This window comes from Sorangium sp. So ce426 (genome assembly GCF_051475585.1).
Classification (GTDB): Bacteria; Myxococcota_A; Polyangia; order Polyangiales; family Polyangiaceae; genus Sorangium; species Sorangium cellulosum_B.
The window spans coordinates 7,632,038-7,689,708 of sequence record NZ_CP150341.1 but is presented as its reverse complement, the minus strand read 5'-3'; the positions used below and the strand labels follow the sequence as shown (position 1 = coordinate 7,689,708).

Here is a 57,671-nt window from a genome sequence, read left to right as displayed (position 1 = left end):
GGGCGCGCATGCCCGGGCGCTGCAGCACGATGCACTCGTGGTCGGCCAGGTCCGCGATCGTGCGCGGCCGCCCGCGCCGCGAGAGGTAGGCCGGCGCGCCGCAGACCACGCGGCGGCTCCGGGCCAGCCGGCGCGAGACGAGGCGGGAGTCGGCCAGCGCGCCGATGCGCACGGCCACGTCGACGCCGGCCTCGAACAGGTCCACCACGCGGTCCGACAGGCTGACGCGCACGCTGAGCCGCGGGTGCGCCGCCGCGAAGTCGGCCGCGGCCGGCCCCACCCACTGGCGGCCGAGATCCACCGGCGCCGACACGCGCAGGACGCCGCGCGCCTCGGCCTTTCCGGCGGTCACCGCGAGCTCGGCCTCGCTCACGTCGGCGAGGATGGCCATGCAGCGCTCGTGGTAGGTCGCGCCCTCGCCGGTGAGCGTGAGCCGCCGCGAGCTGCGCTGGAGGAGGCGCACGCCGAGCGCCGCCTCCAGCCGCGTCATGCGCTTGCTCGCCACCGCCGGCGAGAACCCGAGCTCGCGCCCCGCCGCCGACAGGCTGCCGCTCGCGACAGCGCACACGAACAGCTGCATGTCCTCGAGCTCGACCATCGCGCGCGCCCTCGGCGAACCCCGGAAGGGTAGGCGCGCCGGCGAACATCTTCAACTTTTTCGAAAAGCTGGTTCGGCCAGTGCGCTCGTTCTCCTTCGTGGAGGAAAGGATCAAGGTGTCCGTGTCGCCGCGCCAGGGCGGGCCCAGGACCCGCCGCGCTCGGCGCCGCGCCCCGCCGTGCCGGCGGCGCCTCCGGTCGGCGCGCGCGCGCTGACCGGCTGCCCGAGATCGCCGTTCGAAGGAGACACGTCATGAGAAAGCCCTTGTTGATCAGCGCCCTCTCCCTCTCGCTCTTCGCCGCCGCGGGCGCCTGCTATGTGCAGGGCGCCGGCGCGGAGGACCTGCCCTCGCCGCGGTCGATGGTCGTCGACGCGAGCCTGCCCAGGGCGCAGGCGGACGCGGAGATCCTCGCCGCGCGCCGCTTTTACGCGTTCTGGGGCACCGGCGACACGCGCTACCTCGACGCGGCGATCGCGCCGACGTTCACCGACCGCACCTTGCCCAAGGGGCGCCCGCAGGGCCCCGAGGGCCCGGCGTTCGCGTCGAAGAGCTTCCGCGCCGCGGTGCCGGACCTGAGCTGCGAGGTGGAGCAGCTGATCGTCGCCGGCGATCGCGTGGTGGCGCACCTGCGCTTTCGAGGCCGCTTCACCGGCGCCTTCGGCGACAGGAAGGGCGCCGGGCAGGCCGTGGACTTCCTCGCCACGGACATCCTGCGCGTGCAGGACGGTCGCATCACCGACAACTGGCACATCGAGGACAACCTGACGCTGCTCCAGCAGCTCGGCGTCGTGGCGCAGTGACCGCCGACGGGGGCGGAGCGGGCCTCAGCGATCGAGGGGCTTCCTCGCGCTGATGAGCGAGTACCCGGCGCACGACGGCGTGACCGATACGTCGTCGAATCCGCAGCCGCGGAGGAGCTCGTCGAGCTCGCCGGCCGTGAACTGCTTGCCGGGGGTCAGGATCACCATGTTCATGGAGCTCAGCGCCGCCGTGAGCGGGCCGTCCTGCCCGTCCGAGAGCAAGAGCTCGAAGACGAGGACCCGTCCGCCCGGCGGCAGCGCCTCGAAGCTGTGCCGGATCAGCTGCTGCCGGCGCGCGCTGTCCCAGTCATGGAGGACGTTGGCGAAGAAGATCGCGTCGTGACCCGGAGGCCACATGTCGCGGAACATGTCGAGCTCCAGCACGTCGATGCGATCCTCGAGGCCGTGCTCCGCGACGTACTGCCGCGTCGCCTTGCACACGGGCGGCAGCTCGGCGACCGTGAACCGGACCTCGGGGTTGTGCCGCGCCAGGGCGATGCTGAAGCAGCCGGAGCCGCCGGCGACGTCGAGCAGGCGGCGGGCGCCCGTGAGGTCCGCCCTCTGCGCGAGCCCGACCGCGGTCGCGAAGGAGTGGCTGTGCATCGCGCGGGTGAAGGCGAACGCCTGCTCCTCCGGCAGGTCCGCCTGCGCCCACTCCTCCGTGATGACCTTGCCCTGGTCCCACGCGAGCGCCCCGTCCCGCCGCAGGAGCTCCAGCAAGGTGCCGTGCGAGATCGGAGCCTGGCGGAGCAGGCGCAGCATGTGGCCCCAGTAGAACGGCTTCGTCGGGAGCAAGAAGTTGCGGGACACCTCGGTGAGGTGGAACTTGCCACGAGACTGCACGAGGAGCCCCATCCCCGCCAGGGAGGCCAGGAGCGCCTCGGTCGCGCGGAGGCTGAGAGACAGCTTTCCGGCCAGCGCCGCGATGCTCGCAGGCTCTGGTTCGAGGAGCGGAAACACACCGAGCTCGTCGGCGACGCTGAGGATGGGCAGCTGATAGGCGGACATACAGAGCTGCCGCATCAGCGAGTCGTCACAGGTGGGTTTCTCGAGATCCATGGGCATCGATGGTTCCTCCTCTCTGCTCGAAAAGGGATGCGCACGCCTGAGCGGCCTGCGATCGAGCGATCACCTATAGCGGAGCTCGGTCGCTCCTGCCCAGGTGTCGCGTCTCTCTGAACCCTGGATCCCGCCTTTCTGACCGGTCAACAAGACGAGCGCGCGCCCTCCGGGCGTCACCGGGCCGAGCTGCTCTGTGGCTGCTCGGCGGCTCGCTTCGCCGGGAGCGCGACCGGCGCGCGGCTCACTTGGCCAGCTTGATCACCGACGCTGGCCGCTCGTCGGTGGCCCAGGTCGTCCAGTAGAGCGCGCCGCAGTCCTGGGCGAGATCTCGGATGTCCGCGCTGTCGGCGAGCGGCTCCGGCGCGCCGCCCGAGGCGCGCACCCGCTGGAGCTGCTCCTCGCGGCTGTACCAGTAAACAAAGGTGGAGTCTGCCAGCAGGCGCGTGGGGAAGTCCGTGGCCACGAGTGTGCCCGCTTCGGTACCGTCCTTGTTCGCGGCGTAGATGGCGTAGCCGCTGATCCAGAAGATCCGCTCGCCGACCGCGATGTCTCCGGGGAGATCGCCGTCGTGGATGGGGATCGACGCGACGATCTCGGTCTGGCCGGGCTCCCCGAGCGCCATCCGTCGAACGGTGCTGTGCGTCCCTCCGGGCTCGAGCTCGGTCCAGTAGAGATGGGTGGCGTCGAGCGCGAGGCCTCCGACGTACGTGTCCCGGTCGAAGACGGGGAAGCCTGTCTGATCGGTCGCGTCGGCCCGCGCCGCCCAGATGCGCTTCGGGACATCGCGCGCGTCGGGATCCTGCTCCGGGTCCTCGATCACGCCGGTGCTCCAGTAGACCCAGCCGCCGCCGGCCACGGGCCGCCGGTAGCCCGCCGCTCCCTGGGCGCTGGCGACCGTCGAGACGGTGACATTCCCCGTGAGCGGCATCCGGTACACGCCCGGCTCGGTCTCGTCGGTGATGAGCAGCGAGCCCTCCGAGCGCGCGAGCATGGTCGCGAGCGAGTCGAGCACCACCAGCGGCTCGGTCGAGCCGGAAGCCGCCTTCTCGGTCGCGAAGATCGTGTTCCCGTAGCCGCTCGCCCAGAGCACGCGTCCCTCGTCCCCGTCCCCATCCACGACGAGGCCGATCGCTTCGTGCTCCTCGTCGTTGGCCGTGGCGAGGACGACAGGCAGACACCTGCCCTCCTCGCAGGCGCCGCCCAGGCAGCTCCTGCCGGGCACACAGCAGTTCTCCGGATCGGAGAGGTAATCGTTGTCCCCGTCGGCGGCCTGGCACGCGCCCGGCGCGCGCCCTGTGAACGGCTCAAACGGGCACTCCGCGGAGGGCCCGCCGGCCGCGCCGCCCCCGCCCCCGCCGGCCCCCGAGCCTGCGCTCGCGGTGGCCCCTGCGCCCCCGGAGCTGCCCGAGCTGCCCGCGCCGCCTGCCGCGGGATCTCCGCTGGCTTCTCCGTCGGGGATCCCCCAGATCGCGTTGCAGCCGAGCGCCGTGCTCAGGGCGGCGCTCGCCGCCAGGCCGGTCCAACAGGTTGGTCGCATCGCGGTACTCTAGCGCCGCGTGCTTCCAGTGGAGAAGCCGGACGCGCGCGCGATGTCGGTTTCTGATCGACACGCGCCGACTCCCGCCGGCAGGCAGACGCTCGAGGCGCCAGGGCCGCTGCCACGGTTGGAATTTGGCGACCACCTCGTCCACCATCACGCGATTGCGTCGCGTGCGGTCACATGCTTTCTAGTCTCTTCGTCAATCGCTCGCGCGGCGAGCGCCGCGTGACCAGCACCATCATGAAGAGGTACCTTGCTTTATCACAACGATTCGCTTCGATTGGTCCTTTGCCTGGCGCTCGGGCTCTCGGCGGCGGCTTGCTCCGATGACGGGTCCACGGGCACTGGCGGCGGTGCCGCCTCCAGCACGACCGGCAGCGGCGGCGGCTCCAGCCAGGCCAGCAGCGGCGGCGGCTCAAGCCAGGGCGGCGGCGGCGCTGGCGAGGGGGGCGGCGGCGCGGCCGGCACAGGGGGAGAGGGCGGCGGCGGCGCGCCGGCCGGCACAGGGGGTGAGGGCGGCGGCGGTGCGGCCGGCGCGGGGGGAGAGGGCGGCGGCGCGCCCCCGGGCGATCCCGCCTGCGGCGCGGACACCGCGGCGTTCGCCGACGTGGAGCCCATCCTGACGAGGAGCTGCGCGAACCAGTACTGCCACGGCAACGCCGGCGCGCCGTCCGGCGGGCTCGACCTCCGCGCGAGCGCGGCCGTCGGCAGGCTCGTCGAGCAGGACAGCGCGTCCTGCTCCCGCGAGCAGGCGCTCGTCGTGCCGTTCAAGCCGAGCAGCAGCTATGTCATGAACAAGCTGAAGGATGTCGGCCTGTGCGACCCTGACGAGAGCAGGATGCCGCCGAGCGCGCCGCTGCCCGAGGCCGATATCAAGACGATCAACGACTGGATCTGCGCAGGCGCTCCCTCCCGCTGAGCTCTGCCGCGTCAAGATCGTCGATGCGACAGCGCCTGCCGGCGCACGCCGATCACTGGCAAACCGGGAACTGCGACGAGGTGAGTTGCTCGGCGGTGGTGGTGTTGATCGTGGTCTCGATCGTCTTGCCGAGGACGTCGGTCACACGGACACGCCAGGGCCCTTGCCCCATGTTGCCGCTGCCGACGCGCCAGTAGTTGTACGGCTGCCGCGTGGCCTCCGTCCAGCGCCCGCCGACGTACACCTCGAGCTTGCGCACCGGGGTGCGATGGCCCTGCACGCGGAGCTCGTTCCACCAGGCGTTGCCCGGCTCCTTCAACACGATGGATACGTTCTCCTCGACGGGGCACGGGACGTATTTCCACGAGATCTCGCCCCTGACTCCGCCGTTGCCGGTCCCCAGATACCCCTCGTCGAGCGCGCCGATCTGCGCAAAGGCCTCCTTGCTCAGATCGATGTGCCCGGCCTTGCATTTGGGGTTGCTCGCCGTCGGGCATTGATCGACGACCGTCGCCACGACCTTGCGCCCATCGTCGCGGCTCACCTCGACGCAGGCGCCGCACGCGGCCGCGGTGTTGTAGTCCGCGGTGTTCAGCGCGGCGAAATACCGCCCTCCGCCGGTCGCGACGTGGCCGATGGTGTCCGGATTGCGCTGCTGGATGGGCAAGCTGCAGTTCACCTGGGCGGTGCCCTGGTCGAGGGAGTACCAGGTCGCAGAGCCGTTGCCGCTCGTGTAGCTCGGCAGCGGTATCGAGCAGGTATCGCTGCTTCCGTCGGCGCCCGTGGATCCTCCGCTGCCGCCGCTTCCTCCTGCCCCGCCGGCGCCGCCAGCGCCGCCGGCGCTGCCGGTGCTGCTCGAGCTGCTCGAACTGGAGCTGCTCGAGCTGCTCGAACTGGAGCTGCTCGAGCTGCTCGAACCCCCTCCCGTCTTGGTCACCGACACCAGCGTCGGCCGGTAGTTGCTTCCGGTCGCGTTCGCGCAGAACCCGAAGCTGACAGAGCTTCCGACCGGGATGGCGGGGCTGCCGGAGCGCGGACTCACCGTCAGGGTCGAGCCGCTCTGGCTCGACACCGCGTTCCACAAACTGCTCACGGCGGCCTGATTGAGGTTGATCACGACGGTCCACGACGTCACCGGGGCGGTTCCATCGTTCGCGACGATCACGCTGGCGCAGTAGCCGCTCCCCCAGTCCGACGGCATCGTCAGCGCTGCGGGCGTGAGCCCGTCGGTCGTCACCACAGCCCCGTACAGCGCGTCCGCCTCCTCCTCGCCCCCTGTCGCGACGGTGCACGCGGCGGCGACCAGGCCAAAGAAAGATATCGCAACAGCGGAACGACAAGCTCCCAATCGCATCCTGATTCTCCAAGTCATCGGGGCGCCGAGAGGGCGCGCCGGACGATGTAATAGACACGGATTGGCCATCTGACCATCGCCTGATGGTCAGTCAGATCGTTTTGACAGACAATAACTCTGAAATGTTCGTCCGCGGCCGGAGAGCACCCGCGGATCCGTCGAACATTTCACCTCGATCACAACAGCCTGCGCTGGCGTCGATTGTCCACATCAGGCGCCATGGGCTCCCACGGTGCCACCAAGACGGCAAGTGTGCATGCGTCGGGGGGGGCCGCGTTCGCTCCGCGACGCGGGGCTTCGCTCGGCGTGACTGCCATCCGGTCTCCTCCGCTCCGTGCGCTCGGGCAACCGACTCTCTCGCCGGTTCGCCCTCGGGGGACGCGGTGCTACGGCCCTGGCTGCGGATCCTTGCAGCAGCGAAACCCGATCTCGTAGAACCGGAACATCGGTCCATGCGAGTCGTTGGTCCCCCGGCACCCCGCCCACGGCTTGGACCAGTAGCCGCCCTTCAGCGACGAGCGGTGTGGCCACTCGGGTCGCGAGGTCGACACCCACTCTTCGACGTTGCCGACCAGGTCGACCACGCCGTACGGGCTCACGCACGCTGGATACGAGCCCGACGGCTCCCCCTGCCAGAGCCGCTGCGTCTCGGCGGCCCGCACCGCCGGGTCGGCGGACGCGAGCCGCCGCTCGCTGATCCCTCGGTACGGCTTGCTGACGTTGCAGGCGGCCGGATCGTGCGCGTAGCCGTAGGGGAAGGGGAGCGCGGACGGCCCCTCGCAGGCGAGCTCCCACTCGAACTCGGTGCAGAGGCGCTTGCCGACGGCGGCGCACTCCCGCTCGGCCTCGATGAAGCGGAGCATCACGACCGGCAGCGCGCCGGCCCGGTTCGGCCACTCGTGGCGGTCCATGCACGTGCGCACCGGCGTGAAGCGCGGCTCGGCGGCGAACAGGCCGGGGAAGAAGCCGAAGCAGTGGCCGCCGCGGTAGCTCGTGCAGATCCGCTGCACGTTCTCGGCGTGGGTGCCCTCGACGAGCACCATGTCGGACGGGCAGGACGCCGCGGGTCCGGGCCGGGGCGGCGCGTCGGCCTGGGCGAGCAGCGGGGCGAGCAGGAGGTCGAGGAGCACGCGGCGGGTCTCTATCGCAAAGCCGCGCGGCGGACGAGGGGCCGCGCGGCGCCTCGCCTCGATCCGCGGCCGTCGCGCCCCGCGGCCGTCGCGCCCCGCGGCCGTCGCGCCCGTGCCGCGCTCGCGCTCGGGCGCCCACCTGGGGTACTCTCGCGGTCTATGCGAATGGCGCTGCTCAGGATGCGCGCCGCTGCGCTCGCCGCCCTGGCGTGGGGAAGCGCCTGCGGTGGCAACGTGGTGGTCGACGGGATGCCGGACGGGTCAGGAGGCGCCGGGGCGACGGGCTCCAGCGCGATCAGCACGGGCGCGTTCGGCTCCAGCGCGATCAGCACGGGCGCGGTCAGCGCTGTCAGCGTCGGCGTGGGCGGTTCCACCTCGGTGACCGTCGGCGTGGGCGGTTCCACCTCGGTGACCGTCGGCGTGGGCGGCTCCAGCGCGACCTGGATGGCCACGTCGGGGACAGGGAGCGCCTCGACCGGGGCCGGCGGCGGCGATGCCTGGTCGGCGTGCATGAAGTTCTGCGATACCTATACAAGGGCCTGCGAGCAGGCGGAGCCGGGGCAGCAGTGCGAGGGCTTCTGTAAGGGGTATGTGAACGAGGTGCCCCAGTGCAACGAGCCGCTCGCGCTGTTCTTCGACTGCGCGACGAACGGCAGCATCGACTGCGACTTCGTCCTGGAACGGTGCCGGCCGTTCCTGGCCGAGTACGACGCGTGCCGGGCCGGCGGCGGCTGCGCGCCGCTCGAGTGCTTCGCCGATCGCAACCGGGCCTGCTCCTGCAAGGGCTCGTGCCCGAACGCCGAGTTCGCGGTCGAGTGCCGCCCCGACATGCGCAACGGGATCGTCTGCTCCTGTTTCGTCAACGGCGACGAGCTGGCCAGGTGCGAGGATCTCGGCCCGGCGTGCGACCTCGCCCATGGCTGTTGCGAGCCGTTCTTCGACGAGTTTCGCTGAGGGGAGCCCGCGGCGTTCGCCGTGGAGGGCCAGCCGGGGAGCGCGGCGCAGCGCTCGCCGTGACGATCGCGCGCTGCGTGGGGGCGCGGGTCGACGCTGCGCTCGCGCCCGGGCGCGCTCCTGGGGTACTCTTGCGGCTCATGGGAATGACGATGCTCGGGATGCGTACCGCTGCGCTCGCCGCCCTGGCGTGGGGGAGCGCGTGTGGTGGCAACGTCGTCGTCGATGGGATGCCCGACGGATCAGGAGGCGCCGGGGTGACGAGCTCCAGCGCGAGCAGCACGGGCGCGCTCGGCTCCAGCGCGATCAGCACGGGTATGGTCGTCGCAAGCGCGGTCAGCGTCGGCGTGGGCGGCACCAGCGTGGGCGGCTCCAGCGTGGGCGGCTCCGGCGTGGGCGGCACCAGCGTGGGCGGCTCCGGCGTGGGCGGCTCCGGCGTGGGCGGCTCCAGCGTGGGCGGCTCCGGCGTGGGCGGCTCCGGCGTGGGCGGCTCCACCGGGGTGACCGTCGGCGGGGGCGGCACCAGCGCGGTCGGCACCGGCGCGGGTGGCACCGGCGGGAACGGCTCCAGCGCGGTCAGCTCCAGCGCGACCTGGATGGCCACGTCGGGGACAGCGAGCGCCTCCACCGGGGCGGGCGGCGGCGAGGCCTGGTCGGCGTGCGTCCGCTTCTGCGAGCGCTACGAGGAGGCGTGCGGGGCGTTGGAGCCGGGCGGCTGCGGGACGATGTGTGAGACGGAGCTGGACCAGGCGCCCCGGTGCAACGATCTGCTCATCCCGTACTTCGACTGTCTGATGAACGGCAGGCTCGACTGCAACCTCATCGGGCCCCGGTGCCAGAGGTTCCTGGACGAGTACAACGTGTGCGCGAACGGCGGCGGTTGCGCGGAGATCACGTGCGCCGGCGATCCCGGCGGGGCCTGCAGTTGCAAGGGAGCGTGCCGGGGCGTCGTCGTCGCGGCCGAGTGCCGCCCCCAGCGCGTCGGCAGGACCCTCTGCTCCTGCTTCGTCAACGGTGAAGAGGTGGCCTCGTGCGAGGACCGCGGCGAGACCTGCGAGCTCGGGCTTCGCTGCTGCGGGCCGTACTTCGAAGCGTTGCGCTGAGGGGCACGAGCGGTGAACGACCACACGGAGGGCGCGGCGCAGGGTGGGGCGCTCGCCGAGGCGCTCGCGCGCTGCGTGGGGGCGCGGATCGACGCGGCGCACGCGAACCCGGCGACGGGGCTCGTCGCGCTCGCCGTCTACGGCGGGACGCGGCGCGTGCTCGGCGCCGGCATCGGGCCGCGCGTTTCAGGGGTAGGGATCCTGCCGAGGTTGCCCCGGCTCCGCGCCGGCGCGTCGCACCCGCTCGTCGCCGCCATGAGGGCGCACCTGGTCGGCCGCCGCGTGCTGGCGATCGAGGTGCGGGGCGACGGCATCGTGATCGTCGCGGGGGATGATGATGCGGTCACGGTGGAAAATGACCGAAAGAGTGAAGGTGGCGCACCCAGGTTGGGGTTGGCCGAACCCGAACCCGGGTTGGGGCCGGCGGTCATGGTGGAAAATGACCGAGGAGGTGCAGAGGGCGCACCCAGGTTGGGGTTGGCCGCGCCCGAACCCGGGTTGGGGCCGGCGGCAGTTGAGGGCGCACCCAGGTTGGGGTTGGCCGCGCCCGAACCCGGGTTGGGGTCGGCGGCGGTTCCCGAACCCGGGTTGGGGCCGGCGGGGCCGGCGGCGCCCCCACCCAGGTTGGGGTCGTCCCCGGGAGCGCGGCTGGAGCTCATGCCGGGACGCCGCGGCGAGGCGCGGCTGCTCGACGCCGCCGGCCACCTGATCCTCCGCTGGCCGCCTCAGGGGGGCGCCCCGCAGGCGGCGGTCGCTTACCCGGCGGATCCGCTGGCCGCCGGCGCGGCGCTCGTCGAGGCGAGCGACGACGCCGCCGCCGGGCAGGAGAAGGCGGCGCTCGCGCGCGCCGTGAAGGCGCGGCGCGCGGCGCTCGAGCGCAGGGCCGAGGCGGTGCGCGGCGATCTCGGGCGGCTGGGCAGCGTCGCGCGCCTGCAGAAGACGGGGCAGCTCCTGCTCGCGCAGGGCGCCCGTGTGCCGCGGGGCGCCGCGAAGGCGCTCCTCGACGACTGGGAGACCGGCGGCAAGATCGAGGTCGCGCTCGACCCGTCGCGCCCCGCCAAGGCGCAGGCCGAGGCCTTCTTCGCCAAGGCGCGGCGCTACCAGCGCGGCGAGGCGGTGATGCGCGCGCGCCTCGCCGAGACCGAGCGCGCCCTCTCGGCGATCGCCGCGCTCGAGGCGGACGTCGCCGCGGCGGAGGCGCGGCCCGAGTCGCTCGAGCCGCTCGCGCAGCGCGCCCGCTCCCTCGGCGTGTCGCGCGCGGAGCTCGCCGGTGAGCCCGGGAAGTCCGGCGCCCGCGCCCTCGGGGCCGGGCGGCCCGCGCCGCGGCGGCCGTTCCACGCCTACCGCAGCGCGTCCGGCGCGGCGATCCTCGTCGGCCGGGGCGCCGAGGACAACGACGCGCTGACGACGAAGCACGCGCGGCCGCACGACCTCTGGCTTCACGCGAAGGGCGTCACGGGCTCGCACGTCGTCGTGCCGCTCGCGAAGGGGGCGAGCTGCCCCGCGGACGTGCTGGTGGACGCCGCGACCCTGGCGGCGCATTTCAGCGACGCGCGCGGCGAGGCGGTGTGCGAGGTGAGCTACGTCCAGCGCCGCTACGTGCGCAAGCCGCGCGGCGCGGCCCCGGGCGCGGTGGTCTTCGACCGGGAGAAGGTCATCGCCGTCCGCATCGAGGAAGGCCGCCTCTCGCGGCTGCTCGCGACCAAGGAAGAGGGCTGACGCCGCGCGCGGCCGGCGGGGGCCACGTCCGGCGGCGCAGCGCTTCGCCCCCCGGCGGAGCCCGCGCCGCTGGCGGGGGCCGCCGTCAGGTCGCGAACGCCGCCCGGACCTGCTCGTTCAGCTGATCGAGCCGGCGCGCGGGGAGCTCGGCCGCGCGGGCGAGCGACTCGATGACCGCGCGCTCCGCGTCGGAGATCCCCTCGCTCGCGTGGGCGACCGCCAGCGCGATGATGATGCCCTCCTCCACCGCGTCGCAGTCCATGAGGATCTCCGCGAGCAGGCGCACCCGCGGCTCGACGCCCGCCGCGGCGATCACCTTCAGGCTCGCCTCGATGAGGTAGCGGACGAGCTCGACGTCGAGCTGGGCGCCGAGCATCGGCTCGATGAGCTGGCGCAGGGCGTCGATCTCCTCGGCGTCGACGGTGCCGTCGGCGTTCGCCACGAGCGCGCCGAGGTCGACGATCGGGGTCGGGTTGTACTCGTTGAGATCGAAGCGGGCGCGGAGCAACCCGGCCGCCTGCTGGACCAACTCGGGAGGCTTCATGTCCCCACCGCCCCGGCGATTCGCCTCATGACTGACCACCTTTCGGCCCGCGGCGCCGCACCGCCTCGGATTCGCTGAGGCCGAGGCAGAGCTGCGCCCGGAGCGCGCGCAGCCGCGCGAGCACCTCGGCCGATGCCGACTCCGCCTCGGCCCGCTCGATGGTCGCGTCGAGCGTCGCGAGCCTGCCTGTCTGGAGCGCCTTGAGCGAGTACGTCATCTGCACGAACGTGTCGAACAGGTCGCCGAGCTCATCGCCCTTTCGCAGCCCCTCTCCGATGGTGAGCCGCGTCGTGCCGACCTGGCGGCAGAGGCGCTTCAGCTGGTGGACCGGCCCCACGATGCGCTGGGTGATGAAGATCCCGAGCACGCCGAGGACGGCGAGGAGGAACGCGCCGCCGCCGACGAGGATGCCGAGGAGGCGACCTTGCAGCGCCTCGACGTCGGCGCGCCGCCTGGCGACCTCCGCCAGGTTGCGCTCGTACTCGCGGTTCGTCTTCTCGAGCTCCTCGTCGAGGGTGCTGCCGAGGTCAGCGCCGTCGCCGCCCAGGGCGGCGGTGCTCATCTTGAGGATCTTGGCGCTGTTCGCCGCCTCTTTGAGCGCGAGCTCCGCCTGGGTCGCCGCGTAGCGCGCCTGTTCGTTCGCGACGCTCGCGGTCTGCCAGATGACGAGTCCGAGCGCCACCATGACGGCGAGCACCACCGAGACCAGGAGCCCGGTGTATTTGAGCTGGAATCGCGGGTTCAGGAGCAGCTTGCGGCGGGATGCCGGGCGGGCCGTGGCGCGATCCTGGGCAGGTGAGGTCATGAGGGCTCGTCAGCGGGCGCGCGACATCGCCGCGTGTCCAAGATAGACCAGGAGCGGGTCGCGCCAGTGCGACCCCCCACGAAAACGCACTGCGGTCTCCGTGGTACAGCATTCCGTGCGCCGGTCGCAAGGCCCAATCCGCGGGCGGGGCTCCGACGCGGTTCGCGGCCTGTGAGGGCCATGAGGCCGCGGCGCTGGTTGTCCGGGGCCGGCGCGGCGCCGCCGCAGCGACGCGCGTGATGTCGGCGCACCCTGCCGGGGTATCATGTGCGCGCCTGTCGGGCCCAGTCGGGGCACAGGCGGTCGTCGGCGTCGCGCGAGGCGTCGTTCGGCCTTGCCGAGCTCAGGGAGAGCAGCGGCACGGGAGCCCCGGTGATTCCCGATCTCGACGTCATGAGTGATGAGCTCGACAGGGGCTCAGGGGTGGTGTTCGTTCCGGCGCCCGAGGCGCTGCCGCTCCACCACGCGGCCTTCCGTCACTGGAGGCAACCGCAAGCGACCGAGCCTTCGCGCACCGAAAAGCCGTCGTCGTCGGCGTCGTCGGTCCAGAAGAACGGCTTGACGCCGCCGCTGCACTCCGCGTCCGGCGCGAGCGCGATGCCTTCGTTGTTGGAGTCCGGCAGCCCGCTGGGGGGCCTGAAACGCCGCTCCAGCACGAAGCGCCCGAGCGCGCCGTCGATACCGAACACGGCGGATTGGTTGTCGCACGTGTCATCGCAGTGAGCCCACAAGCTCCCGGTGTCACGGTCGAGCTCGAGCCCCATCACACCCTCGAGCGGCGTCGAGATGCTGGCCACCAAGGTGGCCGCGCCGCTGTCGTGATTCAGCGCGAGAGCGTACACCTTGCCGGTCTCTTCCACGCCCACCAGAAACAGGCCGCCGCCGTGCTCGCCGTAGTCGCTCGGGACGTAAGCTCGGGCCTTGCTCTCGTCGAAGAAGTGGCGCGCCGTGAGCAAGCTGTCAGCTGCCCAGGTGACCGCTTCCAAACCTGCGTTCGCGTTGACCTCGGGCAAGAGCGCTGTGAGGTTCCACTCGTGCGTCGCGGTCAGCGTCGCTCCGGCGGCCGTCACGTCGTAGCGCAGCACGGACAGCCGGCTCACGGACGGATCGTCCGTGTCGCGCTCGGCGCACACGTAGACGCCCGCGGCGCTCGTGGCGGCGAGCGTCACTCCCTCCGCGTCGGGGGTGCCCCTGCTGTTCGGGTAACGTAGCCGTTTGCCGGAGGCCCAGCCATTGGACGTGTCCGGCGCGTAGCTCGCTCCGCTCTTCAACAACCGAAACAGCCTGGCGGAGAGGTTGTCGGTCGCCCACAGCACGCCGGGCGCCTCGTAGGTCAGCCCGCTCAGATCGCTCTCGAACGCGTCCTCGCTGTCGAGCGTGTGTACCTCGGCCTTGCCAGGCCACGGCGACAGCTGCGTCGAGCCCGCCGGGCACGCGCCGGCGCCGCCCGCCCCCGCGCTCGCACCGCCGGCGCCGGCGCTGTCGGCAGCTCCGGCGGCGCCGCCGGCGTTCGGGCTGCCCGCCACGCCGGTCGAGCCCGCGACAGCCGCAGCGCCGCCGCCCATTCCCGCGCCGCCTGCTTGTGCTGCGCTCCCGCTCGATCCTCCTGCCGCGGGCGAGGCGCCGGAAGCCGACGTACCGCCTGCTCCGCCCGACGGCGCTGGCAGAGGCGGCTCGCTCGACCCGCTGCCGCACGCGGCCAGCCATGCCATCGCGACGACGGTCGCGTGAGCCCGGAGGTTCATCGTCCTCTTCCCCTCGGCATTGAGCTCTCGCCAACCGGTCGCCGGCACCGAGCAACGATAACACTCGAGCTCGCCGCGTCACAACGGCCGACAGTCGAGATCCTCCGCGCGAGCGCCAGCGTGGTGGAATATTGCACGGCCGAGTGGACTCGTTCGATCTGTTGGGTTTTCTAGCCGGCTCAGGGGCTCGTCCCCTGTGGGTGATGTCAAGAACCAGCAGATCGAACGAGTTTACTCGGCTGTGTAACGCCAGGGCGACGAGGGGCTAGAGCGACAAACGGGTTGAAGCCGCACGCAAACAGCGAGAAGTTGAGACGCCAGGAGACGCCAGGAGACGCCAGGAGACGCCAGGAGACGCCAAGAGACGCCAAGAGACGCCAAGATTTATTGTTTTCTTGGCGTCTTCTGGCGTCTTCTGGCGTCTTCTGGCGTCGTCTGGCGCCTTAGCGTCTCATTTCTCGGGTTTCTAAGCTGAATCGGTGTTCTAGCGCAGCGGGGCCATGTCCCGCATCAGATAGTCGATGCAGGACTCCCAGGTGGAGGGCTCGAGGAGCTGCGCGAGCTCGTCGGATGAGCCGCCGAGCGCCGCTTCTTCACCCGTGCCCATCGCATCCATGAGCCGCCGCAACCTGGCGCCGTCGCCGCGAACGAAGCAGCGGACCATGCTGGCCGCTTGCACATAGAACATCAGGGCATCGTCCGTGCGGAGCGTGTAGGGGACCGCCTGCTCCATCACCTGCAGGGGCATCGGAGCGTCCCTCACCTGCTCGAGCCTGGCCGGGTCGAGCCACCATGTCTCTCGCGCGATAACCATGGCAATGCCCTCCTGCGCCCAGGCCGGCCCCAGCATGCCATGGCTCATCAGCACGTGATGCGTGTACTCGTGCACGACGCTGGTCCGAGTGTCCGCGCGCGTCGTGACCACGTGCAGCGCGCCGTCGTAAAAGGCGACCACGCCGCGGTTGGTGCAGGCAGCCGCCGTGAGCAGGTCCGTATCAAGGTACGCGAAGACGTCAGGGCGCTCGGCTTTGAGCTCCAGCCCGTAGAACACCTCCCGTTCTGCATGCTCGAGGTGATCGAGGAGGGGCAGGAGTGCGTCGTCCGGCAGCCTGGGGTCGACGTACAGGCGCCCTGCATCTCCCCACGTCTCGTGGCGGAAGTGGGAGATCAACGTCTCTTGCGCGCCGGCTGCCTCGCTCGGGTCCGTGCACAGCCCGGGCTGTAACCTCCGCCGGAACGCGGACTGCTCCCGCCGGCGCGCGTGGCGCGGCGCGGCGGCTGGCGTCGTGGGGGCATCGTGGATCGGACGCTCGATCGGCTCCTCATCGATGGGGGCAGACGGGGGCTCCTGGGGGGCTCGATCTTCCGGACTGCGCGCCGACGCCCGCGGCGGTATCGGCTCGGCGGGAGGCTTGCCAGGCGCCGGCCGGCTCGGGACGGAGATGGCGGTGGGCTGCAGCGCGGGAGGGGAGGGTGGCTCGGGTGCGGAGGCGCCAGCTCGGACCACCGGCGGTCGCGGCCGCTGCGGGGTGGGGGTGCTCACGATACCTGGGGCCCACGCGATCACCGCGATGACCATGATGAATCCGAGGCCGAGCGCGAGGCGGCGAGCACGTGTCACGGTGTGGTGATGGCAATCATTGCGCCGTGTTGATTCATGGGATTCGAGGTGCGGCACGCGGCTCGTGCTGCGTTATGGTAGACAAATCGTCGAACGCAAGCAGCATTGTCGACGATCTGTCGCGAGCCACCCTGGTTTGCGCACCGCCGCAGGGTCAATAGCGGCGTCCGAGGCCGCTCGCCGGTCATCCAGGATGCTCTCGCGTTGCACCGTCGCGGACGGATACGCTTGGCCCCGTTCGCCCGCTACCAGCGCAGGGGTCAGATCCATCGGAGCCACGCGCGTAGCACGGACTCCAGCGCCGCCTGCTTTGCCTGGACGTCCTCTCCGTCGCTGAACGTCACGAGGCAGCGATCCTTGGCGAGCCACTCCAGCAAGCCAGCCGGGTCCGCGATCTCGAGCCCCTTCGCCGCTGTGTCCTTCACCTTGGCTCCGAGGTGAAGGACGAGCCGGACGCGGTCCTTTGCGCGCAAGTTGAACGTGGCGAAATGCTCGGTTGTCCGGAAGCTCGGCGCGTTCCACTTGATCTCCTCGCGGATCGCCGGGCTGACGCCCAGGATGACCTGCCGGAGGGCCACGATCGCCTCTTTCCGCGGATGATCCAGCTCGCGCAGGAACGCAACGACGGCCGGGCTCTCCTGCACGCCAGCGGGCGCGGCGGGCGCTCCGGGGGCCTCCCGAGGCTCGCGCCTCTCGGGCGACGCCTTCTGCGCCTTCGCGCGCGGCTTGCTCGGCTTCTCGGTTATGCGCTTCATGATGTGTTGTGCGCCTGACTCGACGGCCCGAGCTCCAGCGCCCTTTCAGGGGATCTCGCGTGACCCGACGCGCTCAGGGTGAGAAAAGCCGAACCGACGCGGGGATGTCAAGGCGGTGAGGTCCAGGTGCGGCGCCGCCGACCTTTGCACGCCCGGCTTTCACGTATGCGCAGGGGCCGAGGACGTCGCCCGCCGCTCGCCCACGGGCGGCCTCCTGCCGTCCACACAGCGGCCGTGTCAGGCCGCGACGAGCCCGCCGTCGATGGGCAGAGCGACCCCGGTCACGAACGACGCTTCGTCGCTCGCCAGGAAGAGGGCCACCCGAGCCGGCTCGATCGGGTCGGCGAACCGGCGGATCGGGTGGCTCGCGAGGACGTGTTGCTCCACGGCCCCGTCCTTTATCCACCTGTCGAACATCGCGGTGCGCGTGCCCCCGGGGCAAATCGCGTTCACCCGCACGTTGCGAGCAGCGAAATCGATGGCCGCGACCTTGGTCAGCCCGATGACGCCGTGCTTCGACGTCACGTACGCGGACAGACCAGGCGTCGCCACGAGGCCTCCGACGGAGGACGTGTTGACGATCGCGCCCCCGCCGGCCTTGAGCATCGCCGGGATCTGGAACTTCATCGACAGGAAGACGCCCTTCAGGTTGATGTCGATCACGCGATCCCACTCGTCCTCCTCGAGCTCGGGCAGGCTCTTGACGACCTGCTCCACGCCTGCATTGTTGAACGCGAGCGGCGATGACCACCTTGGCGCCTTCCTGGGCGAACAGCAGCGCTGCGGCCTTGCCGATCCCCATGTTTCCACCCGTGATGAGCGCGACTTTGTCTTGCAACCGTCCCATAGGATTCGCTCCGGATCTGTGGGCCTGATGAGCGACAGGCCATGTCATGCCAGCGCGCGGCGCCGAGGCGCTCCGCCGCGCGTCGAGAAGGGCAGCGGAGCGCCTGCGACCTCGGGACGGAGGATGTCCACCCTCCGCCGGCGCGGCTTGGCAGACCGCGCTCGCCGAGTCGCTGCGCTCCGTCGTCGCGCTCACCAGCCCGGGCCACGCCGGGCGCGGGCGCCCGTACGCCTGGGGCGCCCCCCCTGCGCCGCGCATTCGAGCTCATCCGTGAGCGCTTCGTCACCGCGCTCTCCCTCGACGAGATCGCTCTGCACGTGGGGCTCGACAAGTTCCAGCTCATCCGCGCGCTTCGCGACCAGCTCGGCGTGACGCCGCATGCCTACGTGACGCAGCTGCGCATCGGTCGCGCCCGAGCGCTCCTCACGCGGGGCGTGCCGCCGTCCGAGATCGCCGCGCGCGTCGGCCTCTACGACCAGAGCCAGCTCAACCGGCATTTCAAGCGCATCGTCGGCATCACGCCGGGACAGCTCGCGCGCGCCGTGGGGTGAGCGCGCCTCCGCCCGCGGGGAGAGGGACGTCGGCGCAGCTCAGTGGAATTCGCTGCGAATGCATCAACGGACGATCACGCGCACCGGCGCGCCGGGCAGACCCTGAAGCCCCACCCGCACCGGCTTCGTGGACACGAGCTCGAAGCTGTAGCGCCGCAGCAGCGTGCCCAGGATCAGCTTCATCTCGTACAGCGCGAAGGCGGCCCCGATGCAGCGACGATTCCCGCCGCCGAACGGAAGGAATTCGAAGGGGGAATAGGTTCGCTCCAGGAATCGCTCGGGGCGAAACACCGCCGACTCCGGAAATACAGCGGGATCGTGGTGGGCCCAGATGATTTGCGCGAACACGCCTGCTCCGGCCGGCAACTCGTGGCCCGCGATCTGCATCGGCGCATTCAGCTTGCGTCCCACCCCCGGGCTGGACGGGCGCAGGCGCAGCGTCTCGTTACATACCGCTTCCAGATACGGCGCCTTGGCCAGCGCGTCGGGCTCCGGATCCGCGCCCAGCGCCGTCAGCTCGTGCCGCAGCCGGCGCAATACGGCTGGCGCGTTTCCGAGAAAATAGAGCGCCCAGGTGAGCGCGCCCGCGGTCGTGCTGTGCCCCGCGAAGAGCAGCGTGTGCAGCTGCTCGAAGATCTCCTGGTCGCTCAGCGCCGTCCCGTCTTCCTGGCGGGCTTCCAGGAGCAGACTCAGGATATCGGTGCGCTCGGCGGGATCGGCGCGGCGGCGGGCGAGCTCCGGATCGAGGAAGCTGCGCAGGTCCCGGATCGCGCGCTGCCTGCGCGCCCACGGGCCGACGCCCCGGAACTCCTGGCGCAGCCACGGAATCATGAGGGTGACGGTCAGGCCGAGGGAGAAGCTCTTGCGCAGATCCTCGAGCAGCTTCTCGAGGCGCGCCGCTTCCGCCGGCGCAGTGACTCCGAACACGATGTGGATGATCGTCTGCAGCGAGATCGTCTGCATGAGGTCCTGCGCCACCAGCTCCAGACCCGGCTTGAGGTCCCGGGAGTGCTGCAGGGCCAGGTCGCAGATCTGCTTCCCATACAGGCGCATGCGCTGCCCGTGAAACGGCGGCATGAGCAGCTTGCGCATGGCCGTGTGCCGCGCGCCCGAGAGCGCGAACAGCGACGACTCTCCCATCGCCGCGGTGAAGCTCTTGCCCAGCATCTGGTCCAAGGTCTCCGGCGGCACCGCGAACAGGGCGCGCAGACCCTCCACGCTGCCGGTGGCCAGCACCGGTTTGCCGTCCATCTTCGGGAGCGACATCGGATCGCCGTAGCGCTCCCGCATGCGCAGCGTGTAGCCGATCGGGTCCATGAGCCCCTGCACGTTCATCAGGATGCTGTTGGTGGGACCTTTGGGCAAAGTGGTCATGGGGCGCGTTCCTTCGATTGTACTGCCAGCTTGGGCGCTCTGAATTGGCATCGCTGTGTGGGGATAGAACACCCAAACGGCTTCGCAGCTGTCAAGTCTTTCATGCCCCGTCCCCTTGAGTTGACGTGATCGGCGCGCCACGCAGGCGCAGGTGGCCGAGCGGCCACGCGAGGATAGCCCGCGCAAAGCCATTCGAACCTGTCAGGAATTTCCCGGCAACGACCGGGGGCTGGCATGACGTACGGAGTCCGTGTCCGGTTGCCGTCGCTGACGGTTGGCATCCACGGTCTCCAGGTGGGTGCGACCCATGTCTCGCGTGGACGAGCCAGCCCACCCGGATGGGTTCGCGGCGTCCCGCTCACCCCTGCGCGGGGGCGAGCCAAACGACGCGGATCACGCCGCGCCGCGCGACGCGGCGCACAGCCGCAACGCACAAAATGGAGGACCACCCCAGGCGAAGCTTCCACGAGCCACGATCGGCTGTATGCTCTCGGGCATGAAGGACCCGAAGCACCTGCCCCGACCCGAGGGCCAGGCTCATGGCTGGTGAATCCTGCGGCATCTGCGGCGGCGACGGCCGCATCGCCAACTCGTTCTCCGGCACCACCGCCACCTGTCCGGGCTGCCACGGCACCGGCCGGCGCTCGGACGACACGGGCTTCCGCGACGTCACCAAGACGAAGCCTTCCCACTTCCGGCAGCCGAACAAGCAGGCGGCCGTCCAGAAGCCGGAGGGACCTGCGTCGCTGGAGGGCATCCAGCTCGCCAGGGAGGTGAACGCGGCTGCTCATCTCTCCAGCGGGACGAAGGCCAAGCTCACGCTCGAGATCATGGAGCATGAGGCCACCCACGGAAAGTGCACCCAGACCTTCATCAAGAAGGTTCGCAAGCAGCTCCGTCCGCCCGGATCGTGATCGGGCATGTCGATGGGGCGCTGCCGCCGCGACGACGGTCGCGTGAGACCGGAGGTTCATCGCGCTCGCGGTGCTTTCTTCTGAGGCGCCTGGAACAGCTCCTGCTGGGGGGTTAACCCTGCTTCGGCCTCGTGTCGGCCTGCGGCTCCAACCACCCTTGGTAGAGCTCCGGCGGCATCACCAGCGGCATGCGGTCATTCACCTCGGCGGCTTGGGCGTTCGGCGCGGTCATCCTCTCCACCTTCACAGGTCGAACAGCGTTCCCTGCCGGCTCGGCCGCCTGAACGTCGACTCGCCCTCTCGCTCGATGTACTCGCCGCTGCCGCGCGCCACGTTGAGCCCGAGTCGCTGGCAGTGGACCTCGAAGAGCCGCTGGATCGCCGCCCAGCGCGGGCCCGCGCCCTGGAAGCGCGCGCCGAAGGCGGCCTCGTTCATCTTGCCGCCGCGCATCTCCTGGATGCCGCGGCGGACCTTGGCGGCGCGGTCCGGGAAGGCCTCCTCGAGGCGCTCGTCGAAGACCGGGAGCACCTCGCGCGGCAGGCGCAGCGGCATCATGAACGCGCTCTCCGCGCCAGCGGCCCGGGCGCGCTCCAGGAGCTCCGGGACATCGCTGTCGTTCAGGCCGGGGATCATCGGCGACAGCGAGATCCCCGTCGGCACCCCCGCGTCGGAGAGCGCCCGCATCGCCTCGAAGCGCAGCGACGAGCGGCTCGCATACGGCTCCATCTTGCGCGCCACCGCGTCGTCGGCGAACGGGATGCTGAAATGGACCCGGGCGCGCGCCCGGCGCGAAAGCTCGCCGAGCAGCGCGGCGTCGCGCCGCACGAGCGCGCCCTTCGTGATGAGCCCGACCGGGTTCCTGAACGCGAGGCACACCTCGAGGCAGCGGCGGGTGAGCTCGTAGCTCGCCTCGAGCGGCTGGTAGCAATCGACGTTGCCCGAGAACACGATCGTGTCTCCCTGCCAGCTCGGCTTGTTGAGCTCCTTCTCGAGCAGCTCGGGCGCATTCGACTTGACCACGATCTTGCGGTCGAAATCCGTCCCGGCGCCCCACCCGAGGTACTGGTGCGACGGCCGGGCATAGCAGTACGCGCACGCGTGGAGGCAGCCCCGGTACGGGTTGACGCTGTACCGGAATGGAAGATCGGGGCTGTCGTTCGCGGTCACGATGGAGCGGGCCTGCTCCTCGAAGATCTGCAGCGTCGCCGGGGGCGCCTCTTCGAGGTACTCGACCTGCGTCGACGACCATGGGTTCGGAGGGTTGTTCACGGGGCGCGGCATGGTGCGGAGTACTCCGGGGCGAAGAGGCGAGCGCGGCGAGCGCAGTCTAGCGCGTCCCGGTCGGGATGGGAGCGTTTGTTCAGTAGAGCCCGGCGGGCTCCGTCGGGGCGCCTGGGACGCACCGGTCGCGCCGGCGGGGAGGCCACGGCGGGAAGAGCGGATTGACGCGGTGGGGGAGCCCTGCTGGCATGGACGCCCTCAGTCGAGACGGGGGAGGGAAAGATGGCCGAGCCGAGACAGCCTGGGTTCGATCTCCGCAGCACGTACCTGCACCTCGCGGACGCGGGGGATGCGCTGCAGATCGAGGTGAAGCCGACGTTCTGGCAAGAGCTCATGTCCGACGAGCCGGCGGGCGCCGACATCCGGCGGGTCAAGCGCGTGGATGGCTGGCTCGTGACGCGGTTTCACATGGCCGAGGACACGGCCCGGTGGGAGATGCACCCGGCCGGGGACGAGATCCTGTACCTCCTCTCGGGCGCGATCGACGTGGTGCTGCAGGACCAGGGCGGCGAGCGGGTGGTCGCGCTGCGCGCGGGGACGGCGTGCACGGTGCCGCAAGGGGTGTGGCACCGGATGATCGTCCACGAGCCGGGGGATTTCTTGGCGATCACGTTCGGCAAGGGGACGCAGCACCGCGCGGTGTAGTCGCCCCACGCCGAGCCCGCCGTCCGACAACCCGGGGCCGAGCCGCGCCGGGCCGCCGCAGCGCGCGGTGGATGGGAGTCGCCGAGGAAGTCGATGTCCTCGACGACGTTCGACGCCTCAGCCCTGCCCTGCGTGGCGGCGGTGCTCCACCATCAGGCAGCGGTCCTGCACGACCAGGATGCCCGCCTCGACCAGCCGCTCGGCGACCTGGTCGTTCCGGATGCCGCTCTGCAGCCAGACGGCGCGCGGCCGGGCGGCGAGCAGGTCGTCGAGGTGCCCGGCGACGTCCTGGCCCCGCCGGAAGACATCGACGATGTCGATGGGGCCCGGGATGTCGGCCACCCGGCGATAGACCTGCTGGCCGAGGATGGTCTTCACGTCAGGGTAGTAGACAGGGACCGGGAGCACCTCCACTCCCGCGCCCTGCAGATAGCTGGCCACGTAGAACGCTGGCTGATCCGACTGCGCCTCGGTCTTGATGCCGAGCACGGCGACCCGCCGCGCCGAGCGCACCAGCTCCGCCACCCGGGCGTCGTCGTCGCTTATATCGCGAATGTCGTCCATGGAGGGAGTCTACGCCCCCGGGCGCGGCTCGGCGACGGATCCCCGCGCGCGGGTCGTGGCAGAGTTGTGGCAGACTCGGCCGCGTGAACCTCGACCGGCTCCCCGCGCTCTGGGCCGACCTCATCCGCTCTCCCGCCTCGATGCCCGTCGCGCTGGCGATCTCGGCCTCCGTCCTCGCGCTCGGCTTCGTCGTCTACCGCCTGGTCTTCGCCTCGCTCTCGCGCCTCGCGGGCGCCACGCAGACGTCGCTGGACGACCTCCTGGTCCGCCGCATGCGGCTGCCGGCGCGCATGCTCGTCGCGCTGCTCGCGCTGCACGCGTTCATCTCCCTCCGCGGGGGAGAGCTGCCCACGCTCCACAAGGGCGTGCTCCTCCTGGAGCTCACCCTCGCCGCGTACCTCGCCATCGAGATCGCCGAGACCCTGATCATCGACTACTGGCTCGCCGAGCGCCGGAAGGTGCTGCTCCCGGCGCTGGTGCGGCACCTCCTGCTCACGATCCTCTACCTGGTCGCCGGCCTCTCGATCGTCGGCGCGGTCACCGGGGTCGACCTCGTGCCGCTGCTCGCGACCTCGACCGTCATCACGGTGGTCCTCGGCCTGGCGCTGCAGGACACCCTGGGCAACCTGTTCGCCGGGCTCGCCTTGCACTCCGAGCGCTCGTTCGGCGTCGGGGACTGGATCCTCGTCGACGGGGTCGAGGGGCAGGTGATCTACGTGGGGTGGCGCTCCACGCGCCTCCGGACGTTCTCCGGAGACGTGGTGATCCTGCCGAACTCGATCATCGCCAAGGCGCGCGTCCAGAACTTCTGCGCGCCGGACCGGAACTGCGCGCGCAACATCGAGATGCTCGTCGCGCTCGCCGCCCCGCCCGAGGCCGTGGAGCGCGCCGCGCAGCGCGCCTGCAGCGAGGTGCCCGAGGTGCTGCGCCAGCCCGCGCCCAGGCTCTGGCTCGCCGCCGTCACGCCGCTCTTCCAGCGCTACGTCATCAAGTTCTGGATCGCCGACTTCGAGCGCCACGATCTCTTGGAGTCCGAGGTCATGAAGGCGTTCTTCCGCGCGTGCCGCGACGAGGGCGTGGCGCTCAGCCCCGCCGCGGCGCAGCCGGCCCTCGCCATCGAGATACGGCCCCCGGCTGGCGCCCCGGGGCTCGCAGAGGGCGCCGGATGGCCCGCCGGCGCCGCGGTGCCCGCCGCCGACCCGAGGGCGGCGCCGGCGGTCCTGCCGGCGATCGTCGTGGCGCCGGCCGCCCCGGCGCCGGACGGTCACCGCTGAGCCCGCGCGGGCTCAGGTCGTGGCGCCGGCCGCCCCGGCGCCGGACGGTCACCGCTGAGCCCGCGCGGGCTCAGCGGCCCGATTTGCCTTGGTGCACCCGCCCCGCCGCGGTACCCCGGCGGTATGCCTGACGAGCAATCCGTCTCTCCCAGCAAGGTCGCGATCGTGGGGGCTGGCAGCGTCGGCGCGACGATCGCCTATGCGTGCCTGCTCCGCGGCGTGGCGAAGCAGATCGCCCTGTTCGACGTGAACCGGGCCAAGGTCGGCGCCGAGGTGCTCGACCTCAACCATGGGCTGCAGTTCGTCCCGGCGGCCACGCTCGATGGCAGCGATGACGTCGAGGTCTGCCGCGGGGCGGACGTCGTCGTGATCACCGCCGGCGCGAAGCAGAAGCCCGGGCAGAGCCGGATGGACCTCGCCACCGCGAACGTCGCGATATGCCGCGAGCTGCTGCCGAGGCTCCTGGCCGTCGCGCCGGACGCGCTCTACCTGCTCGTCACCAACCCGGTCGACGTGATCACGTATGTCACGCTCAAGCTGACAGGCCTCCCGCCCGCCCGGGTGATCGGCAGCGGCACGGTGCTCGACAGCAGCCGGTTCAGGTTCCTCATCGCGAGGCAGCTCGACGTGGCCGTGCAGAACGTCCACGCGTACATCGCGGGAGAGCACGGGGACAGCGAGGTGCCGCTGTGGAGCAGCGCGAGCGTGGCGAACATCCCGCTCGACGCGTGGTCCGTGCCCGGCCACGGCGCGCTCGGCGCGAGCGACCGGGCGGAGATCTTCTCCGACGTGAAGAACGCCGCCGCCCAGGTGATCTCCGGCAAGGGCGCGACGAACTACGCTATCGGCCTCGCGACCGCCAAGATCCTGGAAGCCCTGCTCCGCGACGAGAACCGCGTGCTGCCCGTCAGCAGCCTGCTGAGCGGCTATCGCGGGATCGACGATGTCTGCCTGAGCGTGCCGTGCATCGTGAACCGGTCCGGCGTCGAGTCACAGCTGCCCATACCGATGAGCCCCGAGGAGGAGGCCGGCGTCCGGGCCAGCGCGGACACGATCCGCAAGGCGATCCGATCGCTCAGATTCTGAGGCGATCCCGTGCGGCCGGGCGCCGCGCGACGCGCGACGCCAGCCCGCGCGCGAAGTCGACGCGCGCGCGACGTTCGGGACACGGCGCCTCGATCGCGACGCGACCGCCCGACTCCGCTGGTCGTGGAGGCGCGCTGTGATAGCACTCAGCCCTTGGACGCCGCGGCGGGGCGCGGGCCGTCCGCCGTGAGCGGCGCGCGTCAGCCCACCTGTCGGGCGGGGGCGAGGTGCGAACATGACCGTCGATCTTTCGATCCTCTTCGGGCTCGGCACGCTCGGCTGCGGCGCTGGCATGGCATGGCTGGCGGCCCGGACGGCTTCGCTGAGAGGACAGCTGCGCGACGCGGACAGGCAGGGAGAGGCCCTCCGTCGAGCCACCGCGGAGCTCGACCGGCTGCGGGCGGAGCTCGCCCATGACCGGGAGTCGCTCGGGCGCGCCCGGAGCGAAGAGCGCCAGAAGGTCGATTGGCTCGACGCCCAGCAGCGGGAGATCGAGTGGCTGAGACGGGAGCTGGACGTCCGGCCCAAGATCACGCAGAAGCGGTACAAGATCCTGACCCTCGGCGTCAAAGGGACCGGGAAGACGTCGCTCACGCTGAAGTGGGCCAATCCCCTCGTCGATCTCGGCAAGCTGCAAGGGACGAAGATCGAGCGTTATGAGCGGACCGTGAGCCACGTGTCCAGCAAAGACGAGCTGACCGAGCACATCTTCGAGATCGGCGACTGGGGCGGAGAGCACATCGTCGAGGCCCAGCACGAGCTCGTGATGGAAGAGATCCATGGCCTCCTCATGGTGGTCGATCTCGCGGCCAAGGACGCGCGGCAGGCGGATCCGGCCCGGATAGAGGAGCAGATCCGGGAGTTCCAGCCTCAGTCGCTGCGCTATTTCTTCGGCTCCAAGACGCTGACCGCGTGCAAGGCCGTCGTCCTGTTCATCAACAAGTCGGACGTCCTCGCCGGGACGCCGGCCGAGATCGAGGCGGAGGCGCGCAAGCACTACCGGCCGCTGATCGACGGGATCGAGCGGTTCAAGAACCACGTGGACACGCGGGTGCTGGTGGGATCCGCGAGCTACGGCCACGGCACACACCACCTGTTCTCGCACTTCGTCGAGCGCATCCTGCCGAAGCACGCCTACGACGGCCAGCTCCTCCAGCGGATCAAGCAGGACGTCCTCGCGCCGGCGGCGGTGTCGCAGACGGTGCGGCTCTCGCCCCCGCAAGCTCCGCAGGTCGAGCTCAATGGGCAGAAGTGACGGAGCCGCCGCGGGCTACGAGCCCCTGCGCTACCGCGCCGGCGACGACGCGCCCTGGTACCACGCGCTCCACGGGAACGTCCCGGAGCACCAGATCGACTTCATGTACGGCCCCGAGGTGCCCCAGGGCGCCCTGACGCCGACGCACTTCAGCCACCTCGCGCGGCTGATGAAGTACATCGAGCCGCAGACGAGCGGCGCGCACGCGTTCGCCATCGGCAACCTCTCGCGCGACGACACCCAGCACGAGGCGGGGCACGGCGCGATCGCGCTGCTCTTCGCGTTCCGGGTCGGCGGCGCGACGGACCACGCGGGGAGGGGGCACCCGCCGTTCGCCCACGGGATCCTCGCGATCGATCGCGAGGTGCGGCGCGCGTCGCTGCTCGAGGCGATCGGCTCGTTTCACCGCCAGGCGATGGAGGGCGGCGAGGCGGGCTCGCCGGCGGACGCGTTCTACCGGGCGTACGTGCGCGCGGTCCTGGAGCGCCCGGACAGCGTGCGCGGCGTGGTGGAGCGGTATGTGCAGGCATTTCGCGATCTCCCGCGCCTTCCGCGGAGCGACCTGCCGTGGGCGTGGGTCGCGGACGCCGGCGCGCAGCCGAGGCGCGTGGCGATCGTCCACGACGACGGCGAGCCGTTCGGATCCATCGCGCGCGTCGCTTCCCGGCTCGCGGCGGTGCTCTTCCGGTCGAACCTCCGGTGGACCGCGATCACGACGGGTCGAGAGGCGGATATCCCGGGCGGGCTCTCGGTGCGGCTCGTGGCCGAGCGCGACGTCGCGGCCGAGGATCGCAAGGGCCGGCTCCTGCGCATCGAGGAGGTGCCAGAGGACGAGGCGGAGCTCGCCCGCGACGTGTTCGGCGCGAGGCCGTACGGCGCGGAGACGCCGCGGGCCGTGGGCTGGCGGGAGCGGTATGCGGCGCAGCTCGCGCCGTCCGCCGGCGGGGGCGCGGCGCGGACGGGAGCGGAGGCCGAGGGCGAGCGGCGCGAGGGGGACGAGGCCGAGCGACGCGAGGGGGTCGCGGCCGACGCGGGGCGCGGCGGCGCGCGAGGCGCGGCGGTGGAGGGCGAGCAGGAGGAACGGCGGCGCACGGTGGAGAGGCCGTGTTCGCGGGCGTGGGGCAGGAGGGCGGCGGTCCTGGGTGCCGGCGCGACGCTGGCCGCGGTGGCGTCGGTGCTCGGCGTCCCGTCGGATCAGCCGCGCCAGGCGGAGCGGAGCGCGGATGTCGCGGCCCCGCGGGCGGCAAGGACCGGGAGCGAGCCGGCCCCCGCCGCGCCGCCGCCGGCCGCTGCGAGCTTGCCGGAGGCGACGCCGGTGCAGGGGGAAGCAAGCCCGCCGGCGCAGGGCCGCGGGCCGCAACGGGCGCCGACGAGATGGGGACGACCCAGAACGCCGCCGAAGTCGGTCTTCGAGACCCCGCCCATCTTCAAATAGGAAATAGATTTTCCTCGAGGTGTGCTGCGCGGTGGCGGCCGCGGCTCACGGCGCGCAGCGCGTCCCTGTCTGGAAGCTCCAGCATGCGGCGCTGACGCCGGCGTGGCCTGCGTTGGATGACGACTCGAGTCCTCCCGGACCGCCTTCACCCGGCTCTCCAGCGATGAACTCCTTCAACGACGGCACGGCAGCAGGGGCGGCGTCGTAGGCGATGCCGATCGCATGTCCGCCGCGCCCGCCGCCTCCGGGGCCGCCATCGCCGCCACGACCGCCCTTGCCACCAGCCCCGTTATCGGGCGCATTCGCATCGTTCCGGTTCGTGCCGCCCGGTGCACCTCGCCCCCCGTCTCCGCCGCTCTGTCCTGCGGCACCGATTCCTCCTTTGCCGCCATGACCCACGGTGACGGTCACATCGGCCAGGCTCAGCTTCGTCCCGATGCTCACGATTCCGAGGCTGGACCCGCCGGCTCTCCCGCCGGCGCCGCCCCTGCCGCCGCATCCCCCTGCGCCTCCACCCCCGCCGCCCGGGGCAGCGCCGTCTGACGGACGCCCGTCGACGAAGGTACAAACGATGCCCAGCACGCGTGCGCCAGCTCCCCCTCCGCCTCCCTGGCCCGGATTGCCGGGCTGGCCGGGGGCGCCGTCGCCGTCCGTGATGCCGGCGAGGGTCAGCCTCCCGTCATGGCCGCCTTCGCCAGGCGTCCCGCCGGCGCCAGCGGCACCGGCGATGCCGGCCTGGCGGGTTCCCGAGGCGTCGACCGTGCCTCCGAAGCCGTCCGGGGGCGTGCTCGCGAGCGGCTTGCCGCCCTCACCGGGCTGCGCGGGCGTGGAGGGCAGAGTCAGGGAAAGGGGCGACGTCTCCCCGATCCCGCCCGCGCCCCCATCGGTGACCACGTCGCCGCACGTCATCCGTCCGGGCTCACCACCGCGCGCGGGAACTACGCAGGCATTCGTCGCTGCGTTCTCGCCCTCTGCCGGCGCGTCCCCCCCGGCGTCTGCCGCGGTCGCCTCCGGCTCACCGCCGGCGCCGGGCATGCCGTCGCCGGCCCGCACCTCGAGGTGGCTCAGCTCGGCCGCGATGTCCGCCACGGCGACCGCGATGGACGACCCGCCCGGCTCCGTCGCGCTCGCCGCGGAGATCACGAATCCATGCACCTTCGCCCCGTCCGCGTCACCCGTCAGGGTGAGCGCGACCTGTCCCGCCGGCCCCGCGATGGTGCTCTTCGCATCCGGGCTCTGCTTCCACTCGCCATTGCACGTGAAGTCCCCGCGCACCTCGATCCCCGCGGGCAGCGTCACGGCCTCGGCGAACGGATGCCCGGCGCATGCGCACACCGTCCCGCCCTTCGCGTTGTCGATCGCCTCTTGCAGGCGCGCGTAGGGAGCGTCGCGCGTCCCTGCGCCTCCAGACGCAGCGCTCGCGCTCGCGAACACGTCGCACCCGACTTCCGGCGTCGGTCGTACAGGCTCCTCGTACAGTCGCGCCTGCTGGCACGCGGTCGCGCACAATGCAGCGGCGAGCACGGCGGCGCACCGGAATCGACGAGTCATCTCCAACGGATTGCATCGCATGAAGTCACTCCTCCGTGTCACTGTCGTCTGCTCAGCGAACGACGTGCGCCGGGCTCATGCACGACGAGGACCGACGCTCCGCTCGGTAGGATGGGGGGGACTTCGATAGGGGCGTCGCTCGCTGCTATGCTCGAGGCGTGATGACAGGCGGCGGCTCACGGCGCGCAGCGCGTCCCTGTCCTGAAGCTCCAGCATGCGGCGCTGATGCCGGGGTGGCCCGCATTGGATGAAGACTCGAGTCCTCCCGGACCGCCTTCACCCGGCTCTCCAGCGATGAACTCGTTCAACGACGGCACGGCAGCAGGGGCGGCGTCGTAGGCGATGCCGATCGCATGTCCGCCGCGCCCGCCGCCTCCGGGGCCGCCATCGCCGCCACGACCGCCCTTGCCACCAGCCCCGTTATCGGGCGCATTCGCATCGTTCCGGTTCGTGCCGCCCGGCGCACCGCGCCCCCCTTCTCCGCCGCTCTGTCCTGCGGCCCCGATTCCTCCTTTGCCGCCATGACCCACGGTGACGGTCACATCGGCCAGGCTCAGCTTCGTCCCGATGCTCACGATCCCGATGCTGGACCCGCCGGCTCTCCCGCCTGCGCCGCCCTTGCCGCCGCATCCGCCCGCGCCTCCACCTCCACCGCTCGGGGCGGTGCTGTGCATCGGAATCCCAGGTGGGAATATAGAATAACAGGTGAGTGTCAGCACGGGTGCACCAGCTCCCCCTCCGCCTCCCTGGCCTGGCTTGCCGGGCTGGCCGGGGGCGCCGTCGCCGTCCGTGATGCCGGCGAGGGTCAGTCTTTGGTCATGGCCGCCTTCGCCAGGCGTCCCGCTGGCGCCCGTGGCACCGGCGATGCCGGCCTGGCGGGTTCCCGAGGCGTCGATCGTGCCCCCAAATCCGTTCGGCAGCGTGTCCGCGAGCGGCTTGCCATTCTCACCAGGTTGCGCGGGCGTGGCGAGCAGATTCCCGGAGATGGGCCACGTCTCCCCGGTCCCGCCCGCGCCCCCATCGGTGACCACGTCACCGCACGTCATTCTTCCGGGCTCACCGCCGCGCGCGGGAAGCACACAGGCATTCGTCGGCGCCTGCGCGCCCTCTGCCGGAGCGTCCCCCCCGGCGCCTGCCGCGGTCGCCTCCGGCTCACCGTCGGCGCCGGGCATGCCGTCGCCGGCCCGCACCTCGAGGTGGCTCAGCTCGGCCGCGATGTCCGCCACGGCGACCGCGATGGACGACCCGCCCGGCTCCGTCGCGCTCGCCGCGGAGATCACGAATCCATGCACCTTCGCCCCGTCCGCGTCACCCGTCAGGGTGAGCGCGACCTGTCCCGCCGGCCCCGCGATGGTGCTCTTCGCATCCGGGCTCTGCTTCCACTCGCCATTGCACGTGAAGTCCCCGCGCACCTCGATCCCCGCGGGCAGCGTCACGGCCTCGGCGAAAGGATGGCCGGCGCAAGCGCACACCGTCCCGCCCTTCGCGTTGTCGATCGCCTCTTGCAAGCGCGCGTAGGGAGCGTCGCGCGTCCCGGCGCCGCTAGACGCAGCGCTCGCGCTCGCAAACACGCCGCACTCGTCTGTCGGATCCGGAATCGGCTCACAGTGCAGGCACACCGGTGGCTCCTGGCATGCGACCGCGTGCAGCGACGTGGCGAGCACGGCGGCACATCGGAATCGATGAACCTCGTCGAACAGACCCGCGCGCATGATGTCACTCCTCCACGTCACCACCGCGTGTTCAGCGCAATTCCTGCCCCGGGCGCCAGCGCGATCGGAGCCGCCGTCACCGCCGGTCTTCCGTCGGCCCGAGACAATCCGAACAGCGCATAACCCACGGTCGCCGTGCCGAGCACGCCGGCCCCGGCGAAGATCCCTGTCGAGAGGTTGTACATGCGCGCGGCCTTGATCCGGTGCTGGTCCACCTCGCCACACCTCACGTAGTCGAGCGACGGAGGCCCGCTCACATAACAGGAGTCCGCGCCGGGCACCGCGGCGTTGCTGCCCGACCATGCGCTCCGATCCGCGATGATCCTCACGACGATCGCCGTTCCCAGCGCAAGCCCCGTGGCCGCGCCACCCGCCGCGATGAGCGTCGTGCTGGGCCCGGCGGCCCTGCGATCCGGCGCCGGGGGCGGGCGCTGCTGCTGCGTCCGGGGTTGCTGCTGCGTCAGGGGTTGAATCGCCGCCGCAGCGGCAGCGTGCTCACCGAAGCTGAGCTCCACCTCCTGCGACGCTCCCGGCGCGAGCGCCACCGAGATCTTCGCCGGGCGCTCACCCTGGATCTGCGCCTCGATCATCCGCTTTCCCGGCTCGACGTACACCTCCCGCTCGAGCGGCGATGTCCCCGCGGGGACGCCGTCGACGAGCACCAGGGCCCCTGGTCGGCTCGCCACGATCGTGAGCGTGGAGATCCTCGCCTTGGCCTCCTCGAGCATCTGCCGCCCGAGCGCGCGATCGAGCTCGCTCACGCCCTCTGCCTCGCGCAGGAAGAACGCGATGTGCTCTGCGGCGTCGCGGTGCATTCCGAGCTTGAGCTCTGCCCGCGCGAGGTTCGCCGCGATCTGGAAGTGTCGCTTGAGCGTCCACGCCTCGAGGTACGCGGCGTAGGCGTCCCGCCAGCGATCCTCCCTGGCCGCCGCGACCCCTGCGCTGTAGATCTGCGCCGCGCGTGTGCTGTCGTCGCGCGGCGCCCCGGTCGCATCACCGGTCTCTGCGAAGGCGACCGCCTCCACGGCCGCGGCGCAGAGGATCGCGCCCAGCGCCGCTCCAGCCGTGTGCCGGCCAGATGTCGTCAGAACACTGACCATGATGTACCTCCTGCACGTCGATGACATGGGTCCATGACGGTGCATGGGCGGCGCGGGGGCATCGCGTCTCGTTGATCTCACCGCGGCGCCGGCCCTTGCGGTGCGGCAGATCCAAGGTGTCCTCCAGAGCGCTGGGCTCTGGAGCTCGCCGTTCCTCATCTCCGCGGCTCACGGGGGCTGCGCGTTCGCGCCTCGTTGTCGAGACAGAGGGTCCGCAGGAGTCCTGTCTCGCCTGCGCAAGGATCGTCCTTCGGCTGTCGGGTCGAGGGCCGGCGCGGCGAGCGCTGCGCCTGCGCGCTCGTGCCAGAGGACGGTGCGGGCGCACGCTGATTCGATGTCGGCGCCGGCGCAGGCGGTTCAGGCGCAAGGCGCGCGCCATCCACCGTTGTCGCCCCGGGGACTCCGTCGGCTCGCGCCGGATCCGCCGGGGCCGGCCGGGCTGGGCTCGCGGCCGTCCCTCCGGATTCAGGCGTGCGTTGCCACGCCGGCGACGGCGACCCGGAGCTCTCGTGAGCAGGTGTGGCGGCGCGAGGTGCGCATTGCTTCGACAGGGCGAGCCCCATCGCGACGAGCGTCCACAGCGCGAGCGCAGGGGCCGCGGCGGCGACCCTGGTATTCTGCCTCCGGCGCTCGCTGCGCCTCGCTGCCTCGGGCGTCCCGGGCGCGGCGCCGCGGCTGGCGAGGTTCATCCGGGAGGAACTCGTGACCACCGGTGTGGTCGAGCTCCCGGGATCCCGCCGGTGGCCTGGCGCGGCCTGCCCCGTGGCCGCAGTGTCCGTGGCGCTGCCCGCGGCCGAGGTCTGCGGGCTGTGCGGCGTTTGCGCGATGGCCTGCGGCGGTACCGCCTCGGTCGTCTCGCGCGCCTCCCCGGGCGTGCGGGGGAGCGGTCGTCTCGCCGTTGCGATCTCGTCGAGCAGCTCGGCCACTTCCGCTGCCGTCCTGAACCGCTCTTCGCGCTCTCGCCGCATGCAGCGGGCGACGATGTCCACGAGCCGCCCGTCCACGCGCCACAGGGTCCGCGCCAGGGTAGGGATCTCGCCGGTCAGGATGGCGGCGAAGACCTCCGTCGGGTTCCCGCGGAACGGCCGCTCTCCGGTGAGCATCTCGAAGAGCACGACGCCGAGCGTCCAGATATCGGTGCGGTGGTCGATATCGCTGTCCGCCCTGACCTGTTCCGGGCTCATGTACAGCGGAGACCCGACCGCCCCGCCTGGCATGGTGTGGAATCCGTCGTTGATCGAGAGGTTCTTGGCGACGCCGAAGTCGAGCACCTTGACGATCCACCCGCTCGCGCCGGGCTCCCGGTGCAGGAAGATGTTCGAGGGCTTCAGATCCCGGTGGACGATGTGGAGCGCGTGCGCCGCCGCGAGCCCTCGCGCGACGTCCCTGCCGATGGCGGCGCCGAGCTCCGGCTCGACCCGTCGCCTGCGCGCCAGGAGCTCGGCCAGCGTCTCGCCCGAGAGCAGCTGCATCACCAGGAACGGCTCGCCGTCGGCCGTCTCGACCATGTCGTAGACGTCGACGACGTTCCGGTGCCGGAGCGCCCCGCAGCTCCGCGCCTCCCGCTCGAGCCGCCGCCGGAGCTCCGGCTCCGAGCGGATCATCCGCTTGAGCGCCACCTCGCGCCCGGTGGCGACGTTGATCGCCGACCAGACGGAGCCCATGGCCCCCTCGCCGATCTTCTCGACGAGCCTGTACTTGCCGGCGATCGTCCCGTCCGCGTCGGGCCCGTGTGTCTTCAGCCTCGACATGCGCCCCTCTCGCGGCGGAGCCAGCGCGCCGCGAACGGACCGCATCGGGCAGGCCGCGCCGGACGCAGCTCGACGTCCAGCGGTGTTGCTCCCCTGCAGGTGTCTCGCGATCGATGGGGGTCCGGTGCCACGCTCGCCGCGGTGCAGACATGGCGCGTGCCACGAACGGCCGTGCAACGTCATCGCACCTTCGTGAACGTCGAGGGCGTCTATCGTCCCTCGGCTGGCATCGCGCACGCCCCAGCGAACGCCTGCGGTGCTGTCGGTCGATGCGCATTTCAGGGCGTCATTGGGGCGGAGACGTTCATTCGAGTCGACCCGCGACACGCTTGACGATATCGACTTTCGATGGTTGAACACCCACGTGTTCGTACGACATCTGCACCGCGGCCTCGCGGCCGTCCATCGGCACGTGCGGCAGATCGAGCAGGGACTCTCCGAGATCGCGCTTGCGCTGTTTCCGCCCGGCTTCGAGCGGGTCGCCAGCGACGAACACTACGCAGCGGCGGCCTCTCACTATTCCCAGCCGGGGCAGCAGCGGGCAGGCCTGTTCCCGTTCGAGGTGCGAGCGCTCGATGCCTACTTCGCGCCGCCGCCCGCGCGGCTGTTCGTCCCCGGCGCCGGGGCCGGGCGCGAGTTGCTCGACCTCGTCGAGCGCGGCTACTCCGTCGACGCAATCGAGCCGGTCCCGATTCTCGCCGAAGCTGCGCGGCGCGCGCTCGCGGAGCAGGGCCGTGCGCACGAGGGGGCTTCGGTGACCTGCGAGAGCCTGGAATCGTGGATGGAGCGCGGCGCCGGCGGCTACGACGGTATCCTCACGGGGTGGGGCATGTGGACGCACGTCGTCCAGCGGGACGCCCGCCTCGCCGCGCTGCGCGCCTTCCGCCGGGCGTGCCCTCGCGGGCCGGTGTTGCTCAGCTTCTGGAGCCTAGAGCGGGTCGTCGACGACCCTAGTGAGCGCAGCGGCGCTGCCGCCCACGCGACCTCGCAACATGCCACGCCCCTTCAGGCCTTCACCCATGGCCTGCTTCGGCAATCGCTCCTCGCCTGGCCGCCGGTCGAGCGGGGGACGGTCTGGCGAGCTGGGATCTTCGCGCACTGCGTGAGCGCGGCCGAGCTCCACGAAGAGGCCACCCTCGGCGGCTACAAGGTGCTCCATTACGAGCGCGACGTCGCGCGCTTCCCGAACGCGGTGCTCGCGCCTGCTTAAGCGCGTCCGAGCACCAGGCGCCGGCGCGCGACGGGCGCGATCGGACCCGGAGCTTTCTCCGTGGTGCTGCGCGGCTCGCACGGGACGGCGAAGAGGGCGATCGTCGGGACGGTCATGAGCGCGCCGAACACGAGGAGGCCCATGAACACAGCGATGCCAATGTGCAGCGCCGCCGTAGCGATGACCCACAGGAGCCGCGTGCGCCGCGGCCAGATCAGGAACGCATAGCCCACCTCGATCGCGAGCACCGCCCAGCCGAGGAAGGCCGCGAGCCACGCGTGGCGCGCCAACCACGAGAAGTCGAGCTGGCGGTATTCCGGAAGCATTAGCGCCCGCCAGATGGCCTCGCCGTTCCACCACGACGCGCCTGACGCCTTCCCGAGCCCGCTCGTGAGATAGACCGTACAGAGGTGCAACTGCACGACGCGCAGCCCGAGGCGGGCCACGACAGTCGGCTCGCTCGAAGTCCGCCCGAGCCGGCGATCCAGGGAGAGCGCCGCTCCCGAAGGCATCCAGACGAGGTAGAACAGAAAGACGTTGGCCATGTAGTCCGCCCCGTAGGTGGCGGTCGACGCGATCGTCATCAGCGCCAGATGGGCGAGCCACGCCGCAAGCGCTGCTGTTCTCGTCCGCCATCCCAGGAGCAGCGCGACCAGGGAAAGTACGTAGATCGCGCCGGTGGTCGTGACGGCGGCGCGGGCGTCGACGCCGCGCTGGGAAGTGAGATCCACGAACCAGGCGACGCAGGACAGACCGGGTTCGATGAGAATGTCGCGCGGCAGCGCCCGGAGAGCTCCGGATCGCACGCCGAGCAACGAGAGCGCGGGCGCGGTGAGCGTCGCCTGGAGCAGGAGCACAGCCGCGATCCCGATCCGGAGAGCGGCGAGCGGCGCCGCCGAGGCGGGGGCCAGGGCGAATCGCGCGAGTGGGCCCGAGGCGAGCCAGCTGCGCAGGGTGCCCGCCGCGCGTAACACGCCGGGGATGCCCATGGACTCCCCTGTCATGGCGCACCTGCGCCGTCGCCCCGGGGAGCCCGCGACGATGGTGTGCTCGTGATCCTGCCCTCGTAGCGAACATTCCACCGAGGTCGCCGTCCTGCGCGGTACTCCCGCATCGAGGGGAGGGCGCATGCCTCCAGCCGGACGACGACGCTCTCTGCTCCCGGGTGCCGCGACAGCATCTCGTCTGCCCAGGAGGCGACGAGCGCGCTCCGCGAGGTCGGCTGCCGGAAGAAGGTAGAGACGACACTACGTATCCGGATCTCCTCCTCGTGGCCATTCGCCGGTCCGAGGGTATCGCTGGCACTCGCCCCGCCGGGGTACATTATCTGAAAAGTCGCCCAAGGCGCTGCGTCGACGTTGGGAGCGAAGAAGGTGTAGGCGAGGTCGGCACCGGAGATCGCACCGTAGTACGAGAGCGCGCGTGTCAAGCGGCCATCGCCTCGCGGATAGACGAAAAGCGCGCCCAGGATGACCAGGCCAAGGTGCCCAAGCGCGGCAGCAGGCGCGAGCACGGCGCCGCTCCGGCTCATCGCGGTCCTCCTGCTCGACCTCCTCCAGGAGCGCCCGCCTCCGCGGCCCGTTCGACCTCCGGCGACCCCGGCGGGAGCAGCGGATCGGCGGGCGGTCCGCCCGCGGGACGGGACCCCATCCAGAGATATCCCTTCGTCGTCACGGCGGAATCGGGGCTGAGGGTGAGCTTGATATGGCTGACGTCCCGGAGGATCAGTGACGGCGTGACACCCTCCGCCGAAGCACGCTCCCAGCCGCACCAGCTGAGGAGAGCCGCGCGCTTCCCGGGCGTGCATAGCCGCCCCCCGACGAGGGCGTCGAGCAGTCTCGACATCGTGGTCGAACCGAACTCGAGCATCGGGCAATGGAGCTCGAGGCCCAGGAAGGGCAGGAGTGCGTCCTCCACGTAGAACTGGAGATCGATCCTCTCGACCAGAGACCCGAGATCCCGGACGATCCGGCCGGCGGCGTCGATCGGTCCCGACCATCCCACATCGCCTAGCACGTCGAGCGTGCCCTCCAGCGGGAGTTGGTCTACCGCAACCCGCATGCCGCCGCGGTTGCGCGACGTCAGGTATCCGATGGAAAACGGCTGCGCGGGAGGCGGCAGGCCGGTCAGGAGATCCAGGAGAGCGCGGGCGCGCAGCGGCGCGAGCGGCGCGCCGAGCACCGACTCCGCCGCAAGCGCGGCGGCCTGGTACGCCTCCTCAGCCGATGCCTGGCGCGGCCAGGCATCGGCTGGTGCCAAGCGGGTCGCGGGTACGACGTGAACGGCGGGCGGAGACAAGCCATCGTGTCCATCGGCGTCGAACTCGAGCCAGATGGCCGCGATGGCGGCGTGGATCGGCAAGGAGGGATCCGACCAGCGGGACCCGAACAAGCGCGTGAGCCGCCAGACGGGGTGATTCAGCAGATCCGGATCGATGGATTCCTGCGGTTCGAGGCCTGCGAGGGCTCGCTCACCGGGAGAGCCTCTGAGGATGCTGATGGATAGATCGGCAGACCCGGATGGCCCCTGCAACCCGTACTCGAAGATGAAATCGCGGGTCATCTGCGCCGGCAGCCGAGACGCGAGTTTCCGGAGCGGAGCCCATGCCGATGGCCGCATCAGAGAGGTCGCCACGTGCGATTCGGCGCGATGCATAAGTTCCAGCAATGACATGCTCCACCTCGCTCCTGCTGCAGAGCCTCCCGCGGCGCGGCCGGCCCGGTCCAGCGCGCGGGCAGCGGCCGCGCCACGCGGCAATCGCTGGCGGAGCAGCGGCTCTCCGCCGCGATGCCTCACCATCACTCCTGATGCACGACGCACGCATGTCAAGCATGGCTGCGACGGTCGCGAGAATTCGATTTCATCGTTCAACGACCCAAGGACGAAAGATATTTCAATGGTGGTACAGTGACAGTGTAGCGGTTTGTGGCGGTCGACCCATGGCACTCCCCTTGCTCAGTCTGTTCGGTAATCGAGAGTAGCGATGGGAACGCCGAAGGCCCATTGCACTCCTGAGATTCGAACCGTCGAACTGGGCCACATCTGCGAATGGGGAGACAACCATGTCAAACAACACAATCACGACAAACCTCCAGAGCAGCGCGCCGGGCTGCTCTATGATGGCGTCGCTCGATGCGGCGACGGACGTGGACGCGGCCTGGCTCCTTGAGGGGGATATCGCCCGCGAGCACCTCATGGTGCCCTCGGGCATCGCGCCGGACACCTCTGGCGACGTCCTGCAGGCCTGCTGTGGGACGATCTGGACCGCCGGCTGCTCGTTCGCTAGCCGCGCGCCGCAGGACGTTCTGCAGGCCTGCTGCGGGACGATCTGGACCGCCGGCTGCTCGTTCGCTAGCCGCGCGCCGGACGACGTCGTCGCGCCGGGCGACGCGGAGCACGCCGCAGGCCGCGTGGAGCCTGGCCTCGACGGCGCCGCGAGCTGACGGCGCCTCAGGCCGCGAGCTGATTGCGCTGCAGGAGGAGCGCTTGCGGCCCGTGGCGGACGGGCCGGTCGAGGGAGGTGCGCTCCTGTGAAGCGACATCGCGGGCGCCCTTGCCCGCAGGCATGGAGAGATCGAACGACGAGCGCAGACATCCGGTAACGCGCCTCCGGCAAGAATCATGCTCAACATCGATGCCATCACTCCCCACCTCATCCGTTGTCACCTCGTCGACTTGCGCTCGGTCCTCGACGGGCGCCTGACAATAACGAGCACCCTCAGGCGCAACTACAACCTGCGCGTCACCAGAAAAGACGGCATCGGCTATCTGATCAAGCAGTCCGACGATGCTGTCGCCGGCGGGCGGCAAACGCTCCTCCGAGAGGCGGCCTTCTACTCGTACTGTCATGCAGAACCAGGCGCCCGCTCCGTTCGAGCGCTGCTGCCGCGGCTCTGCCATTTTGATCCCGAGCGCTCGCTGCTGGCACTCGAGCTGCTCGAAGGCGTGCGGCCGCTATGGATCCAGCACCACGCGGACGATCTGGAGAGCACCTCGGTCGCGGCGTCCTGGTCGGTCGGGCACGCCCTCGCGGTCGTGCACCGCGCCTTCCGCCTGCCAGGTCCTGACCAGAATCCGCGGCTGCGGTGGCTCCGCTCGGAGCCGCCCTGGGTGCTCGCCGTCCACCGACCCGAGCTCGATCTGCTCGGAGACCTCAGCCCGGCGGGCCACAAGACGATCGAGATCCTCCAGCAGCAGGAGGCGTTGTGCGCGGCCCTGGATCGGCTGCGCGAGCAGTGGTCGCCGGAGACCGTGATTCACGGCGACGTCAAATCCGACAACATCCTCGTGCTCCCGGCACCGTACGGAGCCGCGGCCGGGCCGCCCGAGGTGCGCCTGGTCGACTGGGAGCTCGTCCAGCTCGGGGATCCGGCGTGGGACGTCGGCAGCGCGCTGCACGATCTCGTGCTCTTCTGGATCTCGACAATGCCAGCGCCCCCGCCGGACGCCCCCGGGCGGAGCGCCGCCGCCGCTGGCGCACCCCTCGCGAAGATCCAGTCCGCCGCGCGCGCCGTGTGGCAGGGGTACCACGCTGGCGCGTCGCTGCCGGAGAGCGAGGCGTGCGCGCTGCTGGACCGCGCGGCGCGGCTGTCAGCTGCGCGGCTGATCCAGTCCGCCTGCGAGATGGTCCAGAGGTCTCATGCGCTGCTCCCCATGTCCGTCCTGCTGCTGCAGATAGGCAAGAACCTCCTCGACCATCCTGAGGCTGGAGCGGCTTGCCTCTATGGCCTGTCGTGGGAGTCGTCATGACCAAGTCATTCGAGGACGAATGCCATCGTGATCTGGTGTCCGTCGCCGAGGCGGTAGATATCTGCTCTCCGGAGCAGTACTGGCTGTTGGGGGAGCTCAGGGACGTCCCGCCGAATGCGCCGCGCGACGAGGGAGGGGCGGCGCTTCCCGCCGCTCTCGCGGCCGACCTTTATACCCGGCTCTACACGCGCCCTGCAGGGCGGGAGCCATCGACGTTCGACGCGGTGAGGGAGCGCGAGCACGTGGCGGCGCTCTCCGCCGCCAACTGCGCGCAGGGCGTCTGGGAGCATGGCTGGACGGTCCGGTCGATCGAGCGCGACGGACGTATCGCGGCGACCAAGGATCAGGTCACCTTCTGGGTGCGCCCCCATAGGCTGCGCGTCGAGGAGGGCGAGCTTCGACCGGACGCGGCGTGCCGCGTTTGGGTCGGAAAGGAGATGCGCGGCAGGCTCCCCGGCTTCTACCTGGCGCTAGGCGGCGGAAACGAGGGGTACCGGCCCGGGGCGCCGGCGCCGCTCCTGCGCATCTACTGGCATCTCACGGCGGAGGTGGCAGCGGAGTACATCATGCTCGCCACGAACGGGCTGAGCGCGATCAAGATCCCTTTCCGCACTAAGGTGCTCACGCACCCCGATCGCTACCTGCGGGCCGACGCTGGCGTGCTCTACCTGGAGCGCAGGGACTTTCCTCAGGCCCTCGGGGAGATCCGCAACATCTATCGAGCGATACGCTCGGGGCTCAGACCGTGCGAGCCCATGTTCACGAAGCCCCTGGCGCCGGGGCTTGGCCTCGCCGAGGACCCGCACGACGGAATGAGCTTCGGGCAGTCGAGGTGCATGCTCGCGGCACGGTCGCTGTTCTCCGCCTACGTGCGCGGGGCCACGGATCGCGACGCCCGCCTCGCGGCGCTCGCGGCGGCCTGCCGCGACGCGGGGATCCACCCGTCACACCCCTTCCTCGCCGGGGGCTCGACGGGCGCCTATGCCCCGCTGCATCCGAGGGGCGCCCTGCGCCGCTCCCCCGGAGCGACTCTCAGGTCGAAGAGGAGGGAGGGACGGACATCATGAGCGTGCGCATTGAGGAGGGGAGCGTCTTCTTACACCGGGCGACGCAGATTGGCCGGGAGCTCTGCGACGTGGCGTTCTGGGACGAGGGGCGCACCCGGTGCACGTGGATGGGTCGCACCGACGTGGAAGATGCCGGCGCGGGCCCCGCAGCCGTGGCCACGGCAGTGATCGGCGATCACGTGTACGCGGGCACCGCGGGGATTGCCCTCTTCCTCGCCGAGTTGTTCTTGCTCACGGGAGACGTCGTCTTCGAGCGCACGGCGCTCGGGGCCCTCCGGCAGGCCATCGAACATTTTGACGCAGGGCTCGCGGATCGCGCCTCCCCGCTCTCCTTCTTCTCCGGACAACTGGGCGTCGCCTACGCGGCCCACCGGCTCGAGCAGATCTCTCCGAGCGCGCACCTAGGCGGAGAGATCGACCGGATGCTCGAGTTGATCAATGCTGCTTGCTCGACACCCCACCTGCTGGACGTCATGGGAGGCAACGCCGGGGCGATCCCTGCATTGCTGGCGCTCGCCGACACGTCCGGCAGGCAATGGTGCCTCGAGCTGGCGCACGCGTGCGGCCGCGAGCTCTGTGCGACGGTCGCGCGAGAGGGGTCTACCTGCTGGTGGGATGCCCAGGAGGCCAGCGGGATGTCCGCTTCCCGGCCGCTGACGGGGCTGTCCCACGGAGCATCCGGCATGGCGCTCGCGCTCCTCGAGCTCTACGGCGCGCTGGGCGATGCCGAATTCCTCGCGATGGCCCGCGGCGCCTTCGCTTACGAAGATCTCCTGTTCGATCCCACCCAGAAGAATTGGCAAGACGTCCGCTCACGACCATCGGCCAGCCCCGGCGGCAACGTCTTCCAGAGCGCCTGGTGCCACGGAGCGCCTGGGATAGCACTGGCGCGCCTCCGCGCGATGCGCCTGGATCGCGAGCGCGCCGACGCGCACGCCGCCATGGCGCGCGTCGGCCTGGAGGCCACCGTCGCCGCCATCGAGCAGCGCCTCGGCATGCACCGGCACGACGCGACGCTCTGTCACGGGCTCACGGGGCTGTGCGAGGTCGCCCTGATCGCCGGAGAGGCGCTCGACGAGGAGCGATATCGGTTGATCGCCCGCAGCGCTGCTGAGGCGCTCGCCTCCCGCCATGAGTCGGCTTGGAGCTGGCCCTCCGGCGCCCCGGCCGGAGGCCCCAACCCCACCCTCCTGATCGGGGCGGCGGGCATCGGCCACCACCTGCTGCGCCTCCAAGCGACGGAGGACGTGCCGCCGATCCTCTGCATCATGCCTTCTGACGTCGCCCGTCGTCAGGTTCGCTGAGCATATCGGCGCCGGTAATCAAGGGAGAGGTACGGGGGAGTGCCCCCGGAGGGCGCGCCTTCAGCGCGTCACTCGGATGGCATGGGCACATCGCCGGACTCGAGTGGTGTCGCGAGCGCTCGGCGGTGCAGCGTCATATGGCCGCGCTGGATCCCCTCGGTCGACAGCGCTCTCAGGGCGGCCAGGTTCGACGCCAGTCCGATCGCCGCCGCCACCATCGCGAGTTCGGCGGCCGACCGGACATTGAGCAGCCGCAGGGCGATCTGCGCGCCCCGGTGCACCCGGAGCGCGCCGCCCACGGTTCCGAGCGACATCGGCATCGACAGCGTCCCCGCGAGCGTCTCCCCCCCGTCGGCGAGCTGCCAGGTGGCGAGCGGTCTGTACTGCCCGGTTCGCGCGGCGTATGCGTGCGCCGCGGCCTCCACGGCGCGGAAGTCGTTGCCGGTCGCGAGCGCCACGGCGTCGACGCCGTTCATGATGCCCTTGTTGTGCGTCACCGCGCGGTGCGGATCGAGCTCTGCGAACCGCGACGCGCTCGCGACCCCGAGCGCCGCATCTCGCCCACTCGTGCGCGCGCAGCCGAAGGATTCGACCGGGATCCGCGTCGTCACGTGCACGAGGCGCCGCTCGCAGTAGTTCGAGAGGATCCGCAGGCCCAGCGCGCCGCCCGCGAGCTCCCCGATCCGCGGTCCGAGCGCTTCGGCCACGGTGTTGAGCACATTGGCCCCCATGATGTCGCACACATGGACCAGCACGTCCGCTACGACAAAGCCCTCGCCTAGGTCGCGCACGTCGACGCGGCGCGCTCCGCCGCCCCGCGCCCTGACCCCTGGGATCGCCGCGTTCGCCAGCTCGACGAGCTCGCCTTCGGCTTCGCGGATGCGCCGCGATGCCGCGACGGGATCGTGCACCTCGTGCGCTTCGATCTGCGCGATCATGAGCGGCTCGTCGGCGCTCGCGCGGAAGCCGCCGCCGGCCCGGGCCCGCTTGCTCCCGTGCGAGACCGCTGCGATTACGCTGGGCTCCTCGATAGCCATGGGCACCAGGTAGTCGGCGCCGTTCACCTGGAGGTTCAGCGCCACGCCGAAGGGCAGCGCCAGGGCGCCTATGGCGTTCTCGACCATCCTGTCGGCTGCAGCGACATCAAGGGCGGCGCCGCCGAGCACCTCGTCGAGCTCGCCCTCATCGATGGCGCAAAACGTCGCGAGAAGGCGGCGGCGGGAGGCGATGTCAAGATCGCGGAAGCCGGGAATACAGGACGTCTTCGATCCCATAGAGAAGGCCCTTCGGCGAAGCCGATTTCGCATGGGAATATGTGGTGTTCCGGCCGTCGAGCGTCAACCGGACGGCCCGCCCCGGCGCGAATCGGCACTCGCCAGCATCGCGGATCACGCGGAGAACGGCAAAACGATCTGCGCCAGAGGCGAGCATCCTTCGGATGCCTATTGCTCGGCGCTTCCATCGAAAGGCCGGAGCGCTGTCCGGCGAGCGGTTCGACGCGCGAGGCATGGAAAGCTTCCTGCTGGTCGGGACCGCAAAAGCTGCAGGCCTGCATCGCCCAGGTCGAAGCGAAGCTGGCCAAGGAGGACACGGTGGCCGCCGAGATCTCCGAGGAGTACACGAAGCCGAGAAAAATAGAGCTTGTGTGGTGGCTGGACCGGCGGAAGCGCGATGCAAACCGCGTCACGCCGCCGTCGTCGCTCGACGAGGCACGTCATACCGCAGGGCGCTCCGTCGATCACGATCACGACGTGCGGCTGCACAGCGCCATCAGGTACATCACGCTGCATGACATGCTGGCCGTCGGCGCCAAGTCGGTCAGGGCCGAACGCGATCGGAAGCTCGAAGCCGCCCGAGACCCGTCGCCAGCGTTGCTCCGCGGCAAGGAAGGCCGCGTGACCGAACGCTCGCAGTTGGAGCCCCGAAGGCGGTATCCGTCTGCCCATCGCCCGCGCGTCCGCGACGCCGCCGCGCGCAACAGAGGGCCACGTCGCGCCCGGAGCCACGCGCAACTGCGCGCAGGCGCATGCCGAGCACGGCGAGGACGCGATGGGTCCCGGCGCGAACATGGTGGCATCCTCGTCCGCGCGATGGGCCGGAGGCGCCAGGCCGCCCAGCAAAGCTCACCCGCCAGCAGCCGCCTGGTCCGACTCCCCCCACGCCACCATGACCGCGCTCGTGTTGTAGAACCCCTCGACGCTCCCCCCGAACTTCGCGATCTGCCCGTAACACGCCATTCCGAACATCGGGTTCGACGCCGCGTTCGGCGAGAGGAACGCCCGCACTTCCTCGCGGTACCGCTCGCCCAGCATCCGGAACCGCGCCGCGCAGTCGAACACAAGCGAACCGGCCACCCCGGGCAGCGGCCCCAGCACCTTGGTCGACAGGCTCTTCGCCGCCTGGAGCACCGCGTCGGTCGCCGCGTTCACGACGCGCACCACCTGCCCGCGCGCCAGCCCCCCGGTCAGCACCACCGCGCCGTCCCCGCGGATCGCGATCGGCGACCTGATCTTCAGCGACTCGCCGAACGGCGTCTTCGCCCCGAGCGCGTGCTTCGCCATCGTCTGGAGGAGCCCCTCGCCGCTCGACCGGAAGCCGAGCCGCGAGAGCTCCTCCTCGTACACACGCGCCGCAGGCTGCCCGTCCAGCGTCCTGAGCACGTTCCGCTCGATGTCCGTGATCGTGAAATCCCGCCCGCCCTCGGCCGCGCGGAACCCGTGCACCACGTCGATGTTCACCCGCTGCCGGTGCGTGAGCCGCACGAGGACCGCCGCGTCCGTCAGCACCTTGCGGCCGAGGAACACCCGCGCCCCCTCGAACGTCCACCCGTCGCCCGCCGTCCCGCCGAAGACGCGCGTGTGCGGCGGCACGCCCTGGCGGAGCGCGGCCACCAGATCGTCGCCGTCGCACGCGAACGCGTCCGCCAGCACCAGGATCGAGCTCGTCGCCCCGCTCCGCCCGCTGCCGCTCGAGACGGCCTCGTCCATGTCGCTCAGCGCCGCCCTGATGCTCTTGCCGTGATCCGAGCGCAGCTCGCGCGCCGCCGTGCACGCCACCTCGACGTTCGCTCCCCCGAGGAAGGCGCACGTCACCCCGCTCCTGCTGAAGCCGCGCTCCGTGAACGACACCCCGCCGGTGGTGGCTCCGACCACCGGAACGCCCGTCGCATCCTCGACCGCGGCGAGGTACTCCTCGTGCTTCGTCCCGCTCGGCATGGCCACGATCGCGAGCCGCGCGGGCTCCTTCCACTCCGCGACCGTTCGCTCGATCTTCCGGCCGAGCAGCCACGCGTTCCCGTCAAAGGGTCCGAGGGTCATCATCTTCATGCGCTGAAGCTCCTGCGTGCCCGGCGCCGGAGCGCGGGCTTCGGATCCAGGCCATCGCCGACGAACCGCGTCATGACGGTGATATCACGCACGAGGGAGGCCGCTCTACTCCTCATGGAGGAGGGCCGCCGCCGCGCGCGGCCGCTCGCTCGGGTGACGAGAACGGGCAGCATCGGCTCAGCTCGGATGCTGTGCTCGGGCCGCATACCTCCGCGCCGGAGCACCGCGCGATGCTGCGCCTCGCGCGCGAGCGCGGCGTCGCGCGGCGTCGACAGCAGAGCGTGCGAGCGCCGCCTCTGCGAGCGCGCTCACATGCCGAGCAGCATCGGCTCCCGCTGCCGCACGAACCCCTCCACGAGCTCCCGCTGCTCGCCCGAGAGCCGCACGAAGCGCGCCCCGAACCCAGGCGGGCCCTCCTCCTCTGCCTCGCGCGTCCATTCGACCACCCCCACCGCGTCGATCTCGCCGCCCTCCGCGAACGGGATCCTGAGCGCCACCGTCGTCCCGCGCGCCGGCGGCGGCCGGAAGGTCGGCACGAAGATGCCGCCGTGATCGACGACGTCGGCCGCGGGCGCCGTCCGGTAGAAGTTCGCCGGCGACGCCGCCCCGACCCGCGCCTCGAAGCGCGGCGGCGGCGGCTGGCTCTGCGGGCGCGCCGCCGCGCGGACCTTCTCCTCGAGCGACCGGAGCCCCTGCGCGAGCTCCGAGATCTGCGCCTCGATCGCCCGGATGCCGAACGCGCTCTGCGTCGTCGCCTTCGCGAGCGGCGCCACGAGCCGCTCCACCAGCGACAGGTGGTGCCCCACGAACTCCGACACCGAGCGATCCGTCTCGACCTTCACGTCGACCCGCGGCTGCGCCGCCCCCTTGAGCGCCGCGGAGAGCCGCTCCATCTCGGGCGCGAGCCACTGCTTCATCTCCCGCGCCCGCGCGTCCCCCGCCTGCGCCACCGCGGCCGCCTTCCCGATCGCCCCGCGGATGCCCTCCAGCTGCTCGCCCAGCATCGACAGCGTGCCGGTCACGCGCACGACCGGGTCGTCCTCCTTGCCGCCCATGCGCTTGATCCGCAAAAAGCCCTTCTTGATGTCGTCCCACCGCGCCGCCTGCTCCGGCGTCATCCGGCCGCGCAGCTCGGCGAGCTTGAGGAGGTTCTGCTCGGCGCCCGTCGTCAGCGTCTGCGACTCGCTCACGTAGTGATCGTCGATGAGCCGGTCGACCTCCTCGGGCGTGTGCGCCGCCACGACCTTCTCGGCCAGCTTGTTCATGTTCCGGTAGCTGCCCTGCAGCTTGAACGGCGGCTCCGTCCGGAAGGCGTCGTCCTGCGACGCGCTCCGGATGTACTCGAGGTTCACGGACAGGAGCACCTTCTGCACCCGGAAGAGCCGCTCGAACACCGCGACCATCTCCGAGACCTCCGCGGCGGAGTAGGCGTGCTCGAGCTCCGTCGCGGCGATGGCCTCGCCCTGCGCCATGCGGATGAGCTTGTGCGTGTCGCCCGGCGCGCGCCCGGAGAGCGGCGCGAGCGTCGGGTTCGACGTGAGCGCGTTCTCCAGGTAGCTCAGCGCGAACAGCGCCTCCTTGCCGTCGAGGATGTCGCCGAGGTTGTACGTGTCGGCCCGGTTCGACAGCATGTCGGGGATCTGGAACCGCGCGCCCGACTCCGTGTACGGGTTGCCCGCCATCACCACGCAGAACTTCTTGCCGCGCAGGTCGTACGTCCTCGTCCGGCCCCGCCACACGCCCTCGATCCGGCGCTGCCCGTCGCAGAGCGAGATGAACTTCTGGAGCAGCTCCGTGTTCGTGTGCTGGATGTCGTCCAGGTACAGCATCACGTTGTTGCCCATCTCGAACGCCAGGTTGATCTTCTCGACCTCCTGGCGCGCCGTCGCGTTCGGGGCCTCGGCCGGGTCGAGCGACGTCACCTCGTGGCCGAGCGACGGCCCGTTCACCTTCATGAACACGAGGCCGAGCTTGCTCGCGACGTACTCCATCAGCGTCGTCTTGCCGTAGCCCGGCGGCGAGATGAGCAGCAGCATGCCCATCAGGTCGGTGCGCTTCACGTCGCCCGCGGCGCCGAGCTGCTTCGCCAGGTTCGCGCCGACGAGGGGCAGGTAGACCTCGTCGATGAGCCGGTTGCGCACGAACGACGTGAGCACCCGCGGCGCGAACTCCTCGAGGCGCAGCCGCTTCCGCTCCCGCTCCGCGATCTCGCTCCTCACCTTCCTGTAAGCGCGGTAGCGCGGCGCCCGCTCGTGCAGGAAGTCCTCGATCCTGCTCAGGAATTCGTCGAGCCGGAGCGCGAGCGCGCGCTCCTTGATGCGCGGGTGCTGCCCGAGCAGCCCCTCGACGCGGGCCTCGGTGACGGCCCCGCTCGGCTCCCGCTCGATGTGCCGCTCCGTCACGACGATCACCGCCGCTTCCAGCGCGAGGTGGGCTTGCGCCGCGTGTTTCGAAGCGAACCCGCGCAGCCACGCCAGCGCGAGCTCCAGCCGCTCGGCCGGGTGCTTCTCGAGCTGCCGCAGGTCCTCCTCGAACGCCGCGCGGCCCCCCTCGAGGTCGAGGCGCGCGAGCAGCGCGTCGCGCAGATCGAGCGCCGCGTCGCTCGTCACGAACCGGGGGCGCTCCGCCGCCAGCTCCTCCACGAGGTACCGCGCCGCCACGCGCACGTCCGCCGCGCTCGCCTCGAGCCTGTGCGCCGCCGCCGCCGCGGCCACGCCCTGCGCGAGCTCGGCCGCGAGCGCCGCCCGCGCCTCGCCCTCGCCGAGCTGCGCGGCGAGCCGGCCGAGGCTCCGCGACCGCCGGTGCGCGAGGTCCCGGGCGCGCGCGTCGAGCCCCGCCCAGGTCAGGCAGGCGAGGGCCCGCGGCGCGCTCCCGAAGCGCAGCAGCCCCGCCGTGGACCGCAGCGCGAGCAGCTTCTCCAGGATCAGCGCGGCGTCCGCGTCGTGGACGCCGCGCTCGTAGCCCTCGTCGTGCCGGCCCTCCGCGTACGCGCGCACCGCGCCGAGCAGCCCGCCCGGGCCGAGCGACGCCTCGCGCAGCCGCTCGATCGACAGTCCGCACAGCCCGCCCCGCCCCGCCTCCGCGTCCGCGAGCATCGAGCCCGCGAGGAGCTCGCCCCGGTAGACCTCGGGGGTCTCGCTCGCGAGCTCCTGGCCCCAGAGATCGCGCGCGCTCTCGAGCGCCGGGTCCTCGATCGGCTCGAAGAAGTCGGTCCCGGTGAGGTGCAGCGCGAGCCCGTCGCCGCGCGGGACCAGCGTGAGCTCCAGGGCCTGCGTGCTCACGTTGAAGCGGTGGCGGCCGAGCTTGATGACGTCGCCGCCGCCCTCGAACAGGTCCTCGCGGTCGCGCAGCGCCCGGAGCGCGTCCTGCCGCGCCGACTTGAGCCGCGCCTCGACCTCGTCCCCCTTCACGCTGTCGCCGAGCGCGTGGAGATCGGCCGCGAGATCGCGGAGCTTCGCGACCATCGCGTCGGACGCGAAGTACGTGTTGAGCTCGTCCACGCCCGCGAAGGTGCGCGCCCGCCGCGCCACCCCCTGGACGATCCGGTCCGCCGCGGCGACGAGGTTCGAGACGCGCCGCTGCCGCTCGTCGAGCAGCGCCTGCCTGCGCGCCGCGATCGCGTCGTTCACCTCCTCGCGCTTGGCCGCGAGCTCGCCCAGAAACTCGTCGAACTCGCCGAACTTCCCCTCGAGCTCCTCGAGCTGGACGAGCAGCTTCGACAGCTCGGCGTCGCAGCGCTCGGGCGTGTCGCACACCGCGATCGCGCTCGAGACGCTCTGGCCGAACACCTTGAACTGCGCGCCGAACTCGGCGCGCCCCTCCGCGCCCCGCAGGTCCTTGCCGCGGGCGCTCAGCGTCGCGCGCGCGCGGTTCAGCTGCGCGTAGACCTCGCTGATCCCCTCCAGGATCCGGGTCCGCGCCGTGGGGTCGTCGACCTTGAGGCTCGCCACGATCTCGGCGAGGACCGAGAGCCCCTCGTTCACGGCGTCGAGATCCGCGGCGAACGGCGCGAGCTCGGGCGACTTCGCGACAGCCTCGATCTTCGCGATGAGGCCCGCGAGCCGGTCGGCCAGCGGGCGGAACGCCTGCTCGCCGAGGAGGAACGTCACGCACGCCTGGCTCACCTCGTCGGCGCGCGCGACGATCTCGGCCTCGAGCGCGTCGACGCGGCCGAGGTCCATGTACTTGAGCTCGCGGAGCGTGATGAGGTGCCCCCGCTGCCGCCGCAGCGCGGTCAGGGCCTTCAGGAACGCGTCGACGCTCGCCGCGTCCTCGGGCCGCACCCCGGAGAGCAGCTGCCGCTGCGCCGCCTCGGCCTCGGCGAGCGCGGCCGCGGCGCGCGCCTTGATGCCCTCGACCTTCTCGAACTCGTCGACGATGCTCTCGGAGACGCCCCGGAGCTCGTTCACGACGGACAGGAGATCGCCCGCCTCGGCGTGGCCGAGCCAGTAGTAGGCGTCGGCCATCCGCCCGGCGGTCCTGATGAGATCCTCGTACGTCTGCCGGGTCGGCGACCCGTCCAGCGCCGCGCGCCGCATGCTGAGCGCGTCGGAGATCCCCCGGACGAGGTCGGCGTTGCCCACCTTCGCGAGGTACGAGCCGTCGGTCGGCGCCGACGCCGCGAACTCCGCGGTCATGAACGGCGTCTGCCAGATCTGCATCGGGTGCACGCGGGTCGCCTCGTCGCTCGACGCCCGGAAGATCACCATCTTGCCGTCGTCGAACAGGCTGTACCCGTGGCACTGGATCGGCGTCGCGATCTCCTTGCGGATCAGGTTGTAGGGGAAGAGCACGTACCGCCCGTCCACGACCTGGTGGAACACGTAGAGCACGTCTTCCCCGTTCGGAGAGCGGATGACCCGCTCGAAGACGAGGCTCTCGGTGCTGCCCTCGAAGCGCTTCGTCTCCCCGGTGATGAGGTAGTAGCCGTTCGGGAAGACGATGCCCTGGTCCTCGGGGAGGCTCAGGCAGGCGAGGCCGATCGCGTCGATGCGCGTGACCTTCCGGGTGCGGCCGTTGTAGACGAGGTAGCGGTACGAGGGCTCCCGGAACGGCTTGATCTTGAGCAGGATGAGCGGCCCGAGCCGGGCGTACTGGATGTCGGCGTCGTCGAGCGCCTGGCCCGCGTCGTCGACCGGCTCGCGGTAGATGCCGAGCCCCGTGGTCGTGTTGTTCTCGACCTTGACCGTGAGATCGCCGCCGACCGTCTCGACGAAGATCTCGCCGAGGATCGCGACGTGCGGGTGCTTGCCCTGCACGTGGTCGTCGCGGGTGGCCTGGGTCCAGGCGAAGTCGTGGGCGCGCGGCCGGACGTTGTCCTCGTCGCCGCGCGCGTCGAGGTACCGGATGCGCCCGGTCGCGTCGATGCTCCACCGGAACACCTTGGTGTCGCGCTCGGTCGCGCCGACCTGGAAGATGGCGAGCAGCCGCGTGTCGCCGCTGCGCCGCAGCTGGAGCAGCCGGGGCTCCTTGACGTAGCGGTGGAGGTCCTTGAACTCCTTGACGAAGCCGGGGTCGCCGAGGAACGCCTCGCCCTCGTCGAGCGGCACGTGGGTCAGGTCGAACGCGCCGCCGTCCTTCGCGAAGCGGTGGAGGCTGAAGACGTCGCCGACGTTGACCTCCTTCAGCCCCATGAACACGAGGTAGCCGACGAGCAGCTTGCCCCGGATGCTCACGATGTCGCGCGGCACGCAGTTGTTCTCGGTCCTGACGCGGGCGTTCTCGAGGAGCGCGAGGTCCGTGCCGCCGAACACCTCTTTTCGCCGCGCGTTGAGCGCCTCGGCGCGGCGGGCGAGCTCCTCGGCGCGCTCGACGAGCCGCCGCCGGATGACCTCGTAATTGCCCCCATCCAGCGGCTCCGCCGCCTGCGGCGGGGACGCCCCCGCCGCTCGGGCCGCGCCGTCCAAGGCCCCTGTCGACACCATGCATGCTCCGTGTGGTCAGCCGAAAGGCCCGCCCCCGCGTCGAATCCGCGCGGGCCTCGGCCTGCCCGCGGCCAGGTTACAGCCGTTCGCCGCGTCCGGGGGGGCGAGATGGCGACCGCGCGGCGGGCGGGGCGCAAGGCGGCGCCGGGACGTCTTCCAGGGATGTCAAGCCCGAGCGTCGCCGCCGTCGTGCCGTCACGCCGCCGCGCCGCCGCACTGCCCGCAGATTCCGTCGCGTCCCGGCGGGCGGCGCGTCGGGAACCCGCTATACCTTGAAATCCGCTTGCTCCACGCGGGTGGCTGCGTTGCGATGGGCGGGAACGAGGGCGACCCACATGTCGATGTGAGCGCGCGCCTGTGCGACGCGCGCTCACTCCGCCTCCAGCGACGCACCTCGTCGCTCGAGGCGCCTCGCGGCGTGGCTTGGACAGCGTGACGACCTTCTGAAGCAAGTTGGGATGGTGGCGTCGATGGGCTTGGGAAAGAGACTTACTTCCGTGCTCCTCGTCATGCTCGCCGGTCCGCTCGTCGCCTGCGGTGGCGGCGGCGAGGGTGGCGGCGGCGAGGGCGGCACGGGCAGCGGCGTGGGCGGCGAGGGCGGTGCGGGCGGCGCCGGGGCTTCAGGCACCGGCGGCGAGGACAGCAGCGGAAGTTTCGGCGGGTTCATGACGGTCGGATCGGGCGGGAACGGGGGCGCCGGGGGCGATCCCTGCGAATCGCCGGATCCTCCGCCGGAGTGCGACGCGGTGGAGCCGGCGTGCGGCGACGGCGAGATCAACCAGGCGAGCGAGGCGTGCGACGACGGGAACAGCCTCCCCGGGGACTGCTGCTCTGGCGCCTGCAAGGTGGAGCCGTACTGCGTCTGCGAGCCCGGGGAGCTCTGTCACACGACGATCGCGTGCGGCAACGGGGCGGTGGAGCCCGGCGAGAGCTGCGAGGACGGCAACACCGCCTCGGGCGACGGCTGCGACGATCGCTGCCAGCGGGAGCCGGGCGACTGGGTCTGCCTGACGCCGGGGGAGCCGTGCGCCCGGCTCCACGCGTGCGGCGACGGGCGCGTCTCGGGCGCGGAGAACTGCGACGACGGGAACGCGGTGTCCGGAGACGGGTGCTCCGAGGTCTGCGCGCTGGAGGACCCCGGCAGCATCACGTGCCCTGTCCCCGGGCAACCTTGCAAGCCGGTCGAGCGCTGCGGCGACGGCCGCCTGCGGCCGACCGAGCGGTGCGACGACGGCAACACCGAGCCGGGCGACGGCTGCTCGCCGAGCTGCCTGGTGGAGGCCGGCTGGACATGCCCGGACGGCGTGCACTGCACGTTCACGGTCGTGTGCGGCGACGGCCAGATCGGCGTGGGCGAGGCGTGCGACGACCGCAACACGGTCTCGGGCGACGGTTGCTCGTCGACCTGCGGCCTCGAGGCCGGGTTCGACTGCGCGCGCGCGGGGAGCCGCTGCACGGCGGTCTGCGGTGACGGGCGCGTCGTCGTGGGCGAGGACTGCGACGACGGCGACACGAAGAATGGCGACGGGTGCGACGCCACCTGCAAGTGGGAGCCTGGCCTCGTGTGCCAGCCGGCGCCCGGCGGCTACACCTGCCGCGATACCGTCTGCAACGACGGGAAGAGGGAGGGCTCGGAGCCCTGTGACGACGGCAATGCCAACCTCGGCGACGGCTGCACGCCGTTCTGCCAGGTCGAGCCGGACTGCGGCGACAGCGGGTGCACGTCGGCCTGCGGCGACGGCCTGCGCCTCGGCGACGAGGCGTGCGACGACGGCAACACGAGGAGCGGCGACGGCTGCTCGAGCGCGTGCACGATCGAGCCGGGATACAGCTGCAGGAACGATTCGACCCTGGGCGACGAGCTCCGCGTGCCGATCGTGTACCGCGACTTCAAGCACGACGCGCCGAACTTCGAGCCTGACTCCAACCCGCCGGACGCCATCGTCACGGGCATCGTGCAGCCCCTGCTGGGCGCCGACAACAAGCCCCAGTTCGCCGCGGCGCGGCCGAACGCCTTCCTCACGAACGCCACGGATTTCAACCGCTGGTACAACAACTCGTCCCTCTCGAAGACGGTCGTGGACTGGCTCCCGCTCCAGCGGGTCGGGACGTCGGACGTGTTCCTCTTCGAGGATCACCTGTTCTTCCCGCTCGACAACAAGGGCTGGCAGGCCGCGTCGGTGCCGGCGGCGGAGCGCGAGGCGAGCCGCGAGGCCCGCGATCCGTTCAACGACTGGGCCGTGGCGGGCAACCACAACTTCTACTTCACGAGCGAGGTCCGCACCTGGTTCGAGTACCACGGCGGGGAGCGGCTCGATTTCTACGGCGACGACGACGTCTGGGTGTTCATCAACAACCGGCTCCGCATCGACCTCGGAGGCATCCACACCCCGATGGGGACCGGCGAGGTCGCAGGCGTCGAGGACGATCGCGGGACGGTGCTCATGGATGACCTCGGCCTCACGGTGGGGCGCGTCTACGAGGTCGTCGTGTTCCAGGCGGAGCGCCACACCACGGCGTCGAGCTACAAGCTGACGCTCGGCGGCTTCAACGCGGCCTCGTCCGTCTGCGAGCCCGTGTGCGGCGACGGCATCGTCACGCCCGACGAGCAGTGCGACGACGCGGACGAGAACGGCCCGGGGTACGGGAAATGCTCGACGAGCTGCACGCTGGGGCTCTACTGCGGCGACGGGGCGACGACCTCGCCGTACGAGATCTGCGACGACGGCACCAACCTGGGCGGCTACGGCTCCGAGGCCTGCGCGCCGGGCTGCGTGGCGGCTCCCCGCTGCGGGGACGAGGAGATCGACAGCCAGTTCGGCGAGGAGTGCGACGACGGCATGAACGACGGCCGCTACGGCGGGTGCACGGCGGAGTGCCTGATCGGGCCGCGGTGCGGCGACGCGGTCGTCCAGGAGCCCGACGAGACGTGCGACGACGGCGTGAACGACGGCCGCTACGGCGGGTGCACGGCGGAGTGCGGCGACGCGGCGAAGTGCGGCGACGGGGTCACCCAGGACGCGTGGGGCGAGGAGTGCGACGACGGCGTGAACGACGGCAGCATGGGCTGCCTCGGTTGCCGGATCGGCGCCGTCTGCGGCGACGGGAGCGTGCAGCGGGAGCTCGGCGAGGAGTGCGACGACGGCGAGAACGACGGCGGCTACGGCGAGTGCGCTCCTGGCTGCGTGTACGGCCCGCGCTGCGGCGACGGCGTGACCCAGGCGCCGCCCGAGCAGTGCGACGACGGAGAGAACGACGGCGGCTACGGCGAGTGCGCGCCGGGCTGCGTGTTCGGCCCGCACTGCGGCGACGGCGTGCGGCAGGCGGCGTTCGAGGAGTGCGACGACGGAAACACCGCGAGCGGCGACGACTGCAGCGCCACGTGTCACAACGAGGTCCACTGATCCCGCGCGAGCCCTGACGGCGACGGGAGCGCGGCGGCTCGCCTGGGGCCGCCGCGCTGCCCTCTCGACGGCTCAGGACACGCGAACACGCGGGCCATCGAAGAGGGAGACCATGCGAAAGTCGACATCTGGCGCGCTCACATTGCTCGCGCTCGTTCTGGGGTTCCTCCTCGGGTGCTCCGGCGAGGGAGCGCCGGGCTCCACGGCGGCGTCTCCGACGTTCCATCGAGACGTCGAGCCGCTGCTGCAGAAGCGCTGCATGAGCTGCCATTCTCCCGGCAACATCGCCCCGTTCAGCCTGACGGCGTACGACTCCGCGCGCGGCGTGGCCAGCCTGCTCGCGCGCTCGGCGCGGGAGCGCACGATGCCGCCGTGGGGTGCGATGGAGACGGACGAGTGCCAGCCTCCTCACGGCTGGAAGGACGATCTCCGGTTGAAGGAGGAGGAGATAGCGGTCCTCGAGGCGTGGGCCGCCTCGGGCGCTCCCGAGGGGGATCCGGCGGACGCGCCGCCCCCGTTCGTGGCCGGGGCGCCGGGGCTGCCCGGCGTCGAGCTGGAGGTCGCGCCGAAGGAGCCGTTCGTCGCGAGCGGCGACGCCGACCAGTTCCGGTGTTTCGTGATGGATCCTGGGCTCACGGAGACGCGGTACATCAACGGCGTGCACCTCATACCGGGCAACAGCAAGGTCGTGCACCACGCGCTCGTGTTCCTCGACAAGGAGGGCGCGACCGACGCGCTCGTGGATGAGCACGGCGGATACGACTGCTTTGGCGGCCCCGGGTTCTCGGGCGAGCTCGTCGCCGCGTGGGCGCCGGGGGGCGTCCCCATCGAGCTCGAGCCGAACATCGGCGCCGAGCTCCCGGCGGGCGCGCGGCTGGTGATGCAGGTCCACTATCACCCGGCCGGGACGACCGCCGAGCCCGACGCGACGCGCCTCCAGCTGCGCTTCACCGAGGGCGTGCCGGAGTGGCTCATGGGCATCGCGCTGATCGGCAACTTCGAGTCTCCCTTCGCGCAGGGGCGCGGCCTCCTCCCCGGGCCGAACGACGCGGATGGCGTGGAGTTCCTGATCCCCGCTGGCGCGAAGGATCATGTCGAGACCATGCAGTTCAGGCTGCCCGCCGCGGTGTCTCTCTCGGAGACGTACCTCTACGGCGCCGGCACGCACATGCACTATGTCGGCACGGACATGAAGGTCACCCTCGCGCGCGAGGAGGGGGCCGCCGGCGCGCCTGCGGAGCAGTGCCTGGTGCAGACGCCGAGGTGGGACTTCTCGTGGCAGCGCGGGTTCTACTACGACGCTCCCATCGAGCAGCTCCCGCGCCTCCGCGGCGGCGATCTGCTGACGATGCGCTGCACGTACGACAACTCGAACAGCAATCCATTCCTCGCGAAGGCGCTCAAGGAGCAGCACCTCCCCGCCCCGGTGGACGTGCACCTCGGCGAGAGCACCCTCGACGAGATGTGCCTCGCCGCCGTGATCCACGTGACGAGGAACCAGTAGCGGTCATGGCTCGATGACATCGGGAGATCGGTAGCGGCTGGCGAGAAGTTTGCTGTCGAGGCGGTCGGGAGCGCTGTCGGCTCGGGGGAGCTCTCGCGGATCCCGAGCGAGGCCGTCGGCGACGCGCGCCGGCATGCAGCGCCGCGTGGGGGGACGCGCGCCGGCATGCAGCGCCGCGTGGGGGGACGCGCGCCGGCATGCAGCGCCGCGTGGGGGGACGCGCGCCGGCATGCAGCGCCGCGTGGGGGGACGCGCGCCGGCATGCAGCGCCGCGTGGGGGGACGCGCCTCGCGGGGCCGCCGCCGCGTCGTCGCGGCGCGGTCGAGCACGTGGAGGAGCTGCACGCGGGTTGTGCTCGGCACTCCCATCGCCGAGCATGCCCGCATGGCGCGAACGGCCCCGTTTCCGAATGCGGCGGTGATCCCCGGCATGAACCCCGGCGTCTTCATCCTCGGCGGCGGCGGAAGCGGCGGAGGCGGCAACGGTCGCGGCGGAAACGGCCGCGGAGACGGCCAGGGCGGCGATGGGAAGAACGGCGGCAACGGCGCGCGTGGCGGCGGCAAGGACGCTGGCAGCTGCGGGCCGGGCAGCGGCGGCGGCTGCCCCAACCCCACGCATGGCAGCGGCGGCGGCACGCACGCGGGCGATCCGGTCGACCCGATCACTGGGCGCGTCACCACGGTGGCGGTCGTCGACCTCGCGCTGCCTGGCCCGATCCCCCTCGAGATCAAGCGCAGCTACAGCTCCGCGCTCGTCGAGGAGGACTGCGGCCTAGGCTTCGGCTGGACGCACTCGCTCGCGTGGCAGATCGAGGAGCGGCGCCGCGGCCTGCGGGTGCTGGAGCCGCACGCGGCGGCGACGGAGTTGCCGCGGAAGCTCGATCAGGGCGAATCGGCGCGGCTGCCGTGCGGGGTGCTGACGCGGTACGCGTGGGGCTACGCTCTCGCGGCGGAAGGCCTGGCGTACCTATTCGCGGAGCCGCGGGGCAGCCGCTGGCTGCTGAGCCGGATCGTCGACCTGCACGACAACGCCATCGCGCTCGCCTACGACGACGGCCGCCTCGCCCAGGTCATCGACAGCGTGGGCCGCCTCGTGCGCGTGCGGCGGCACGTTGACGGGCGCATCGCCGCCTTCGAGGTCAAGAATGCCTTCGCGCACGGTCGATGGGAGACACGGCGGCGGTACGCGTTCGA

Annotated in this window: 43 protein-coding genes and 1 pseudogene (2 of these 44 running past the window's edge); 20 read left to right on the top strand and 24 right to left on the bottom strand. The window is 71.3% G+C overall.

Annotated features, from left to right (window positions below):
* A protein-coding gene (locus WMF44_RS28515; RefSeq protein ID WP_437293198.1) for a LysR family transcriptional regulator crosses the window boundary here: on the bottom strand, positions 1–598 show its 5' portion. Its footprint begins 383 nt before the window's first position; the window shows 598 of its 981 coding nt (coding positions 1–598); the start codon lies at positions 596–598; its stop codon lies off the left edge, out of view.
* Positions 599–850: 252 nt separating this feature from the next.
* Between WMF44_RS28515 and WMF44_RS28510 the strand changes: the two genes are divergently transcribed.
* Positions 851–1,399 (top strand): ester cyclase, encoded by a 549-nt coding sequence (locus WMF44_RS28510; protein ID WP_437293197.1) that lies wholly within the window; start codon positions 851–853, stop codon positions 1,397–1,399.
* Positions 1,400–1,423: 24 nt separating this feature from the next.
* Here the strand turns inward: WMF44_RS28510 and WMF44_RS28505 are convergent, their stop codons facing one another.
* Together WMF44_RS28505 and WMF44_RS28500 are read right to left on the bottom strand one after the other, a co-directional pair.
* Positions 1,424–2,458, bottom strand: coding sequence for a methyltransferase (locus WMF44_RS28505; RefSeq protein ID WP_437293196.1), 1,035 nt, complete (start codon positions 2,456–2,458; stop codon positions 1,424–1,426).
* Positions 2,459–2,702: 244 nt separating this feature from the next.
* Positions 2,703–3,998, bottom strand: coding sequence for a hypothetical protein (locus tag WMF44_RS28500; protein ID WP_437293195.1), 1,296 nt, complete (start codon positions 3,996–3,998; stop codon positions 2,703–2,705).
* 283 nt (positions 3,999–4,281) lie between these two features.
* Between WMF44_RS28500 and WMF44_RS28495 the strand changes: the two genes are divergently transcribed.
* On the top strand, positions 4,282–4,920 hold the full coding sequence (locus WMF44_RS28495; protein WP_437293194.1) for a hypothetical protein: 639 nt from the start codon (positions 4,282–4,284) through the stop codon (positions 4,918–4,920).
* Positions 4,921–4,972: 52 nt separating this feature from the next.
* Here the strand turns inward: WMF44_RS28495 and WMF44_RS28490 are convergent, their stop codons facing one another.
* Both WMF44_RS28490 and WMF44_RS28485 read right to left on the bottom strand, forming a co-directional pair.
* Positions 4,973–6,157 (bottom strand): expansin EXLX1 family cellulose-binding protein, encoded by a 1,185-nt coding sequence (locus WMF44_RS28490; RefSeq protein WP_437293193.1) that lies wholly within the window; start codon positions 6,155–6,157, stop codon positions 4,973–4,975.
* Positions 6,158–6,660: 503 nt separating this feature from the next.
* Positions 6,661–7,404, bottom strand: a complete 744-nt coding sequence (locus WMF44_RS28485; RefSeq protein ID WP_437293192.1) for a formylglycine-generating enzyme family protein — start codon at positions 7,402–7,404, stop codon at positions 6,661–6,663.
* Between the two features lie 159 nt (positions 7,405–7,563).
* Here WMF44_RS28485 and WMF44_RS28480 point away from each other — a divergent pair, with 159 nt between their 5' ends.
* From WMF44_RS28480 to WMF44_RS28470, 3 genes are all read left to right on the top strand, one after another.
* Positions 7,564–8,358: a hypothetical protein gene (locus WMF44_RS28480; protein ID WP_437293191.1), complete on the top strand. Its 795-nt coding sequence runs from the start codon at positions 7,564–7,566 to the stop codon at positions 8,356–8,358.
* A gap of 161 nt (positions 8,359–8,519) precedes the next feature.
* Positions 8,520–9,461, top strand: coding sequence for a hypothetical protein (locus WMF44_RS28475; RefSeq protein WP_437293190.1), 942 nt, complete (start codon positions 8,520–8,522; stop codon positions 9,459–9,461).
* A 657-nt stretch (positions 9,462–10,118) separates the two neighbouring features.
* Complete coding sequence (locus WMF44_RS28470; protein WP_437293189.1) at positions 10,119–11,180, top strand: NFACT RNA binding domain-containing protein; 1,062 nt, start codon at positions 10,119–10,121, stop codon at positions 11,178–11,180.
* 85 nt (positions 11,181–11,265) lie between these two features.
* On the opposite strand, the gene WMF44_RS28465 is transcribed toward WMF44_RS28470, so the two are convergent.
* The 6 genes and pseudogenes from WMF44_RS28465 to WMF44_RS28440 form a co-directional block, all read right to left on the bottom strand.
* On the bottom strand, positions 11,266–11,724 hold the full coding sequence (locus tag WMF44_RS28465; RefSeq protein ID WP_437293188.1) for a tellurite resistance TerB family protein: 459 nt from the start codon (positions 11,722–11,724) through the stop codon (positions 11,266–11,268).
* 25 nt (positions 11,725–11,749) lie between these two features.
* Positions 11,750–12,529 (bottom strand): sensor histidine kinase, encoded by a 780-nt coding sequence (locus WMF44_RS28460; protein WP_437293187.1) that lies wholly within the window; start codon positions 12,527–12,529, stop codon positions 11,750–11,752.
* Between the two features lie 476 nt (positions 12,530–13,005).
* Entirely contained in the window at positions 13,006–14,274 is a 1,269-nt protein-coding gene (locus WMF44_RS28455) for a hypothetical protein (RefSeq protein WP_437293186.1), read from the bottom strand.
* 484 nt (positions 14,275–14,758) lie between these two features.
* Positions 14,759–15,445 carry a translation initiation factor IF-2 gene (locus WMF44_RS28450; RefSeq protein WP_437293185.1) on the bottom strand — a complete coding sequence of 229 codons (687 nt, stop codon included), beginning with the start codon at positions 15,443–15,445 and terminating at the stop codon, positions 14,759–14,761.
* A gap of 710 nt (positions 15,446–16,155) precedes the next feature.
* A complete protein-coding gene (locus WMF44_RS28445; RefSeq protein WP_437293184.1) occupies positions 16,156–16,650 on the bottom strand; it encodes a DUF1801 domain-containing protein in 495 nt (164 codons plus the stop codon).
* 237 nt (positions 16,651–16,887) lie between these two features.
* A pseudogene (locus tag WMF44_RS28440) lies at positions 16,888–17,452 on the bottom strand (SDR family oxidoreductase).
* Positions 17,453–17,538: 86 nt separating this feature from the next.
* Here WMF44_RS28440 and WMF44_RS28435 point away from each other — a divergent pair.
* Complete coding sequence (locus tag WMF44_RS28435) at positions 17,539–18,048, top strand: helix-turn-helix domain-containing protein (protein WP_437293183.1); 510 nt, start codon at positions 17,539–17,541, stop codon at positions 18,046–18,048.
* A gap of 63 nt (positions 18,049–18,111) precedes the next feature.
* On the opposite strand, the gene WMF44_RS28430 is transcribed toward WMF44_RS28435, so the two are convergent.
* The gene (locus WMF44_RS28430) at positions 18,112–19,422 is read right to left on the bottom strand and encodes a cytochrome P450 (protein ID WP_437293182.1); all 1,311 of its coding nucleotides are present in this window, start codon (positions 19,420–19,422) and stop codon (positions 18,112–18,114) included.
* A 539-nt stretch (positions 19,423–19,961) separates the two neighbouring features.
* Between WMF44_RS28430 and WMF44_RS28425 the strand changes: the two genes are divergently transcribed.
* On the top strand, positions 19,962–20,336 hold the full coding sequence (locus WMF44_RS28425) for a hypothetical protein (RefSeq protein WP_012237881.1): 375 nt from the start codon (positions 19,962–19,964) through the stop codon (positions 20,334–20,336).
* A 243-nt stretch (positions 20,337–20,579) separates the two neighbouring features.
* Here the strand turns inward: WMF44_RS28425 and WMF44_RS28420 are convergent, their stop codons facing one another.
* Positions 20,580–21,617: a PA0069 family radical SAM protein gene (locus WMF44_RS28420; RefSeq protein ID WP_437293181.1), complete on the bottom strand. Its 1,038-nt coding sequence runs from the start codon at positions 21,615–21,617 to the stop codon at positions 20,580–20,582.
* 222 nt (positions 21,618–21,839) lie between these two features.
* Here WMF44_RS28420 and WMF44_RS28415 point away from each other — a divergent pair, with 222 nt between their 5' ends.
* Complete coding sequence (locus tag WMF44_RS28415; protein ID WP_437293180.1) at positions 21,840–22,262, top strand: cupin domain-containing protein; 423 nt, start codon at positions 21,840–21,842, stop codon at positions 22,260–22,262.
* A gap of 117 nt (positions 22,263–22,379) precedes the next feature.
* Here WMF44_RS28415 and WMF44_RS28410 read toward each other — a convergent pair whose 3' ends face one another.
* Positions 22,380–22,826: a CoA-binding protein gene (locus WMF44_RS28410; protein ID WP_437293179.1), complete on the bottom strand. Its 447-nt coding sequence runs from the start codon at positions 22,824–22,826 to the stop codon at positions 22,380–22,382.
* An 83-nt stretch (positions 22,827–22,909) separates the two neighbouring features.
* On the opposite strand from WMF44_RS28410, the gene WMF44_RS28405 reads away from it, so the two are divergent.
* The 4 genes from WMF44_RS28405 to WMF44_RS28390 all read left to right on the top strand — a co-directional run bounded on the left by WMF44_RS28405 (position 22,910) and on the right by WMF44_RS28390 (position 27,876).
* Positions 22,910–24,100 (top strand): mechanosensitive ion channel family protein, encoded by a 1,191-nt coding sequence (locus WMF44_RS28405; protein ID WP_437293178.1) that lies wholly within the window; start codon positions 22,910–22,912, stop codon positions 24,098–24,100.
* A 123-nt stretch (positions 24,101–24,223) separates the two neighbouring features.
* The gene (locus tag WMF44_RS28400) at positions 24,224–25,186 is read left to right on the top strand and encodes an L-lactate dehydrogenase (protein WP_437293177.1); all 963 of its coding nucleotides are present in this window, start codon (positions 24,224–24,226) and stop codon (positions 25,184–25,186) included.
* 235 nt (positions 25,187–25,421) lie between these two features.
* Positions 25,422–26,441: an ADP-ribosylation factor-like protein gene (locus tag WMF44_RS28395; protein WP_437293176.1), complete on the top strand. Its 1,020-nt coding sequence runs from the start codon at positions 25,422–25,424 to the stop codon at positions 26,439–26,441.
* Entirely contained in the window at positions 26,428–27,876 is a 1,449-nt protein-coding gene (locus WMF44_RS28390) for a hypothetical protein (protein ID WP_437293175.1), read from the top strand. The genes WMF44_RS28395 and WMF44_RS28390 overlap by 14 nt, the downstream gene beginning before the upstream one ends.
* Positions 27,877–27,921: 45 nt before the next feature.
* Here the strand turns inward: WMF44_RS28390 and WMF44_RS28385 are convergent, their stop codons facing one another.
* The 4 genes from WMF44_RS28385 to WMF44_RS28370 form a co-directional block, all read right to left on the bottom strand.
* Positions 27,922–29,427 carry a hypothetical protein gene (locus WMF44_RS28385; protein ID WP_437293174.1) on the bottom strand — a complete coding sequence of 502 codons (1,506 nt, stop codon included), beginning with the start codon at positions 29,425–29,427 and terminating at the stop codon, positions 27,922–27,924.
* A gap of 176 nt (positions 29,428–29,603) precedes the next feature.
* Positions 29,604–31,139 (bottom strand): hypothetical protein, encoded by a 1,536-nt coding sequence (locus tag WMF44_RS28380; RefSeq protein WP_437293173.1) that lies wholly within the window; start codon positions 31,137–31,139, stop codon positions 29,604–29,606.
* A 17-nt stretch (positions 31,140–31,156) separates the two neighbouring features.
* On the bottom strand, positions 31,157–32,239 hold the full coding sequence (locus tag WMF44_RS28375; protein WP_437293172.1) for a hypothetical protein: 1,083 nt from the start codon (positions 32,237–32,239) through the stop codon (positions 31,157–31,159).
* A gap of 155 nt (positions 32,240–32,394) precedes the next feature.
* A complete protein-coding gene (locus tag WMF44_RS28370) occupies positions 32,395–33,990 on the bottom strand; it encodes a serine/threonine-protein kinase (protein WP_437293171.1) in 1,596 nt (531 codons plus the stop codon).
* A gap of 256 nt (positions 33,991–34,246) precedes the next feature.
* On the opposite strand from WMF44_RS28370, the gene WMF44_RS28365 reads away from it, so the two are divergent.
* On the top strand, positions 34,247–35,200 hold the full coding sequence (locus WMF44_RS28365; RefSeq protein WP_437293170.1) for a hypothetical protein: 954 nt from the start codon (positions 34,247–34,249) through the stop codon (positions 35,198–35,200).
* On the opposite strand, the gene WMF44_RS28360 is transcribed toward WMF44_RS28365, so the two are convergent.
* From WMF44_RS28360 to WMF44_RS28350, 3 genes are read right to left on the bottom strand one after another with little or no spacing between them, the layout of a single operon-like run.
* Positions 35,197–36,204 carry an HTTM domain-containing protein gene (locus tag WMF44_RS28360; RefSeq protein WP_437293169.1) on the bottom strand — a complete coding sequence of 336 codons (1,008 nt, stop codon included), beginning with the start codon at positions 36,202–36,204 and terminating at the stop codon, positions 35,197–35,199. The two genes, WMF44_RS28365 and WMF44_RS28360, sit on opposite strands and share 4 nt — an antisense overlap.
* Positions 36,201–36,731, bottom strand: a complete 531-nt coding sequence (locus WMF44_RS28355) for a hypothetical protein (protein ID WP_437293168.1) — start codon at positions 36,729–36,731, stop codon at positions 36,201–36,203. Before WMF44_RS28355 ends, WMF44_RS28360 begins: the two co-directional genes overlap by 4 nt.
* Entirely contained in the window at positions 36,728–38,071 is a 1,344-nt protein-coding gene (locus WMF44_RS28350) for a hypothetical protein (protein ID WP_437293167.1), read from the bottom strand. The genes WMF44_RS28355 and WMF44_RS28350 overlap by 4 nt, the downstream gene beginning before the upstream one ends.
* A 191-nt stretch (positions 38,072–38,262) precedes the next feature.
* On the opposite strand from WMF44_RS28350, the gene WMF44_RS28345 reads away from it, so the two are divergent.
* The 4 genes from WMF44_RS28345 (at position 38,263) to WMF44_RS28330 (ending at position 42,320) form a co-directional block, all read left to right on the top strand.
* Positions 38,263–38,643, top strand: coding sequence for a hypothetical protein (locus tag WMF44_RS28345; RefSeq protein WP_437293166.1), 381 nt, complete (start codon positions 38,263–38,265; stop codon positions 38,641–38,643).
* Between the two features lie 178 nt (positions 38,644–38,821).
* Positions 38,822–39,949 carry a phosphotransferase gene (locus WMF44_RS28340; RefSeq protein WP_437293165.1) on the top strand — a complete coding sequence of 376 codons (1,128 nt, stop codon included), beginning with the start codon at positions 38,822–38,824 and terminating at the stop codon, positions 39,947–39,949.
* Positions 39,946–41,016: a T3SS effector HopA1 family protein gene (locus tag WMF44_RS28335; protein ID WP_437293164.1), complete on the top strand. Its 1,071-nt coding sequence runs from the start codon at positions 39,946–39,948 to the stop codon at positions 41,014–41,016. The genes WMF44_RS28340 and WMF44_RS28335 overlap by 4 nt, the downstream gene beginning before the upstream one ends.
* Entirely contained in the window at positions 41,013–42,320 is a 1,308-nt protein-coding gene (locus WMF44_RS28330; RefSeq protein ID WP_437293163.1) for a lanthionine synthetase LanC family protein, read from the top strand. Before WMF44_RS28335 ends, WMF44_RS28330 begins: the two co-directional genes overlap by 4 nt.
* 68 nt (positions 42,321–42,388) lie before the next feature.
* Here the strand turns inward: WMF44_RS28330 and WMF44_RS28325 are convergent, their stop codons facing one another.
* The 3 genes from WMF44_RS28325 to WMF44_RS28315 all read right to left on the bottom strand — a co-directional run bounded on the left by WMF44_RS28325 (position 42,389) and on the right by WMF44_RS28315 (position 51,570).
* On the bottom strand, positions 42,389–43,594 hold the full coding sequence (locus WMF44_RS28325) for a hydroxymethylglutaryl-CoA reductase, degradative (RefSeq protein ID WP_437293162.1): 1,206 nt from the start codon (positions 43,592–43,594) through the stop codon (positions 42,389–42,391).
* A gap of 849 nt (positions 43,595–44,443) precedes the next feature.
* Positions 44,444–45,646, bottom strand: coding sequence for an FIST signal transduction protein (locus WMF44_RS28320; protein ID WP_437293161.1), 1,203 nt, complete (start codon positions 45,644–45,646; stop codon positions 44,444–44,446).
* A 308-nt stretch (positions 45,647–45,954) separates the two neighbouring features.
* Positions 45,955–51,570 (bottom strand): DNA repair ATPase, encoded by a 5,616-nt coding sequence (locus WMF44_RS28315; RefSeq protein ID WP_437293160.1) that lies wholly within the window; start codon positions 51,568–51,570, stop codon positions 45,955–45,957.
* Positions 51,571–52,028: 458 nt separating this feature from the next.
* Here WMF44_RS28315 and WMF44_RS28310 point away from each other — a divergent pair, with 458 nt between their 5' ends.
* The 3 genes from WMF44_RS28310 to WMF44_RS28300 all read left to right on the top strand — a co-directional run.
* Entirely contained in the window at positions 52,029–54,974 is a 2,946-nt protein-coding gene (locus WMF44_RS28310; protein WP_437293159.1) for a DUF4215 domain-containing protein, read from the top strand.
* A gap of 112 nt (positions 54,975–55,086) precedes the next feature.
* Positions 55,087–56,478, top strand: coding sequence for a hypothetical protein (locus tag WMF44_RS28305; RefSeq protein ID WP_437293158.1), 1,392 nt, complete (start codon positions 55,087–55,089; stop codon positions 56,476–56,478).
* Between the two features lie 384 nt (positions 56,479–56,862).
* Positions 56,863–57,671, top strand: partial view of an RHS repeat-associated core domain-containing protein gene (locus WMF44_RS28300; RefSeq protein WP_437293157.1) — the 5' portion only. 3,214 nt of this gene lie beyond the right edge of the window; the window shows 809 of its 4,023 coding nt (coding positions 1–809); its start codon is at positions 56,863–56,865; its stop codon lies off the right edge, out of view.

Excerpts from the sequence above, each read along its gene's own strand:
- WMF44_RS28510 (WP_437293197.1), top strand. The coding sequence starts at position 851 with ATGAGAAAGCCCTTGTTGATCAGCGCCCTCTCCCTCTCGCTCTTCGCC.
- WMF44_RS28505 (WP_437293196.1), bottom strand. The coding sequence starts at position 2,458 with ATGGATCTCGAGAAACCCACCTGTGACGACTCGCTGATGCGGCAGCTC.
- WMF44_RS28500 (WP_437293195.1), bottom strand. The coding sequence starts at position 3,998 with ATGCGACCAACCTGTTGGACCGGCCTGGCGGCGAGCGCCGCCCTGAGC.
- WMF44_RS28480 (WP_437293191.1), top strand. The coding sequence starts at position 7,564 with ATGCGAATGGCGCTGCTCAGGATGCGCGCCGCTGCGCTCGCCGCCCTG.
- WMF44_RS28475 (WP_437293190.1), top strand. The coding sequence starts at position 8,520 with ATGCGTACCGCTGCGCTCGCCGCCCTGGCGTGGGGGAGCGCGTGTGGT.
- WMF44_RS28470 (WP_437293189.1), top strand. The coding sequence starts at position 10,119 with ATGCCGGGACGCCGCGGCGAGGCGCGGCTGCTCGACGCCGCCGGCCAC.
- WMF44_RS28465 (WP_437293188.1), bottom strand. The coding sequence starts at position 11,724 with ATGAAGCCTCCCGAGTTGGTCCAGCAGGCGGCCGGGTTGCTCCGCGCC.
- WMF44_RS28460 (WP_437293187.1), bottom strand. The coding sequence starts at position 12,529 with ATGACCTCACCTGCCCAGGATCGCGCCACGGCCCGCCCGGCATCCCGC.
- WMF44_RS28455 (WP_437293186.1), bottom strand. The coding sequence starts at position 14,274 with ATGAACCTCCGGGCTCACGCGACCGTCGTCGCGATGGCATGGCTGGCC.
- WMF44_RS28445 (WP_437293184.1), bottom strand. The coding sequence starts at position 16,650 with ATGAAGCGCATAACCGAGAAGCCGAGCAAGCCGCGCGCGAAGGCGCAG.
- WMF44_RS28435 (WP_437293183.1), top strand. The coding sequence starts at position 17,539 with ATGTCATGCCAGCGCGCGGCGCCGAGGCGCTCCGCCGCGCGTCGAGAA.
- WMF44_RS28430 (WP_437293182.1), bottom strand. The coding sequence starts at position 19,422 with ATGACCACTTTGCCCAAAGGTCCCACCAACAGCATCCTGATGAACGTG.
- WMF44_RS28425 (WP_012237881.1), top strand. The coding sequence starts at position 19,962 with ATGGCTGGTGAATCCTGCGGCATCTGCGGCGGCGACGGCCGCATCGCC.
- WMF44_RS28420 (WP_437293181.1), bottom strand. The coding sequence starts at position 21,617 with ATGCCGCGCCCCGTGAACAACCCTCCGAACCCATGGTCGTCGACGCAG.
- WMF44_RS28415 (WP_437293180.1), top strand. The coding sequence starts at position 21,840 with ATGGCCGAGCCGAGACAGCCTGGGTTCGATCTCCGCAGCACGTACCTG.
- WMF44_RS28410 (WP_437293179.1), bottom strand. The coding sequence starts at position 22,826 with ATGGACGACATTCGCGATATAAGCGACGACGACGCCCGGGTGGCGGAG.
- WMF44_RS28400 (WP_437293177.1), top strand. The coding sequence starts at position 24,224 with ATGCCTGACGAGCAATCCGTCTCTCCCAGCAAGGTCGCGATCGTGGGG.
- WMF44_RS28395 (WP_437293176.1), top strand. The coding sequence starts at position 25,422 with ATGACCGTCGATCTTTCGATCCTCTTCGGGCTCGGCACGCTCGGCTGC.
- WMF44_RS28390 (WP_437293175.1), top strand. The coding sequence starts at position 26,428 with ATGGGCAGAAGTGACGGAGCCGCCGCGGGCTACGAGCCCCTGCGCTAC.
- WMF44_RS28385 (WP_437293174.1), bottom strand. The coding sequence starts at position 29,427 with ATGACTCGTCGATTCCGGTGCGCCGCCGTGCTCGCCGCTGCATTGTGC.
- WMF44_RS28380 (WP_437293173.1), bottom strand. The coding sequence starts at position 31,139 with ATGCGCGCGGGTCTGTTCGACGAGGTTCATCGATTCCGATGTGCCGCC.
- WMF44_RS28375 (WP_437293172.1), bottom strand. The coding sequence starts at position 32,239 with ATGGTCAGTGTTCTGACGACATCTGGCCGGCACACGGCTGGAGCGGCG.
- WMF44_RS28370 (WP_437293171.1), bottom strand. The coding sequence starts at position 33,990 with ATGTCGAGGCTGAAGACACACGGGCCCGACGCGGACGGGACGATCGCC.
- WMF44_RS28360 (WP_437293169.1), bottom strand. The coding sequence starts at position 36,204 with ATGACAGGGGAGTCCATGGGCATCCCCGGCGTGTTACGCGCGGCGGGC.
- WMF44_RS28355 (WP_437293168.1), bottom strand. The coding sequence starts at position 36,731 with ATGAGCCGGAGCGGCGCCGTGCTCGCGCCTGCTGCCGCGCTTGGGCAC.
- WMF44_RS28345 (WP_437293166.1), top strand. The coding sequence starts at position 38,263 with ATGTCAAACAACACAATCACGACAAACCTCCAGAGCAGCGCGCCGGGC.
- WMF44_RS28340 (WP_437293165.1), top strand. The coding sequence starts at position 38,822 with ATGCTCAACATCGATGCCATCACTCCCCACCTCATCCGTTGTCACCTC.
- WMF44_RS28335 (WP_437293164.1), top strand. The coding sequence starts at position 39,946 with ATGACCAAGTCATTCGAGGACGAATGCCATCGTGATCTGGTGTCCGTC.
- WMF44_RS28330 (WP_437293163.1), top strand. The coding sequence starts at position 41,013 with ATGAGCGTGCGCATTGAGGAGGGGAGCGTCTTCTTACACCGGGCGACG.
- WMF44_RS28325 (WP_437293162.1), bottom strand. The coding sequence starts at position 43,594 with ATGGGATCGAAGACGTCCTGTATTCCCGGCTTCCGCGATCTTGACATC.
- WMF44_RS28320 (WP_437293161.1), bottom strand. The coding sequence starts at position 45,646 with ATGAAGATGATGACCCTCGGACCCTTTGACGGGAACGCGTGGCTGCTC.
- WMF44_RS28315 (WP_437293160.1), bottom strand. The coding sequence starts at position 51,570 with ATGGTGTCGACAGGGGCCTTGGACGGCGCGGCCCGAGCGGCGGGGGCG.
- WMF44_RS28310 (WP_437293159.1), top strand. The coding sequence starts at position 52,029 with ATGGTGGCGTCGATGGGCTTGGGAAAGAGACTTACTTCCGTGCTCCTC.
- WMF44_RS28305 (WP_437293158.1), top strand. The coding sequence starts at position 55,087 with ATGCGAAAGTCGACATCTGGCGCGCTCACATTGCTCGCGCTCGTTCTG.